Raw genomic sequence first — 56,803 nt, forward strand, 5'->3', positions numbered from 1 at the left:
CTGCCGGCCGCGCTGGTGCCGCTGCTGGCGCTGGTCACCGGCGACCTGCCGACGAAGACGTCGGGCAAGATCGACCGCGACGCGCTGCCCTGGCCGTTGGTCGACTCGTCGACCGGTGGCGACGGGAGAGGTGGCCGGCCCGACGGTGCCGGTTCGATGACCCCGGTCGAGCAGCTCGTCGCCGACCGCTGGCGCGAGGTCCTCGGCGTACCCGTCCCGGACGCCGACGCGAACTTCTTCGACCTGGGCGGGGGATCGCTGGCCGCCGCCCAGCTCGTGGCCCGGCTGCGCGAGCTCGACCCCGAGTTCACCGTCGCCGAGATCTACTCGCACCCCCGGCTCGGCGCGCTGGCCGAGGCGCTGACGGTGGCGGACGTCGACGACGAGGCCCCGCCGGCCGTGTTCCACCGGTCGGTGCCGACCCCGCGCCGCACCCAATGGCTGCAGACCCTGCTCGGGGTGCCCCTCCTCGTGCTGTCGGGTGCGCGCTGGCTGACCTACGCCCTGACCGCGAGCACCGTGCTGCGCTGGTGGAGCGGGTTCGACGCCCTGCCGGCGGTCGACGGCGGGCTGCTCGTCGTCGCGATCCTCGTGTTCGCGACCCCGCCGGGACGCATGGCGATCTCGGTGCTGGCCTCGCGCCTCCTCCTCCGGGGGGTCGAGGCGGGCGATCATCCGCGCGGCGGCAGCGTGCACCTGAGGCTCTGGCTGGCCGAGCAGGTCGCGCACCAGATCGGGGCGGTCGGGCTCGCCGGCGCCCCGTGGATCAGCTACTACGCGCGGGCCCTCGGGGCTCGCATCGCACCCGACGTCGACCTGCACGCCCTGCCGCCCGTGACCGGCATGCTGCGCATCGGTCGCGGGGCGTCGGTCGAGCCCGAGGTCGACCTGGCCGGGCACTGGATCGACGGCGACGTCGTCCGCATCGGGGCGATCCGCATCGGTGCGGGCAGCACGATCGGCATGCGGAGCACCCTCCTGCCCGGCACCCGGATCGGCAAGGACGCCTCGATCGCGCCCGGTTCCGCGGTCTTCGGGCGGGTGCCCTCGGGTCAGCACTGGGCCGGGTCGCCGGCCGAGCGCATCGGCCGCACCCGCGCCTGGTGGCCGGAGGACCGACCCCCGGCACCCACCCGGTGGTTCGTCGCCTACGGGGCGTCGGCCGTCGTCGTCGCGTTGCTGCCGGTGGCGTCGCTGAGCGCAGGAGGCGCGGTCGTCGCGCTCGGCGTGCGGGGTGCGGGTTCGCTGACGGACGCGTGGTGGCGGGCCCTCGCCCTCCTGGTGCCGGGCACGCTCGTGGCCGGGCTGGTGGCCGCCGTGCTCGTCGTCGCGCTCACCCGCCTGTGGGCCCTCGGCGTGACCGAGGGCACCTTCGCGGTGCGGTCGAGGGTCGGCTGGCAGGTCTGGAGCACCGAACGCCTGCTCGACCTGTCGCGCACCCTGTTGTTCCCGCTCTACTCGAGCCTGTTCACGCCGGTCTGGCTGCGCCTGCTCGGGGCCGAGATCGGGCGGGACGTCGAGGCGTCGACCGTCCTGCTGCTGCCGTCGATGACGACCGTCCGCGACGGAGCCTTCCTGGCGGACGACACGCTCGTGGCGTCGTACGAGCTCGGCGGCGGCTGGCTTCGCGTGGCCCGGGCCGAGATCGGCCGGCGGGCGTTCCTGGGCAACTCGGGCATGACCGCCCCGGGCCACAAGGTGCCGAAGGACGGTCTGGTGGCCGTGCTCTCGTCGGCTCCGCGCAAGTCCAAGGCGGGGTCGTCGTGGCTCGGTTCACCCGCGGTGCGCCTGCGCCGCACGGTCGCCGTCGCCGACGAGACCCGCACCTTCCGCCCGGCCACGCACCTCCGGGTGGCCCGCATCGCGTGGGAGCTCAGCCGGATCGTGCCCGTCGTCGTCACCTGCGGCATCGGCCTCGGCCTGGTCGTCGGACTGTGGGCGCTGGTCGACGCGATCGGGGTCGGCGCGACGGCCGCGGTCGGCGGCGTCGTGATGCTCGCCGTCGGGGCGGCGGCCGCCGGGGTCACGACGCTCGCCAAGTGGGCGCTCGTCGGGCGCATCCGGGCCGGCGAGCACCCGCTCTGGTCGTCGTTCGTCTGGCGCAGCGAGGTGTCCGACACCTTCACCGAGATGTGCGCGGCCCCCTGGTTCGCCCACGCGGCGGCCGGCACCCCGGCCCTCGTGTGGTGGCTGCGCTCGCTCGGGGCCTCGATCGGTCGCGGCGTGTGGACCGACAGCTACTGGTTGCCCGAGGCCGACCTGGTGCGACTCGACGACGCGTCGACGGTGAATCGAGGATGCGTCGTGCAGACCCACCTGTTCCATGATCGAATCATGAGCATGGACACCGTCACCCTGGCCGCGGGCTCGACCCTCGGACCCCACAGCGTCGTGCTGCCCGCGGCCCGTCTGGGCGAACACGCCACGGTCGGTCCCGCGTCGCTCGTCATGCGCGGCGAGGTCGTCCCCGTCGGCAGCCGGTGGAGCGGCAACCCGATCGGCCCGTGGCGGGACGTCACGTTCGCGGACTACCACGCCGTCTCGCAGTGACCGGTCCGGCGGCGACCCCGGACGGCTACACGCCCGAGAGCGGCAACACCGGGTACGGCGTGCGCTCGTACGACCTCGTGGTCGGGTACCGCGTGGCGACGAACCGACTGGACGGCGTGGCGACGCTGACGGTCGTGCCGACCGAGGCCGTCCGCACGCTCGTGTTCGACCTGCTCCGCCTCCGTGCCGCGAAGGTGCGGGTGGACGGGCGCAAGGCGCGTCACGCGCAGTCGGCGACGAAGCTCACGGTGACGCTGTCCGAGGAGACCGTGCCGGGTGAGCCGGTCGAGGTGGTCGTCGAGTACGCGGGCTCGCCCGCACCCCGCCGCACCCGCTGGGGCACCCTCGGCTGGGAGGAGCTGACCGACGGCGCACTCGTCGCCTCGCAGCCGAACGGGGCGGCGACCTGGTTCCCGTGCAACGACGACCCGGCGGACAAGGCGACCTACCGGGTGCAGGTCACGACCGAGCAGCCCTACGCCGTCGTCGCCCACGGTGAGCTGACCGACCGGCACACGCGGTCCGGCCGCACGACCTGGGTCTACGAGCAGCCCGAGCCCACGGCGACGTACCTCGCGACGGTGCAGATCGGCCGCTACGAGTTGGTGCCGGTCGTGCTCGCGGGGGTGCCCGGCGTCTTCGCCGGGGTGCCCGCGATGCGGTCCCGCATCGGTCGTGACTTCGGCGAGGTGGCCGACATGATGGCCTGCTTCGTCGAGCGGTTCGGTCCGTACCCCTTCGCGTCGTACTCGGTGGTCGTCACCGACGACGACCTCGAGATCCCGCTCGAGGCCCAGGGCCTCGCGATCTTCGGGGCGAACCACGCCGACGGGGCGGGCGGGTCGCGTCGACTGATCGCGCACGAACTGGCGCACCAGTGGTTCGGCAACAGCGTGGGCCTGACGACCTGGCGCGACATCTGGCTGAACGAGGGCTTCGCCTGCTACGCCGAGTGGATCTGGTCCGAGGCCTCGGGCGGTCCGTCGGCCGCGCGCATCGCCGCCCAGACCCGCGCGCGGCTGGCCGGTCTGCCCCGCGACCTGCTCGTCGGCGACCCCGGCCCCGACCTGATGTTCGACGATCGCGTCTACAAGCGCGGGGCGCTCGCGGTGCACGCCCTGCGCTCGGCGGTCGGCGACGTCGCGTTCTTCGACGTGCTGCGTGCCTGGACCGCCGAGCACCGGCACGGCGTGGCGACCACGGCCGACTTCGTCGCCCTCGCCACCCGCGTCTCCGGCCACCCCGTCGGACCGCTGCTGCGTCCCTGGCTCGACGAGCGGGCCCTGCCGCCGCTGCCGTAGGCGGCATTGCAGTCCCGTCGGGATGCGCTCCTTGGGCTGTTGCAGTCGTCAGACGACGAACGGTCGCGCACTGACGCGGAGCCCGGATGAGTCAGGCCTGCGACAACGCGTCGAGCTGCGCATCAGAAGACTTTTATGCGGAACCGCTCGCTGGCGCGGGCGAGGTGCTCGTCGGTGACGAGGAGCGGCTCGCCACTCGTCGCGATGAAGTCCGCAGACCATGAGTCCGCTGCGCCGGGCATCCACGCCGCGCGACACCATCCACCCCCGTGCTTGCTGCCGAACTGAAGACCACGAGCGACCGAGCCGTCGAACAGCTCGATGCCTCGCAGGTGCATGCCGACGGCGGTGGTCACGATGCGGTTCTCGCCCCTCAGAACCGCCGTCGTCAGACTCCTGACGCCCTGACGGATGAGCGTGGGTTCGATCGTTGCTTCCAGGACCGAGAGCGAGTCAGGATGCTCCACGTCGATCCACCACCCGTCCCCCTGTCCGATCACCTCATACACGCACCTGTCGACGCGCCATTGCTGTGGCACGGCGCCCATGCCCATGAATTGGGCCTCGCCCCATTCCTCGGCCACGAGTTCGAGCAGCTCGCTTCGCGTGAGGCCGAGCGCGGCGGCATCGCTTTCGAGAGGATCGAGTGCGCCGAGCTGCCGTTTGAACGGGGAGAGGACTTCAGCGAAAGCCGACTCGGCCTCGCGAGCCAGGTAGAGCGTGCGGCCCAGGGAGTCGTAGCGCCCCCACCTTTTTCGTGCGCTCCTGGCAGTCCGCTCGGGAGCCGACAGCGCTCCGTATCTCGGTTTCGCGATGCGGTAGGTGGTTTCGCCGAGTTCCGGCACGAGGCGCAAGCCGGTCGCGGTACACGTGGTGCCCCCGTTCACCCTCAGGCGTCCGGCTCATCTCGAAGGAACGCGGTGAGGGCCTCTATGACTTCGCGACCGCGGTCCTCGCGAATGGCCGTCAAGGGAGTGCTTTCGCCGAGGAGGGGGTTGCCACCGATGAACCACTGGCGGGCGATGTGGGCACCCTCGTCTTGGACCAGTGCTGCCCACGCCCTGTGGCCGAGTTGCAGACGTCGTGTGAAGTCGGGACCCGGGGTGGGCCCGTCGGATCGAGCCCACTTCGCGGGTAGCTTGCGGTCTTTGGAGCCGGTCATGGCGGCGACGAGTGTCGGGCCCAAGCCGTGCACGAGGACATTCGCCACTTCATGGACGTCCATCCGCGCGGTCCTGGTGTGCTGGCCGGTGATCGTACGCGTGGGCATGAAGGAATCATAGATGACGCCCCCCGATTACCCCATTGATTACCCTCGAATTACCCTTGGATGATCCCCATGTCGCCTGCGGCGGGGTAGCCCGTCGAAGGCGCGCTCCTGCTTGCGGCCCTTCTCGCGACACGAGCCCGACACATGCCATGACTACCGTGGGCGGATGACCGTTGTCCAACCGTCCGAGGTGCCCGTGCTCAGCCTGCTGCGCGACCTGGTCGCCATCGACTCGACCAGCGGCTCACCGGGCGAGGCGGCCGTCCTGCGCCGCGTCGCCGCGGAGTTCGAGGGCGTCGAGGAGGCGCGGGTCGCCTTCGCCCCCGGGGCCGACGGCGAGCCCGCGGCCCTCCTGGTCTCGCCGACGTCCGTCGCCGTCGACCGGCCGCTGCTCGTCTTCGCGTCGCACGCCGACGTCGTGCCGGTGACCGACGCCTCGGCCTGGACCCACGATCCCTTCGCCTCGACCGTCGTCGGCGACCGCCTGTACGGGCGGGGTGCCTCGGACATGAAGTCCGGCCTGGCCGCCTCGATCGTCGCCGTGCGGGACCTCCTGCGCCAGGGTGCACCCGTCGCGCTCGCCGTCTCGACCGGTGAGGAGGTCGGCTGCCTCGGGGCTCCTGCCGTCGTCGACCTGCTCGCGGGCCTGCGCGTGGGGGCCGTGGTGATCCCCGAGTCGACCGACGGGCAGGTCGTGCTCGGTCACCGCGGCGCCCTCTGGACGACCGTCCGCACCTCGGGCGTCGCCGCGCACGGCAGCACGCCCGAGCGGGGCCACAACGCGATCCTCGACCTGGTGGCCGTGCTCGGGCGCCTGGACGACCTGCCGCTCTCGTCCCATGCCGACCTCGGGCGCGAGACGGTCAACGTCGGCGTCGTCTCGGGCGGCAGCGTGCCGAACATCGTGCCCGACGTCTGCGAGGCGCGCATCGACCTGCGCGTCGTCCGGGAGGACGTCGACGAACTCGTCGACTGGTGGCGTGGCCAGCCCGAGGTGACCGACGTCCGCGTCGACCTCGACCTGGCCGCGGTGTGGACCCCGCGCGACCATCCCTGGCTCGCCGGGCTCGACGCCCCGGTCTCGGAGGCGCCCGCGTCGTACTTCACGGACGCCTCGGTGCTCGTGCGGTCGCTCGAGGACGGGGTGCCCGTCGTGGTCTGGGGCCCGGGCGACCCCACCGTCGTCCACACGGTGGACGAGTCCGTGTCGGTCGAGGCGGTCCTGCGGGCCGTCGAGCAGTTCGGCCGCGTCGGCGGGCGGTGGGCCGTCGAGCACTGACCGACGCCCGACGGGGCGGTCGGGGCCGTCGAGCACTGACCGACGCCCGACGGGGCGGACGGGTCAGGCGGGCTCGGGAGTCGACGACCGCGTGCTCTGCCGGCGGACGAGCCTCGGCGCGAACGACACGCGCGCGCCTCCGAGTCCTCCGTCGTCGGAGCCCCGCAGCGAGAGCAGTCGCAGCGCCTCGGCGGCCATGCGGTCGGTCGGCTGCGCCAGGGTCGTCAGGGCCGGGGTCACGTACGAGGCGAAGACGATGTCGTCGAAGCCCGTGACCTGCAGCTCGTCGGGCACCGACACCCCGAGTTCGCGGGCCGCCCTCAGCACGCCCATGGCGATCAGGTCGTCCGCGCAGACGATGGCGTCCGGGCGGTCGTCGGAGGTCAGCAGTCGGCGGGCCGCCGCGTCGCCGCTGTCGACCGAGTAGTCGCCGAGCACGACCCCGTCGCGCACCTCGCGGATGCCGAGTTCGGCCGCCCAGTGCCGGAAGCCCCGGAGGCGCAGGGTCGTCGACGAGTTCGTCAGCTCGGAGGTCACGAACGCGGCCGAGCGGGCACCGGTCCCGGCGAGGTGCGTCAGGACGAGCTTCATCGCCTCGGCGTCGTCGAGGCCGATCCAGTCGGTGCCGGCGACGTCGACCCGGCGGTCGAGCTGCACCAGCGGGACGGCCCGGGCGGACGCGGCGACGGCCGCCGCGCTCTCGGTGTCGTGCACGGGGCTGACCACGATGCCGTCGACGTGCCGCTCGATGAGCGACCGGAGGTGCTCGGCCTCGACGGCGGGGTCCTGCCGCGAGTCGCAGAGGAACAGCTGTTTGCCCTCGCCGTGCAGCGCGCTCTCGAGGCTGTCGACCAGGGTCGTGAAGAACGGGTTGAGGATGCTCGGGACGACCATGCCGACCGTGTCGGTGCGGCGGGTGCGCAGGGCGCGCGCGATGCCGTTGCCCGAGTAGCCCAGCTCGTCGGCCGCCAGCCGCACGCGGGCCTCGACCTCGCGGCCGACCGGGCGCGACGCCGACATGACGCGCGAGACCGTCGCGGCGGAGACGCCCGCCCGGCGGGCGACGTCCGAGATGGTGACGGCGTTCATGGGCTCCTCAGGGCGTGGCCGCCGGGGACGACGGGTGATCCCCTCATCGTATCGTCCCCTCGCGGGAAACCGATTGCCCGCCCCGGATCTCTTTTACACGTCGGAAACACAAAGGTGTTGACACTCGAAACACGAAGGCGTCACTCTTGACGCAGTTCCCGACGGAAATCGATTGCCCGTCGATCTCGACCCCACCGAGATCGCCCCCTCGCCAGTCCCGCATGCTCCACCTCGTCCTCCCCAGGAAGGCTCCTCATGCCCACGACCCGTACCGTCCTCGCCGCATTCGCCGTGGGCGCCATCGCCATCGGCACCCTCGCCGGCTGCGACTCGTCCTCGACCACCGCCTCCGGCTCCGCGTCCGGCGGCTCGACCTCGACCCGCCCGGCCCCCACCGACGTCCCCCAGGCCTGTGCCCCCGAGGGCGGCGGCACCCTGCAGCTCGGCATGGTCGACATCAACGAGCAGACCGCCTTCTTCACCCAGATGAACGAGGGCGTCCAGGACGTCGCCGACGAGGCCGGTGCCGACCTGCAGATCGTCAGCGGCGACAACGACAGCGCCACGCAGGTCTCGGGCGTCGAGAACCTCGTCGCCTCGGGGGTCGACGCGCTCATCGTCGACCCGGTCGACGCGACCGCGTTGATCCCGGCGCTCACCGCGGCGAAGGCGGCCGGCATCCCGGTCGTCGCGGCCGACGGTTCGGTCGAGGACGCCTCGGCGATCGACTCGTACGTGGGCACGGCGAACGAGGACGGCGGCGCCCAGCTCGGGAAGGCCTTCCTCGACATCACGGGTGGCGAGGGCGAGGTCGGCGTCGTCGGAGCGCTCAACAGCGCGATCCAGATCCAGCGCCAGAACGGCTTCACCGACGCGGTCGAGGCCGGCGGCATGACCATCGGCACGATCGTCGACGGCCAGAACGTCAACGAGGACGCCCAGGCGGCGGCCGAGAACCTGCTCACCGGCAACCCCGACCTCGAGTACATCTACGCCACGGGCGAGCCCGCGCTGAACGGCGCCATCGCCGCGGTGAAGAGCCAGGGCGCCCAGGACCGCGTCACGATCGTCGGCTGGGACCTCTCGCCCTCGGCCGTCGAGGGTCTGCAGGACGGCTACGTGAAGGCCGTCATCCAGCAGGACACCTTCGGCTTCGGCTACGAGGCCGCGAAGGCCGCGATCAACCTGGCCTGCGGCACCGCCGACGTGCCGACGACCGTCGACGTGCCGATCACGATCGTCACGCCCGACAACCTGGCCGACTTCTCGTACTACCTGGAGGGCTGATGACCGACGTCACCACCGGCGACCTGCTCGTCGAACTCGAGGGCATCCGCAAGTCGTACGGCGCCGTCGACGTCCTGCGCGGCGTCGACCTGCGCCTCGCGCGCGGCGAGGTGCTCGGCCTGGTCGGCGACAACGGCGCCGGCAAGTCCACCCTCATGAAGGTGCTCGCCGGTTCGGTCCAGCACGACGGCGGCCGCATCAGCATCAAGGGCAAGGAGGTGCGGTTCCAGTCCCCGAGCGACGCCCAGGCCGAGGACATCGGCATCGTCTACCAGGACCTCGCCCTCTGCGACAGCCTCAACGTCGCCGCCAACCTGTTCCTCGGCCGCGAGCCGCGGGTCGGGCCCTTCCTCAAGGTCGGGGCCATGCACGCCGAGGCCACGGCCGTGCTCAAGGAGTTCGGCGTCCGCGTCACGTCCACGCACCAGCTGATCTCGCAGCTGTCGGGTGGTCAGCGCCAGTCGGTCGCCATCGCGCGCGCCGCGTCGGTCGACCCCGACGTGCTGATCCTCGACGAGCCGACCGCCGCCCTCGCCGTCACCGAGGTCGAGTCGGTGCTGCGCCTCATCAAGGAGGTCGCGGCCCGAGGGGTCGGCGTCATCCTGATCACCCACCGGCTGCAGGACCTCTTCCGGGTCTGCGACCGCATCACCGTCATGTACGAGGGGCGCAGCGTCGACGACGCCCGCATCGACGACCTCACCATCGAGTCGCTCGTCGACATGATCACCCGTGAAGGGAGCGCTGCCGCATGACCGCGACGACCTCTGACCCCACCCGCACCGACGGCCCCGAGCCGGGTCGCGGGCACGGCTCCACCGACGTGCGCGAGCGCCGCTGGGAAGCCCTGCAACGCGTCAACAAGTCCACCCTGTTGATGCTCGTCGTGACGCTGGTCGTCATCGTCGTCTTCTCGGTGGCGACCCCGACCTTCCTCACCGGCACGAACCTGCGGAACGTCGCCGTGCAGGTCGCCCCCGCGGCGATCGTGGCCGTCGCGATGACCTTCGTCATCACGGCGGGCATGATCGACCTCTCGGTCGGGTCGACGCTCGCCCTCGTCTCGGTGATCGGGGCGGTCCTGCTGCGGGCCGGTCTCGAGTCGGTGCTGGTGATCGTCATCTGCCTGGCCGTCGGAGCCTTCTGCGGGTTGGTCAACGGCTGGTTCTCGAGTTACCAGGGCATCCCGTCGTTCATCGTCACGTTGGCCACCATGTCGATCGTGCGGGGCGTCGCCCTGCTGATCACGAAGGGCTACTCGATCGCCATCGGCTCGGGGCTGATCTTCGCCCAGGTCGGGCAGGGCCGGCTGTTCGGGCTCGGGTACCCGGCCTGGCTCGCGCTGATCATCGTCGGCGTCGGCATCGTGGGGCTGCAGCGCATGCGGTTCGGCCAGTACATCACCGGCATCGGCTCGAACGAGGAGTCGGTCCGCCGGGCGGGCGTCGACACCCGCTTCGTCAAGATGATGGCCCTCGTGCTCAGCGGCACGGCGGCCGGCGCGGCCGGCATCATCACCGCGGCCCGGCTCGGGTCGGGCGACGCCAACTCGGGCGTCGACTTCGCCATGACGGTCATCACCGCCGTCGTGATCGGCGGCACGAACCTGCTGGGCGGCAAGGGCAGCGTCATCGGCACGGCGATCGGGGCGATCCTGACCGGCGTCATCACCAACGGCCTCACGCTGCTCGGCCTGAGCCCCTACATCGTGCCCATCGTGACCGGCAGCCTCCTGATCATCGTCATCTGGATCAACCTGCGGGGCGGCTCGTTCACCGACCTGGTGCGCAAGCGGGTGACCCGATGAGCCGCGTCGGAGGGTTCGGGGTCGAGACGACCACCGTCGTCGAGGTGCAGACGGTCACCGGTCCCGTGCCGAGCGACCGCCTCGGCTACACGCTGCCGCACGAGCACCTGATCAACAGCATCGAGGAGGGCGGGCTCGAACCCGACCCCGACTTCCCCGAGCTGTTCGACGCCCCGGTCTCTCCCGAGATCGCCTGGTTGCTGCGCGACCGTCCGCTCGCCTGCCGCGACAACTGCGTGCTCGACGGCGACGACGACGCGGTCGACGAGCTCGTGGCGTTCCGCGAGCTCGGCGGCAGCACGGTCGTCGAGCTGACCTCGGACGGACAGGGGCGCGACCCCCGCCGTCTCGCCGAGATCTCGCGCCGCAGCGGGGTCGCCGTCGTCACCGGCGGCGGCTGGTACCTCGAGCGGTTCCACCCCGAGGCCACGGGCCGCGACACCGTCGACGACCTGGCCTCGCGCCTGGTCGCGCAGTACCGGGCCGACCCGGCCGAGACCGGGGTGCCCCGGTCGGGCGTGATCGGCGAGATCGGCGTCTCGCCCGGGTTCACCGAGCGGGAGGAGCGTTCGCTGCGCGCGGCCTGCCGCCTGCAACGCGAGACCGGCCTGCCGATGTTCGTGCACCTGCCCGGCTTCGTCCGGCACGGCGGCCGCGTGCTCGACGTCGTGCTGCGCGACGAGGGCGTCGACCCCACGGCGGTCGTCCTCTGCCACATGGACCCGTCCGGCAGCGACCCCGACTACCAGCGCAGCCTCGCCGAGCGCGGGGTCTGGCTCGAGTTCGACATGATCGGCATGCCGTACCGCTTCTCCCTGCCCGGCGAAGGGCAGTCGCCGTCGCCGGTCGAGACGGCCACGGCCATCGCCCGCCTGGCCTCGGCCGGGTTCGGCCGCCGTCTGCTCTTCAGCCACGACCTCTTCCTCAAGAGCATGTTGCGCAAGCACGGCGGCAACGGCCTCTCGTACGTCCCCGCGGTGTTCCTCGACCGGCTGACCGACCTCGGCGTCGACGCCGAGATCGTGCACGGCGTCGGCACCCGCAACGTCCGCGACCTCTTCGAGGGCGCCGCCCTGACCCGCTGAGGGGCGACGACGCGGCACCGAGCCGCTCGCGCCTCCTCGTCCCGAACCGTCCCGTCACCACCGGAAGGCCCCACCATGTCCCGCATCCTCATCGCCGGCGAGAGCTGGATCACCGCGACCACCCACACCAAGGGCGTCGACGAGTTCACCGCCCACTCGTACACCGAAGGCGTCGCGCAGCTGCGCACGGCCCTGCAGGCCGGCGGCCACGAGGTCGTCCACCTGCCCGCCCACCTCGTCGCCACCGACTTCCCCGAGACGCAGGAGGCGCTGGACGCCTACGACGTCGTGGTGCTGTCCGACATCGGCGTCAACTCGCTGCAGCTCGCGCCCGCCGTCTTCGAGAAGAGCATCCCGGGTCGGGACCGCGTCCGCGAGCTCGCCCGCTGGGTCGAGGCCGGAGGCGCGCTGCTGATGATCGGCGGCTACCTGTCGTTCTCGGGCTGGCAGGGTCGTGCGGGCTACGCCCGCACCGAGATCGCCGACGTGCTGCCGGTCGAGATGCTGATCGGGGACGACCGCGTCGAGCGCCCGGCCGGCGTCGTCGCCACCGTGCTCGACGCCGAGCACCCCGCCCTCGGCGGCGCGGGCACCGAGTGGCCGCTGCTGCTCGGCTACAACCGCACCGTCGTGAAGCCGGGCGCGGTCGAGCTCGCCCGCCTCGACGGCGACCCGCTCGTCGTCGTCGGCGAGGCCGGTGCGGGGCGCACGGCGGTCTTCACGAGCGACTGCTCGCCGCACTGGGCGCCGCCGGCGTTCTGCGAGGAGTGGGACGGCTACGCCCGGGTGTTCAACGGCATCGTGTCGTGGCTGACCGGCCGCTGACGGTGGCGAGCACGACCCGGCCCGAGGGCGTCGGCACGGGCCGGGCGGGGGCGCTGGTCGCCCGCTGCTCGGCCGAGCTCGACGCCTCGGCGTCGGTCCCGCTGCTGGCCCGGATGGCCGACGGCACGCTCGACGACCCCGCCTTCGGTCGCTACCTCGCGATCGAGCAGGCGTTCGTCCGGACGGCGGCCCGTCTCGCCGGCTACTGCCTCTGGCAGCAGCCGGAGTGGTCCCGCGCCGAGCGCCACGCCGAGGCCGTCGCCGACCTCGTCGGTCCGCAGAGCCGGTACTTCGAGCGGTTGCTCTCGACGCGACCGGTCGACGACGCGACCTCGACCGACCTGCTGCGCCGCGCCTCCGTCCTCGAGGGGGCGGTGACGGCGGCACTCGCCGAGGGCGGATACGGCGGGGTCGTCACCAGCCTCGCCGCGGCCGAGACGCTCTACCTGCGGTGGTGCACGCGGGCGGCCGAGCGTGCCGTGCCCCGACCGGACGACGTGCAACGGTGGATCGAGCTGCACGTCACCGACGGCTTCCGCGCCCAGGTGGCCTTCTTGCACCAGCTGGTCGACGAGCTGCCCGCCGACGTGACCGACGCCCGGCTGGACGCCTGGTTCGTCGGCATGCTGCGCGCCGAGGACGCGTTCCACGCGAGCGCCCTCGTCGAGGTGGCCGCGTGACCGGGCCCACTGTCGGCCCGGTCGACCCGGTCGGCCCGGTCGGCCCGGTCGCGATCGACCTGCGCGCCGTCGAGGCCCGTCTCGCCGCGGCCGGCATCGCCTCCGAACGGGTGGTCGTCGGAGCCGACGCCGTCGTGGTCGTCTCGTCCTACGGCGGACGCGTCTACGGACCCTTCTTCGCCGAGGGCGAGGCCGAGAACTGGCTGCCCGACGCGTTCGCCGACGACGACGCGTTCGGCGCGTTGGTCGACTCGGGCGACTGGAACGTCGGCGGCGACCGGGTCTGGATCGGGCCCGAGATCGCCTACATGATCCGCGACCGCAGCGACTACTGGGGCAGCTACGAGATGCCGCCGTCGCTCGACCCCGGCCGCCACGACCTCGGCCGCACGGGCGACCGCGTGACGCTGTCACGGGTCGCCGAGCTCGAGGCGTTCACGGAGCCGACCGGGCTCGTGCGGGCCGACCTGACGCTCGTCGTGCGGCCGGCGGCCCACCCGCTGCGACACCTGCGCGGGGCGTCGGCCGGGGGCCCCGGCGGCGCACCGCTCGTCGACGCCGTCGAGTACGGCGGCTACGTGACGGAGGTGCGGCTCGGCATCACCTCGGACGGCGCGCACGAGGCCGAGTCGTGGATGCTCGACCAGGTGCGGGCGGGCGGCACGGCGTTCGTCGCGGCCGTGCCCGACACCCAGGTGACCGACTACTACGAGCCGGTCGGCGACCTGCTCGCCGAGGTGCCCGGCGGCGTCGCCGTGTCGCTGACCGGTGCCGACCGCTTCAAGATCGGATTCGCGGCACCGCACGTCACCGGACGCCTCGGGTACGTGCGCGCGGTCGGCGACCCGGCCGACGACCGTGCCGTGCTCTTCGTGCGCGGCAGCCACAGCGACCCGTCGGCCGAGTACTCGGAGGAGCCCGACCCGTCCCCGGGGGTCCGGGGCGACTCGCTGCACCTGTACGACGACGACGGCGGGCTCGGCGGGTTCGCCGAGATCGAGGCCCGGGGCACGCCCGTCCTCGGGCCGCGACCCGAGGCGGTCACCGACCGGTTCGCCAGCTGGTGGTTCCGGGGGAGGACGGACGACGTCGCCCGCGTGGCCCAGCACCTGCTCGGGGTGCCCGCCACGACGGTGGCGCAGGCCGCCCGGGGGGCCGCGCCGCGCCTCCTCGGTCCGTCGGCCGCGTCGTCGACCGCCACCACGACACCGTCCCCGTCCCCGTCCCCCACCCCAGAGCCGTCCCCGAGAGGCACGACATGACCCACGACACCGACCCGGCCGCGGCGCAGCGCGCGGAACGCGCCTACGACGACCTCGTCGCCCTGGTCCAGCACGGCCCCCGGTTCCACGGCACCGCAGGGATCGCGGCCGCGGCCGACTGGCTCGAGCAGCGATTGACCGCGGTCGGGTGGCCGGTCGCCCGGCAGCCCGTGACGCTGCCCGGCTGGCAGCCGGGCAGCGTGCACCGGGTCGCGGTGCAGCAGCCGATCGCCCGTGAGCTGCCCGCCTGGCCGATGCTCTGGAGCGGATCGACCGGCGGTGCGCGCCGGGGCACGGTCGAGGCCGTCGGCCCGCAGGGGCTCTGGGGCGACTCGATGGTCTGGCAGAAGTTCGTCGTGCGGGCGGACGGCGGCGACGTCGTGGCCTACCTGCACGCGCGGGACGACGGACCCGCCGCACCGCAGCCGCTGCCCTCCGGGTCGGACCACGACGTGGCCCACCTCGCGATCGGCCGCGTCGACGGTCTGCAGCTGACCGAGTGGATCGCCGACGGCAAGCCCGTCGAGGTCGAGATCGAGGCCGACGGCGGCCCGGTCGACGCCGCGACCAGCGACAACCTGGTCGTCGACGTGCCCGGCACGGGCGACGGGTCGGTGCTGCTCTGCGCGCACTACGACACGTTCTTCAACACGGTCGGCGCCTACGACAACGGCAGCGGCACGATCGCCCTGCTGCAGCTGGCCGAGCGGTGGGCGGCGGCCCCGCCGGTCGCGTCGGTCCGCCTCGTCTTCTTCACCGCCGAGGAGTGGCACCTGGGCGGGTCCCGGCACTTCGTCGACAGCGCCTCGTCCGACGAACTCGACGCCATCGACTACGTGCTCAACGTCGATGGGCTCGGGCGCGGATCTTTCGTGGAGGCGTTCGGCGCCCCCGAGGCGTTCTCGACGGCGTTCCGCGGGGCGCTGCTGGAGCACGCCGCGGCCACCCGGCCCGACCTCGAGCTGGTCACCCGGTTCCCGCCGACGACCGGCACCGACGACGCGTCGTTCTACCGGGCGGGCGTGCCCAGCGCGTTCCTGACCTTCAACGACCTGCACCGCCTGCACCAGCCCGACGACGAACCGAACCGCGGCATCGCGGCGAACGTCGCGTGGACCGTGCCGCTCGTCGAGCACCTCGTGGCGACCCTGGCGCGACCGACGCGGGCCGCGCCTCCCGGGGTGTTGTAGACCAGCCGGGTGCCCGGTCGGCGGGCGGCGGGTGCCGGGCTCAGGCCACCGGCTCGGCGAAGACGATCCGGTTCTGGTCGTAGTGGCCCGAGCCACGGTCGAAGACGCCGCCGCAGGTGATCAGCCGCAGCTGGTCGGTCGGCTGCGCCCCGAAGACCCGGGCGGTCGGGAACTCCGCCTTCGGCGCGTCGACGACCTCGGTGACGGCGTAGCCGACGACGTCCCCGTCGACCGTGGTCACGTCGACCCGGTCGCCGACGACGAGCTCGTCGAGGCGGGCGAAGACCGCGGGGCCCGACGCCGAGTCCACGTGGGCGGCGATCACGGTCGGCCCGCGCCCACCGGGTCGGCCCCCGCCGGTGAACCACCCGACGTCGTCCGCGTCCACCGGTACCTCCATGGCACCGTCGTCGGCGATCCCGAGATCGATCAGCGGGGCGTCCAGCCCGATGGCCGGCACCGAGACGGCCGCCGGAGCGACGCCCTCGCCGACCACCTCGCCGCTGCCGTCGACCCCGCCGCCGTCGACCCCGCCCACCGCAGGAGGTGCGGTGCCCGTCGCCGACGGAGCCGCGGTCGTCGAGGGGCTCGCCCCCGCCCCCGGGGCCGGCGTCACCGTCGGTGCGACCACCCCGGGTGACGCGCACCCGGCGAGGGCCAGCACGACGCCGACGACGACCACCGGGCGGAGGGAGCGGAGCACGTCAGGCCCGGGCCGCGCGCTGACGACGGGTCAGGACGTACGCACCCGCACCGAGCAGGGCGAGGGCCCCGGCGCCACCGGCCGCGAGGCCGAGACCGCCGGCCGACGCGCTCTCGGCGGCCGCGCCTCCGAGTCCGGTGTCGACGCCACCGACGGGCACCTGCGTCAGCTGGCCGCGGACGACGCCGGCCGCGAACGTGGCCGTGTGCGAGTCGCCCGTGAAGCCGGCCGGGTTCGCCTCGAGCTGCTTCAGGCTGAAGCCGGTGCCCGTGTCGGCCCCGGCGGCGCTCATGACGCCGGTCGTGAAGGGCCCCTGCAGGCAGCCGCTGCTCGTGCGCGTGCCGTCACCGCGGTCGACCGGGTTCGGGAACGAGATGCGCGGCGGGCCGGCCTGGCCCTTCGCGGCCTCGTGGATGTGCGTCGCGGTCTTCGCCGGGCTCTGGTACTCGCCCGTGACGCCGCGCAGGGTGATGTCGTAGCAGATCACCTCGGTGTCGCTGTTGACGCGGAAGTCGAACGTGCCCGTGGCACCGGCCTCGCCCGGGGTGGCGACCCCATCGTTGTTGATCACCTGGTCGGGCGTCGCCATGACCGTGTAGGCGCTGGTGAAGGTCGCGGGCTCGGGCACCTCGGTCTCGGCGAACGCGGGCGTCACGCCGAACAGGGTGACGGCGGTGGCGGCGGCGCCACCGATCGTCAGGGTGCGGATGGCGGTCTTCTTGGTCGTGCGCGTCATCTTCGGCATGCTCCGGGTCCTCTCGACGGGGCGGCGCCCGGGCGGGTGCCGCTCGACAGGGCCTACGTCGTCGGGCCTCGATGCGTTCACCAGGTGCCGAGAAAGTTTTCTCGACGGTGCGGTGAACGCCGGAGGCGCAGCGGACGTAGACCCCGTCGGCATCCGCGAACGGCGTGGATAGGCTGGAGGGCAGGCGGATGATCGCCGTCATGGGTCGCGCGGGGCCCGTCCCGGGCCGCGTCGCAGATCGGAGCCCGATGAGCGAGGGGTCGTCCGGTCTCGACGTCCGGGCCGCGTTCGTCGAACACGGCTCGTCGCTGCTCGGTTTCGCCGTCAACGCCCTCCGCGACCGGGCGCTCGCCGAGGACTGCGTGCAAGAGACCTTCGTGCGGGCCTGGCGCGCCCGCGACTCGTTCGACGCCGACCGCGGCAGCGTCCGCACCTGGCTGTTCGCGATCGAACGCCGCGTCGTGCTCGACGTGTACCGGGCACGCACGCGCACGCCGTCGGTCGTGCCGCTCGAGCACGCCCCCGACCCCGTGGCGACCGTCGCCGACCCGCTCGAGCGCCTGGGCATGGCCGAGGGGCTCGCCCGCCTGAGCGACGACCACCGGGCGGCCGTGGTGGCCGTCCACCTCGAGGGCCTGAGCTACCGCGAGGTCTCCGAGCGCACGGGCGTGCCCGTGGCGACCCTCCGCACCCGTGTGTTCCACGCGCTGCGTGCCCTCCGCACCCACCTCGACGACCAGGAGACGACCGATGACTGACCGCACGCCAGGGGTGGGGGCCGGTGACGGTGCCGGTGCCGGTGCCGGGGACGGCGGGGGCGCCGACGGTGTCGGGGGCGCCGACGCCCGTCGTGACGAGTTGACGGCCGCGGCGCTCGCGGACGACCTCTCGCCGAGCGAACGCGTCGAGTTCGACGCGTTGCGGGCCGCCGACCCGTCGATCGACGCCGAGTTGGCGGCGCTGGGCGTCGTCGTCGGAGGGCTCTCGGACTTCGGTCGTTGGGACGAGGTCGCCCCGAGCGACGGACTCCGCGAGCGCGTCGACGCCGTCGCACGGGCCGGAGACGACCCGGCCGTGGGGCGGGCGACCGATGACGGCATCGCCTCGGACGTCGGCACCGCCTCGGGCGTCGGCACCGCCTCCGATGCCGGCATCCTGTCCGGCGCCGGCACGATGGGGGTCGACCCGACGGTCCCGCGCATCGGTCCCCACGTCGCCACCGCCCGCTCGGGCCGGGGCCGTCGCCCGCTGCTGATCGCCGTCGTCGCCGCCGCGTGCCTGGCGATCGGGGCCGGGGGCGGAGTCCTCCTCGCGATGCCTCGCGACACGGTGGTGGCCGGCCCGGCCGGCACCCTCGGTGCCGTCGAGCACGTGGACTTCGTCGGTCAGCCGGCCGGGGTCGACCTCGACGGAGACCTCGTCGCCCACACCTGGGGCACCGAGACCGTCCTCAGCATCGACGGCCTGCCGACGGGCTCGGCGTTCACGGTCGTGGTGGTCGGGGGCGACGGGCGTGAGTACGAGTCCGGTGCATTCCTCGGGTCGGACGTGCGCGTCGACTGTCGGTTGAACGCGGCCGTGCTGCGGCCCGACGTGGCGTCCGTCGAGATCCGTGCCGCGGACGGCCACGACATCGCCGTCGCGTCGGTGCCCCCGGTCGCGAGTTGAGCCGAGTCCTGGGCTCGGGCACGGGTGGCCGAGAGGTCCGACGTGCCGCTCCACCCTGGACCTGAGCCACACGTCGTGACGTCTCGGCAGGGTCAGACGATGGTCAAGGAGGCGCGGGTCGCCTCGATCGTCGCGAGCAGCGACCTCGAGTCGGCCAGCGAGTGCAGAGGCGAGTCGCGCAGCCCGGCATCGACGTAGGACGCCAGGGCCGTCGCCTGGTAGGCCAAGCCCTCGCGGCCGGTCGGGACGGACGGGTCGCTCCAGACGGCCGAGCCGCTGCCCGTGGTCAGCTCGAACGTCGCGGGGAAGACCAGGTTCTGCAGGGTGCGGATCGAGCCGGTCGTGCCCGAGATCGTGCCGAGCCCGGGCGAGGTCGTGAGCAGGCTGGTCGCCGCGGTGGCCAGCACCCCGTCGGCCGTGCGGGTGACGACGGCCGCGTCGAGGTCGACGCCGTCGGCCCGGGTCGAGCCGGTGGCGTGCCACTCGACGGGGTGACCGGTGGCGAACTGGGTGAACCAGAAGGCGTAGACGCCGATGTCGAGCAGGGCGCCGCCGCCGAGGGCCGGGTCCGTCATGCGTCCGCCGGCCGAGAGGTCGTTCGCCCAGGCGACGTCGGCGGTCGCCAGTCGCACGTCTCCGATCGCCCCCTCGGCGAGCAGTTCGGCGATGACGGTGGTGTGCGGCAGGTACCGCGTCCAGAGCGCCTCCATCGCGAGGACCCCCGCGGCGCTCGCCGCAGCCACGATCTCGTCGGCTTCGGCGGTGCTGGTCGCCATCGGCTTCTCGATCAGGACGTGCTTCCCGCCACGGATCGCGGTCAGGGCGTCGGGCAGGTGCCGGGTGTGGGGCGTGGCCACGTAGACGACGTCGACGTCGGGGGACGCGACCAGCGCCTCCGCGTCCCCGTGGGCGGTGTCGACGCCGTGGGCGCGGGCGAACGCCTCGGCCCGGTCGAGGCTGCGCGAGGCCACGGCGACCACCCGCTGGTCGGTGTGCGCGTGCAGGGCGTCGGTGAAGTCGCCGGCGATCTCGCCCGGGCCGATCACGCCCCAGCGGAGGACCGGCCCGCCCCGCAACGGGACGGCCGTTGAAGCGGGCAAGCTCGGGGTGCTCTGGGTGCTCTGGGTGCTCGGGGTCTGCAGGGACATGCGTTCTCCTCGGGGTCACGTCGTCGTGGGTGCATCCATCTTCGCGGGTGCGGGTGCGGGTGCGGGTGTGGGTGCGGGCGGCTGCCAGTGTGCGGCTGCGGGTGTCTGACGGTCGCCCCTCGCCCTCACTCGTGTTCGGCGAACCGCCCGATGCCGATCACGTCGAGCAAGCGCAGCTTGGCGTCGTCGTCGGACCCGGGCGTCGCCGTCAGCACGAGGAGCGTCTGCGACTGGTCCTCGGTGAAGAGGGCCTGGCAGTCCACCTCGATGCGGCCGAGCTCGGGATGCAACAGCGTCTTGCGGTCGTCGAAACGTTGGTGGACCGCGTGACGGCTCCAGATCGTCGCGAACTCGTCGCTCGAGGCGAGCAGCGCCTCCACCAGTTCGCGCGGTCGCCCGCGGCCGCCCGCCAGGCTGAGCGCCGCCCGCAGCCCGGACGCCTGCAGCTCGAGTTGGTGCGCGTGGTCCTCGACCGGGTAGGAGGCGCGCTCGGCCGGGTCGGTGAACCACCGGTGGAACGCGCTGCGGTCGAGACCCTCGTGCCTCATCTGGTCGCCGAGCAGGGCGACCGCGAGCCGGTTCTGCGCGAGCGTCTCGGCCAGGTCGCTGAGGACGAGCGCGGGGGTGTCGTCCAGACGGTCGAGCACCCGCAGCAGGGCGGGACTGACGTGGTCGCCGCCGCGTGTGCGGCGCGGCGGGTGGTGACCGGTCAGGCGGTAGAGATGGTCGCGCTCGTCGAGGCTCAGCCGCAGCGCCCGGGTGAGCGCGACCAGCATCTGCTCGGACGGCTGGGGGCCGCGCTGCTGCTCGAGCCGCGCGTAGTAGTCGGTCGACATGCCGACGAGCCCCGCCACCTCTTCACGACGCAGTCCCGCGGTTCGCCGACGCACGCCCTCGGGCAGCCCGACGTCGGACGGCCGGAGCGCCTCGCGGCGGTGGCGGAGGAAGTCGGCGAGTTCGGCGCGGTCCATCGCCCCATGCTGTCAGCCCCGTCGCTCGCCGACCAGGGAGTGGCGATCCCTGGACGAGCGCTCTCTGCCGCCTCGCGCCTCCCCGGGTCAGAGTGGGGTCGTCGCCCCGACCACCCTCGGCGCGGCGACGACCACCGGCCGCGCCGAGCGCGGCACACCCGAAGGAGCAACCGTGAAGATCAGCGGCAACACCGTGTTCATCCCCGGAGCCACGTCCGGCATCGGCCTGGGCCTCGCCCTGCGCCTGCAGGCCGCCGGCAACACCGTCGTCGTGGCGGGCCGACGCCGGGCCCTGCTCGACCAGATCGTCCGCGACCACCCGGGCCTCGAGGCCGTCGAGCTCGACACCACCGACCCGCAGGCCGTCGTCGACGTCTCGGCCGAGGTGCAACGCCGCTGGCCCGAGACCAACGTCGTGGTCGCGATGGCCGGCATCATGCAGACCGAGGACGTCACGACAGGTGAGTTCCTCCCGACCGCCGAGGCGATCGTCACGACGAACCTGCTCGGGCCGATCCGCCTGATCGCCGCGTGGACGTCGTTCCTGCAGTCACGGCCGGCGGCGTCGATCGTGACCGTGTCGTCCGGGCTCGCGAGCGTGCCGCTGCCGATCACGCCGACCTACAACGCGACCAAGGCGGCGATCCACTCGTTCAGCGAGGGCATCCGCGTGCAGCTCGCCGGCACGAGCGTCCAGGTCGTCGAACTCGTGCCGCCGGCCGTGCAGACCACCCTGCTCGGCCAGCAGGACGACCCGTCGGCCATGCCGCTCGACGAGTACCTCGACGAGACCATGGCGCTGCTCGAGGCCCAGCCCGACGCCCACGAGATCCTGGTCGAGCGGGTCAAGTTCCTGCGCAACGCCGAGGCCGAGGGGCGCTACGACGAGGTGCTGGCGCGGCTCAGCGGTCACTGAGGCGGGCTGGGGGCCGCACCCTAGGCTGGGTGGATGAGCACATGGGGTGACTGGGGTCCGGCGGTGGTGGCGATCGTCGTGGCGGTCGTGTACCTCGTGATCGTCGTCAGCATCGTGCGTGCCGTCCGACGGCGTGCCGACACGACGCAGCTCGAGCGCACGGTCTGGACGGTCGCCGCCGTCCTCTTCCCGCTCGGTGCCGGTGCGGTCTGGCTGCTGCTCGGGCCGCACCCGCTCGGGCTGCGCATCGACCACGAGCACGACTGAGCCGGGCCCGGCCGGGTGTCGGTGGCCGCACCTAGCCTGCGGGGGTGACCAGCCCGACGCCCCGACCCGACGACACCTGCCGAGGAGGCACGGGGCGGCTCGGCGACGACTCCTGCGGTCGTCCGGTCGATCCGTCGTCCCCCGTGCCGCTCTGCGATCGGCACCTCGCGCTCGCCGCCGACTGGGCCGCCTCGCTCGAGGGGTCGGGCGAGGGAGTGGCCGACCTGCTGCCGTCGCCGTGCCTCGCGTGCGGGTCGCGGCTCGGCGTGCACTGGCCGTCGGGGTGGCTCTGCGCCGTCTGCGAGTGGCGTCAGGGCGACGTGCCCGACGGCGAGCTCGGGGTCGTGCGGGTCGACGTCGTCTACTACATCCGCTTCGAGGACCGCATCAAGATCGGCACCTCGTCGAACCCCCGACAGCGGCTGAGGACGCTCTGGCACGACGAACTCCTGGCCTTCGAGCGCGGCGACCGCCTGGTCGAACGGCGACGGCACGGCCAGTTCGCGGCGTCCCGGTTCGGTCGCACCGAATGGTTCGCCCGGAGTGCCGAGCTCGACGCCCACGTGGCGGCGCTCGCCGAGGGCATCGACGATCCGTGGCAGCGCTACGCCCGCTGGCGCAGCGAGGCGCTGGCCCTGCGCGGCTGAGCCCGACTGGCCTGGCTAGCCTGGCTGGCCCGGGGGTCGCGTGACACCACGTTCTGAACGTCGCACCGTGTTTCGTACAGCGCACCGCGACGAGATCGGGTGCCGTGCACGAAACGCGGTGCGGTGTCGTGGTCCCGCCCGCCCGCCCGCCCGGCCCTGCCGCCGGGGGGCGCGCCGGACTCAGCGGCGCAGGTAGGCGTCGACGAGCAGCGGGCCGCGGATGGCACGCAGCTCGTCGAGCAGCAGGGGCACCGTCTGCCGCGTCAGCCCCGAGAGTTGCAGGTCGTGGGGGCCGAGCCGGGGCAGCTTTCCGGTCCGGAGCCGTACGACCTCCCAGCCGGCGGCCCGCAGCGCGGCGTCCTTGCGGCGGTCGGCGGTCTCGCGGTGCCCGACGTGCTCGAGCCCGTGCCGCCCGGTCGAGTCGTACTCGATCGCGACCCGCAGCTCGCTCAGCACGATGTCGGGCCACACCTCGACGTGGTCGAAGAACGGACGCCCGACCCGCACCGCGTTCAGGCCGGGCTCGAACTCGAGCCGGGCCGTCAGTCCGGCTCGCAGCTCGGCCTCGACCGCCGACGCCGGCTTGGGGGCACACGCGCTGACGAAAGGCGTACCGGTCGGCAGGGCCGGCGTCTTGTCGCACACCGGCCGGGAGGCGCGGGTCGGCCGAGGGGCGCGGGCCGGCGGGGAGGAGCGCTCGGTGCGGGAGCCACTGATGGCCGGGGAGGCGAGCTCGGTGCGGGAGGCGCCGGTGGGCGGGGAGGCATGCTCGGTGCGGGAGGCGCCGGTGGACGGGGAGGCACGCTCGGTGGGGATGTGGCTGACTAGCGGCGAGGTGGGGGAGGCGCGGGAGGGCTCGGGACTGCGGCTCGCCTCCGCGCGCGGCGTCGTCGACGGCAGACCCGTGCTCGAGCCGCGGCGACGCCGGGGCGGAGGTGACGGGGCCGCCGGCACCGCGCCTCCTGCGGTCGGGGCCGCCCAGGCCTGGCCGGACGCCGTCCCGGCATCGCCCGGTGCCGGCCGGGCCTGGCCCGTCGCACTCGCGCCCTGCGTCGGCATGCCCTCGGCCTGTGCGCGGACCACCGCCGCCGGTGCCATCGGCGGTCTCATCGGCAGGGCGCGCGGAGCGGCGAGCTCGCTGCACTCGGGGCACCACGACGACCGCCGGCGCTCGCGCCCGGGCCGGTGCCGCTGTTCGTCGGGGGTGGCGACGAAGACGTGGCCCGCGTCGCAGAGCCAGCACAGCCACACGTCGGCCGCGGGCGGGATCTGGCTGAGCACGATGCCGCCATTGTGTTCGGGCCGGTACTGCCGCACGAGCACCGGGTACGACGCCCAGGCCTCGCGGTAGCTGCCCACGGGGTAGGGCACGGCGAGGCCGCGCGACGACCGGCGTCGCGCCCACCAGGCGGCGATCGGCTCGGGCACGCGCACACGCTACGACGGGCCACCGACACTCGGCCCGCAGCCCCGCAGCCCCGCAGCCCCGCAGCCCCGCAGCCCGCCGACAGCCCGCCGACACCCCGCCGACGCCGCACCGGCACCCCGCCGGGCCACCGGCACCCGGGCCGACTCCGGCGGACACCCGTAGCATCGACCGGATGCCCGACACCGCCCCTCCCGACGTGCCCGACGCCCCCGCCGACACACCCGCGGACGTCCACGCCCGCGGATTCGTCCGCGTCCGGGGCGCTCGCGAGAACAACCTGCGCGCGGTCGACGTCGACGTCCCGCGCGACAGCATCGTCGCGTTCACGGGCGTCTCGGGCTCGGGCAAGTCGTCGTTGGCCTTCGGCACGATCTTCGCCGAGGCGCAGCGCCGCTTCTTCGAGTCCGTCGCCCCCTACGCGCGGCGGCTGATCGCCCAGGGCGGCGCCCCGCACGTCGACGAGATCACCGGCCTGCCCCCGGCGGTCGCCCTGCAGCAGCGCCGCGGCGCCCCGAGCTCGCGGTCGACCGTCGGCACCCTGACCACGCTGTCGAACTCGATGCGGATGCTCTACTCGCGGGCCGGCAGCTACCCCGCGGGGGCCGACCGGCTCGAGTCCGACTCGTTCTCGCCGAACACGGTCGCGGGGGCCTGCCCGCGCTGCCACGGGCTCGGCATCGCGCACGAGGTGACCGAGGCGTCCGCCGTCCACGACCCCGACCTGAGCATCCGCGACGGCGCGATCAGCGCCTGGCCGGGAGCCTGGCAGGGCAAGAACCTCCGCGACGTCACGAGCGTGCTCGGCTACGACATCGACCGCCCCTGGCGTGACCTGCCGCGGGCCGATCGCGACTGGCTGCTCTACACCGAGGAGCAGCCCGTGGTCGAGGTGACCCCCCAGCGCGACCGCGTCGCCAAGCCGTACAAGGGCCGCTTCTGGAGCGCCCGCGCCTTCGTCCTGCACACCCTCGCCGACTCGCAGAGCGAGACCCAGCGGACCAAGGTGCTGCAGTACGTCGAGAGCGGTCCCTGCTCGCTCTGCGGTGGCAGCGGCCTGACCCGGGCGGCGCTCGCCGTGACCTTCGCCGGCCGGACGATCGCCGAGCTCAACGCCCTGCCGATCGCCGAGTTGGGCGACGTCCTGCGGCCGACGGCGACCCTGACGAGTGCGTCGGCGGCGGTGTCGAACGCGTCGTCGGGCGAGGTCACCGAGGTCGCCGTCCGCATCGCCTCCGACCTGCTGGCCCGGACGACCGTGCTCGCCGACCTCGGGCTCGGCTACCTCAGCCTCGGCCGTGCGACGCCGACCCTGTCGCCGGGCGAGATGCAGCGGCTCCGCATCGCGACCCAGCTGCGCTCGGGCCTGTTCGGCGTCGTCTACGTGCTCGACGAGCCGAGCGCCGGCCTGCACCCCGCCGACGCCGAGTCCCTCGTCGAGGTGCTCGAGCGGCTACGGGCGAGTGGCAACTCGGTGTTCGTCGTCGAGCACGACATGAGCATCGTGCGTCGCGCCGACTGGGTCGTCGACGTCGGCCCGGGGGCCGGCAGCCAAGGAGGCGCGGTGCTCTACAGCGGGCCCGTCGCCGGGCTCGCCGGGGTCGCCGACTCCGTCACGAGGCGGTTCCTCGACCCCTCCGCCGACGGTCGCGCCCAGGGCGGGTCGCCCGTCCGCCGCGAACCGACCGCCACCCTCGAACTGCGTGGCGTCACCCGGCACAACCTCGACGGCGTCGACGTCGACCTGCCGCTCGGCGTGCTGACCGCGGTCACGGGGGTGTCGGGCTCGGGCAAGTCGACGCTGGTCGGCGGCGTGCTGGCCGAGACGGCGACGAGCCACGAGCGGGTCGACCGCGTCGTGCAGGTCGACCAGAAGCCGATCGGCCGGACTCCGCGGTCGAACCTCGCGACGTACACGGGCCTGTTCGACGCCGTGCGCCAGGCCTTCGCCGCGACCGACGAGGCACGGGCCCGGGGGTACGGCGCCGGACGCTTCTCGTTCAACGTCGCCGGGGGCCGCTGCGAGGTCTGCCAGGGCGAGGGGTTCGTCTCGGTCGAGCTGCTCTTCCTGCCCGGCAGCTACTCGCCGTGCCCCGAGTGCCACGGAGCCCGCTACAACGCCGAGACGCTCGAGGTCACGTGGCACGGCGCGACCGTGGCGGACGTGCTCGCGATGACGGTCGACGAGGCGGCGACGTTCCTCGCCGAGGTGACCAGCGCCTCCCGGGCCCTCGAGACGTTGCGGCAGGTCGGGCTCGGCTACCTGCGACTCGGTCAGCCGGCCACCGAACTCTCGGGCGGCGAGGCGCAGCGCATCAAGCTCGCGACCGAACTGCAGCGGGCACGCTCGGGCCACACGCTCTACCTGCTCGACGAGCCCACGACGGGCCTGCACCCCGCCGACGTCGAGCTGCTCGTCACCCAGTTGCAGCTGCTCGTCGACGCGGGCAACACGGTCGTCGTGGTGGAGCACCACATGGGCGTCGTGGCGGCGTCCGACCACGTCATCGACCTGGGCCCCGGCGGAGGGGACGCCGGTGGGCGCGTGCTCGCCGTCGGGACTCCCGAACAGGTGGCCGGAGCCACCGGTAGTCGCACCGCGCCGTACCTCGCGGCGGCGCTGCCCGCCTGAGCCGCCGGGGCCACTGACCCGAGGAGCCGAGGAGGCGCGGTCCAGCCGACCCGCGCCTCCTCGGTTCCGTCGTCGGTCGGGCTACGGCGAGACCATGCCGCCGTTGACGTTGAGCGTCTCGCCCGAGACGAAGCTCGACTCGGCCGAGGCGAGGAACACGTAGGCCGGTGCCTGCTCGGCGGGCTGGCCGGCGCGACCGAGCGGGGCCTCGCTCGAGCCGAACTCGGGCAGCGACTCGGGGTCGACGCCGTCGGTCACCTGCAGCACGGTCCAGGTCGGGCCGGGCGCGACGACGTTGACGCGGATGCCCTTCGTGATGAGCTGCTGCGCCATGCCCTTCGACAGGTTGTTGACCGCACCCTTGGTGGCGGCGTAGTCGAGGCGGTCGGGCGCGGGCGTGTGGGCCTCGGCCGAGGCGGTGTTGATGATCGTCGAGCCGGGGGCGAGGTGCGGCACGGCGGCCTTGACGATCCAGAACGGGGCGTAGACGTTGGTGCGGAAGGTCAGGTCGAACTGCTCGTCGGTGATGTCGGCGATGTCCTCGTGCCAGACCTGCTTGCCGGCGACGTTGACGACGGCGTCGAGGCCGCCGAGTCCGTCGACCGCCTTCTGCACCAGCTCGCGACAGAAGGACGCGCTGGTCAGGTCCCCGGGGAGGGCCACGGCCTTCTGCCCCGCGGCCTCGACGAGCGCGATGACGTGGTCGGCGTCGGACTGTTCGCTCGGCAGGTAGTTCAGGGCGACGTCGGCACCCTCGCGGGCGTAGGCGATCGCGACGGCGGCGCCGATGCCCGAGTCGGCACCCGTGATGAGGGCCTTGCGCCCCTGCAGGCGTCCCGTGCCGCGGTAGGTCTCCTCGCCGAGGTCGGGGACGGGCGTCATCTGCGACTGCAGGCCGGGCTCGTCCTGGTGCTGCACCTCGGGGCTGATCGTGGGGTAGAGCGTGCGCGGGTCGGAGAAGGTGTACTGGTCGCGGGTCATGCGGGGTCCTCTCTGGTTCGGGGGTGCCCTGGACGCTACGCCGGGCCGCCTCCGCCGACGCGGCGCGTTCGGGGTACGGGCCCGGACGCAGCGGACGAGTGGCCGCGGATCGTGCCCGCCATCGTGGCGGAGGACGATCGGCGACCACTCGTCCGGGTCGTCGTGCGGGCTAGAAGCCCTGGGTCATGATCAGCGCGCCAGCGACCATCGAGCCGATGTTGGCCACGATGCCGATGAAGCCGAGCACGATGCCGACCGTCGCCATGGTGCGGGCGGCGGGCTCGCGCTTGCGCGACAGGAAGCCGAGCACCACGGCGGCGATGGCGAGGAGGATCCACAGCACCGGCAGGAAGAGGCAGAAGACGATGCTGACGATGCCGAAGACGAGCGACAGGACGCCCATCGTCTTCTTGGTCGTCGTGGCGGGGCCGGTGGTGCCAGGGCCGGGGTAGGGGGTGGCGTCGGTCATGTCGGGTCTCCTCAGAATCGGGGTGAGCATTTCTCGTCGAAGCTAGCGACTTTCGGACCGTGAAGGCCGGGTGATCGGCTGGCGGGACCCGACCCGACCCGACCCGACGCGACGCGACGCGACGCGTCGCGTCGCGTCGAGCGGTGGCGGGCGCCGCGGCTCGGCGGAGTGCGGAGGGGGCGTCAGTGGGGTGCGTGGATCCGTCAGCGGGTGACGGCGAACGCCGGGGGAGGGGCGTCCACGATCGTCGCCGCGCCGCACGCGATCGCGCGGCTGATCCGCTCGACCAGCTGGTCGGGGACGGGGCGGCCCCAGCCGAAGGCGACGGTGTCCTTGGCGCGTCGGTGAGGGGAGACGTCGCCTTCGAGGGCTTCGTCGAACCGGGGCACGGGGTAGATGCCGAGGTGGCGCGTCCAGGCCGCGAAGTAGAGCGTCTGCCCGTCCTCGAAGCGGATGGCCGGCATGCCGTACCGCAGGCTCTCGACGCCGCCGGTGCACCCGGCGTGGATGGCCCGCCTCACCCGTTCGAGCGCTTCGCGTCTCTCGGGCGGGAACCCCGCGATGTACTGATCGACCACGGTGTCGCTCATGACGAGTCCTCTCGTTCGCTGGGCACCAGTGTGCGACGGAACGAGCGCGGGCGCCAGCCCCCGGGCCGAGCGTTCGTGTGCGGCGTCGAGGTCTGCATCGGATCACATCGCTTCTTTCACGCCCGACCTGATGAGGAGCCAGTTGACGGGGTAGGAGGTCGCGAACCCGGCGAGCATGGCGATCTGCATGACGAACCAGAATTCCGGACTGACGACGTCCGCACGCCCGCCGAAGAGTGAGGGCAGGACGAGGAACTGGGCCAGCGCCATCACCCCGTACATTCCGACCTGCCACGCCGAGATCGACAGGGCGTCGGCCTTGAGGGCGGCCACGATGCCGGCTCGGAGGCCGAGGCCGCGCATCGGGGCGATGGAGAAGTACTGGAACACGATCCCGAGAGCGAAGGCGAGGACGAAGTCGATGATCCAGCCGGCGAAGATCTCGTCGTCGTACAGGGTGCCCCGGCCGACGACGACGCCGATGACGGGGAAGGCGACGAGGGCGAACTCTGCGACGAGGTCGCCGATCGCGCAACCCGCGCCGCAATGGCTGGTACCCGTGGCGACGGAGACCGCCATCGAACTCCCGCGCTCGTCCTGGCTCAGTCCTCGCAGGGCGGCGCGCGCGGTCCGACGGTAGAACAGCAGCCACGCGAGCCCGCCGAACAGCATCGTCACGGGCCACACCACGTTCATCACGGCCATCGGCTGTGGGCGGCGGGCCACGTCGGCCGCGACACCGACCGCGCAGACGACACCGATGGCGATGAAGGTCCACGAGAGGAACGTGAACCCGACGGGGAACGCGTCGACGGTCAGGACAGGTGAGGCGGCGACCATCCATCGACCCAACACCCTGACGATGCCGAGCGTCGACGTCGACGAGAACGTCGTGAGGCCCGCTGTTCGACGCCGATCTGCTCGGCACGTGCCTCCGGCCCGATCCCGGGGGATGAATCGGTCAGGCCGCTTCCGTTTCTGCGATCAGTCGACGGAGGGTGATCAGGGCATCGCGGATGCGGGTCTTCATCGTCCCGATGGCGACGCCGGCCTCACGGGCAGCCTCGCTGTGGCTCAGCCCGCCGAAGTACACCAGCTCGAGGGCTTGCTGCTGCAGGTCGGTCAAGGTGCGCATGGCTTTCGTCACTCGCTCGTGCTCGACCCGGGTCTCGGCCGTCTCCGCCACGTCGTCCCGTGCGTCGACGAATTCCTTGGCACCGACCGCGAGGTCGCGGTCGCGTGAGGACTGGGAGGCGCGCACCCGGTCGACGGCGCGGCGGTGCGCCATCGTGAGCAGCCACGACGATGCCTTGCCACGCGCGGGATCGAAGCGCCCGGCGGTCTGCCAGGCCTCCAGGAAGATCTCCTGCGTGACCTCCTCGGACTGCGCCGGATCGACCAGGATGCGACGGACCAGTCCGAGGACACGGGCAGCCGTCCGGTCGTAGAAGACCGCGAAGGCTTGCTGGTTGCCTTCGGCGACGAGGACGAGGAGGTCGTCGTCGGAGCGCTCGGTCCCCACGGGTGGCGCAGGTGCAAGAGACATGGCGTCCAGTCCGGGGGGCTCGGGATCGAGGTTTCGTGCCACCGACGGCACCCCTCGAACTCTATGCGCTTGAATTGAAAGCGGTGACCCCAGACCGAGGGTCACGAGTCGTGTCTGCGGTGGTCGTCAGCTGCCGGGCAGACGCGGAGGTGACGGGCGCGGTGAGCACGGCGCTCGTCACCCCCGCCGCGTCTCCTGACCCCCGGCCGTCAGTGCGCGAAGAACCCGGTTCCGAACGATGCACCCCGATTCTTCTGGGTGCGTCGTTCGAAACCGGGTTCACGGCCGCCAGACCTCGGGCCGGACCCCGGGCGGCAACGGAAAAACCCCGCCCCGTGCGTGAGCACGAGGCGGGGTCCACCGGGATCGCCGACCCCGTCGAGCAGGGCGGGGCCGGTGCGTCGTCACGGAGACGACCCGGGTTCCAGGCCGCACCTCGCGAGGCGGGGTGCGGCCCTGGGGGCCGGGCCGGCGGGTAGCCGGCCAGACAGGTACTACTCCGTGGCGGCGGTGATCTTCGCGACGCCGACGAGCATCTCGTCCTGGACGGCGTCGGTCTTGAAGGTCTGGTTCAGCAGCGACGCGGCGTCGGGGCTGATGTGCACCGTGGTGCCCTCGAGGACGGCGTTCGAGCCCTCCATCTGGATCGGCTTGAGCGTGCCACCCCAGAGGTTGAAGAGGTAGGCGTCCTCGGCGGCGACGGTGCCGTTGGCGGTCACGGTGCCGTAGAGCTTCGACTCGCCCGGGTCGATGCGGAAGTCGGTCAGTTCGACGACGGTGCCGTCGGCCGCGGTCAGCGACAGGCCGGAGCCGTCGTGGTCGATCTCGCCCTGGACGTAGGGTCGCACGTCGCTGTCGGGGCCGTAGTAGTCGACGTTGCCGCCCGTGATGGGGAACGCGAAGGTGCCGTCGGTGAAGGTCGCGGTGCCGACGACGCCGGGCGTCAGGCCCAGGCTCGTGAGGGCGTCGACGAAGGACGCGTCCACGGCGACCTGCGTGTCGACGCCGTTGCTGAGGTCGGCGATCGACGCGGCGGGCGTCGACGCGGCGCTGGGCTCGGAGGACGACGAGCTCGACGAGGAGGACGTGTCGGTCGAGGTGCCGGAGTCCATCGAGCACGCGGCGAGGGAGAAGAGCAGGGCGCCCGAGGCGACGAGGCCGAGGGTGGTCTTGGTGATGTTCTTGCGAGTGAAAGCGTTCATGGTGAAGCTCCTTGTCAGTTGGTCCCGGTGGGGATGTACTGGGTTCGCCACCGGGCCCGAAAAGGATTGGAACGCATCGACTTCGTTACCCCGCCGTGACCTCCACCGCCTCGTCGGCACCGGCCCGAAGCCTCCTCAGCTCGGGCGCTCGGCTCCGAGTCGCACGGAGGTTCCACGACGGCTCCGTCCCGACCGTCCCGCGCCGCGTTCAGCAGATCCGACGTGTCCTAGTCTCGGTCCGTGCTCTCGACCGTGCTCGCCCTGGTGCCGTGGCTCGCCTTCTCGGTCCTGGTCGGCGTCGTCGTCGTCGGTCCGTTCGCCGGACTGTGGCTCGTGGGACGCCGACGGACGACCGGCGTTCTCCTCGGCCTGGCAGTGCTCGCGGTCCTGGCGCTCACGCTGTACCCGGATGGCGCGCCCTACCCGGGCATCACGTGCAACCCGGGCCTGCCGTACCTCTCGCCCACTGCGGTGGAGTCGACCGCGAACGTCCTCTTGTTCGTCCCGGTCTCGTTCTTCGCGGGGGTGCTCTGGCGACGACCGGTGGTGGCAGTTCTCGGCGCCGTCGTACTGTCGGGTGCCATCGAGTTGCTCCAGGCACTGGTGGTGGTGATCGGTCGAGCTTGCGACACGGGTGACTGGATCACCAACACCATCGGTGCCGTCGTGGGGGGCGTGCTCGCGGCGACGGCCCTCACCTGGCATCGACGCCGCACGTCCGGTGCACGAGGCCGCCTCGGCGGCTAGTCGGTGGGGACCACGTCCCAGTGCTCGCGGATGAGGCCGCCGTCGACGCGGAACAGGTCGGCCGCGAGCAGCGGGTCTCCGGGCTTCGCGCCGACCGCCTGGGAGAAGGTCCAGACGATGTCGCCGTCCGAGAGCGAGATGACGGATTGCTGCGCCGGGAACTGCGCACCGCTCCCGAACAGCTGCTTCAGCGCTGCCGTCCCGTTCGGAGCCACCGGGTTGTGCTGCAGGTACGCGGGGTCGAATGCGCGGTCGAGGATCGACGGGTCGTGGTCCCGGAACAGCGTGTCGTACGCCGACACCGCGAGGACGCGATTGCGTTCTTCCTGACGTTCGGACGGCGCGGCGGTCGGACGCGCCGACCGGTAGAGGTCGCTGAACATCGAGTTCGTGTTCCCGCTGGCCGGTGTGCCGGTCGGAACGGGCTGCTCGAGCGACCAGTGCTCGACGATCCGGCCGTGCTCGAGGCGGAACAGGTCGACGGCGGCGTCACCGCGTCGTTCGTCGCCGGGGTCCGGCGTGATCTGCCAGTGCACCGCGACGAGGTCGCCGTCGGCTGCGACGTGTTTGATCACGGCGTGGGCACCGGGAACGCGGATGCGGTCCGCCGCGAACTGGGCGAGGAATCCCTCCGGCCCCGCCGCGGTCCCTGCTCCGTGCGCGACCGCGGTCGGGGAGACGAGCCGGGCCGCGAGCTCGCGGGAGGACGTGCCGTCCGGGTCGGCGAAGGTCTGGGTGAGGAGCGTCCGCACGGCGCAGGCGTTGCGGTGTTCGCTGGTGGTGTCTCGCCGGTCCGCGGCAGCCGTCACGGTCGACTTCGGTGGGGTCCCGGGAGCAGCGGCCGCCGGCGTGGCGACGCCGAGTCCGGTGAGGAGGGCGACTCCGGCGAGGACGGCCGTGCCGCGGGCGAGGCGGCGGGAGGAGCTGCGCGTGGTCAGGTCGTTCGTCATGTGCTCTCCTGCTCGTGTGGTCGGCGGGTGATCGCAGCATCGCAGGAAGCCCCGTCGTCGGCAGGTACGCACTTTCTCGTAAGCCACTCACGTGGAGGTCGGAATCGTGGAACCGCCTGCGCCGACCGCGCAGGATCGTGGCGCACTCGTTCGCGTCCCTGCGGCGTGTCCGACGCGAGTCGTGCTCACACCCGTCGCGAGGCGGCGGGGCGTGCTCCTGGCGTGCGGGCCGCCGGCACGCACCGGCGCTGTCGTCCACGACGATCACGCCGTCTCTGCCGGCGCTCGCTCATGGGTCAGAAGGGCAGGGGCGTCAGCAGCCAGAGAAGCAGCAGACACCCGCTGACCGCCAGCCCGAGAAGGCCGAGCGCCATCCCGGCCGTGACGAAGCGCGGTCGGTCGTCAGGAGCCGACTCGGCGTCGTCGCGGGCGAAGGCGACGGCGGCGACTCCGAAGAACACGGACACGACCGCCCAGAGATCCAGCAGGATGCTCGCCCAGGGCACGAGTGGGGTGCCGATCAGCGAGGGGGCGTTGCCCGTGACCAGCAGGACCGGGCCGGACAGGCTCAGCCAGCCCAGGGCCCAGGCCCAGGACCGCGGCTCCGACGTCCTTCCCGGTGATGTCACGACGATCCCTCTCTCCCTCGACGACGACCCGTCCGCCTCCTCGTGACCCTCTCAGCATCGAGCCGCGGGCGCGTCCTCCCGACGGATGACACCCCCGGTGGGGTCGCGTGCTGCGGAGCCGCCGAGAGCGTTCCGCGGCACGGACTGCCGTGCGACGGACGTCCCCGCCCGCCCGCCCCCTCGGCAGGAGGGGCGGGCGGACGGGGACGTCGGCGCGTCGGGGGCTACTCGGCCCGGCGACGGCCTCGGATCGGGCCGACCACGCGACGGCCGCGACGCGAGAGCGCCAGGCCGAGCGCGACCCCGAGCAGGGCCATGGCGGCGATGCCGAGCACCGACGCGCTGCCGGTGAAGGCCAGCTGCGTCGCCGACAGGATCATCGGGAACGACACCGTGACGACCGCCTGGACCGTCTCGCCGGCCGTGTCGGTCACGCGGTACTGCACCGACGCCTCGGAGTCGAAGCCCTTCGCGGGGGTGAAGACCACGGAGCCGTCGACGACAGTCCAGGTGCCCTGCTCGGGCACGGTCAGCGTGCTGACCCCGTCACCGGTGGCCGGGTCGACGATCACGACGGTGCCGCGGTCGAAGGTCGCACCCTCGGTGGGGGCGTCGTTCGCCGTGACGTCGACGGTGACCGGGTGGTCCGTCGTGCCGCGCTGCTCGTCGTCGACCGCGACGGCCGCGCCCAGAACCGTGATGGTCACCGTCGCCCGGGACGTCTGCCCCGAGGCGTCGGTCGCCGTGTAGTCGAACGAGTCTGCCCCCACGAAGCCGGCGTCCGGCACGTACTCGTACGAGCCGTCGCGCGTCATCGTCACGGTGCCGTGGGAGGGCTTCGAGGCCAGGGCAACCCAGAGGGCCGACCCGTCGTCGTTGCCCAGCACGCCGCCGACCTTGCCCGAGACCAGGCGCTGACCGGCGATCGTCGTGCCCTCGTCGTCGACGGCCTTGACGCCCACGGTGATGCGGACCGTTGCGGTGGCGGTGCCGCCGTCACGGTCGGCGACCGCGTAGGTCACGGCGTCCGGGCCGGAGTAGCCGGTCGTCGGCGCGTAGACCAGGCGACCACCGGCGTCGATGGTGACCGTGCCGTGGGTGGCGGTGCCCGTCCCGGTGACGCGCAGTCCCGTACCCAGGTCGTTGCCCAGCACGCCCGGGGCGGCCACGGTCAGCGTCGTGTCGGCCGGGGTGGAGGCCCCGTCGTCGACCGCCGTCGGCAGCACCGTGATGGTGACCGTGCCCGTGCGGATCTGACCCTCGGCGTCGGTGGCCGTGTAGGTGAAGGCGTCGACACCCGAGAAGCCGGGCTTCGGCGCGTAGACGTACGAACCATCCTTCGCCAGGTCGACCGTGCCGTGGGCGGGGCGCCCGTCGATCGTCGCGGTCAGCGAACTGCCCGAGTCGTTCGCGAGCACGCCGTGCGTGGCATCGACGGTCAGCGGCGTACCGGCGCGGGTGGCGCCGGCGTCGTCGACGGCGAGGGCGCCGACGACGATCGTGGCGACGGCCTTCGTGCCGCGGCCCGACGCGTCGGTCGCGGTGTACTCGACGTGGTCGGTGCCCGAGAAGCCCGCGTCCGGCGTGTAGGCGGCCGAACCGTCCCGCTGGGTGACGATCGTGCCGTGCGCCGGGGTGCCGACGCTCGTCACGGTCAGGCCGGTGCCGAGGTCGTTCACGAGCAGGCCGGGGGCCGGCACGGAGAGCGTGGTCGCCGCGGGCGTCGTGTAACGGTCGTCGATCGCGCGGGGCGTCACGGTGACGGTGACCGTCGCGGCGTCGGTTCCGCCGTCACGGTCGGTGACCGTGTAGACGACGATGTCGTCGCCCGAGAACCCGGGGGCCGGCGTGTAGTCGAACGTGCCGTCCGGCGCGACCGTCACGGTGCCGTGCGGCGCCGGAGTGACCGCGGTGACGGCCAGGCCGGTGCCGACGTCGTTGCCGAGCACGCCGGGGGTGGCGACCGTCACGTGACCGTCGGCCACGACGGTGGCGACGTCGTCGACGGCCTTCGGGGCGACCACGACGGTCACGGTGCCCGTGCCCTTCTGGCCGTTGCCGTCGGTGACCTCGTAGCCGAAGGTGTCCTTGCCCGAGGTGCCGGGCTCCGGGGTGTACGTGTACGAACCGTCGGGGCCCGTGGTCACGGTGCCGGCCTTCGGCTGGTCGGTGACCTTCGCCGTCAGGTCGGTGCCCTTGTCGTTCGAGAGCACGCCGTGCGCGGCGTCCACGACGAGGGGCTGGTCGGCCACGGTGCCACCGACGGGCGAGTCGTCGACCACGATCGGACCGACGTGGATCGTCACGGTCGCGACGTCCGCGGCGCCGGATGCGTCGGTGGCGCGGTAGGTCAGCAGATCGGTACCCGAGAATCCGTCGGCGGGCGTGTAGGTGAAGGTGCCGCCGGCCGCGATCGTGGCCGTGCCGTGGGTCGGGGCGTCGACGATCTCCGCGCGCAGGTCGGTGCCGAGATCGTTGCCGAGCACGCCGGGCTCCGCGACGGTGACCGCGGTGCCGGCCTTCGTCGACGTGACGTCGTCGACGGCGTCGGGCACGACGACGACGGTCACGATGCCCGTGCTCTTCTGCCCCTCGGCGTCGGTCGCCGTGTAGGTGAAGGTGTCGGTGCCCGAGAAGCCCGTCGCGGGGGTGTAAACGTACGAGCCGTCCTTCGCGACGGTCACGTCACCGTGGCGGGGGGCGCCGTCGAGGGCGCCGGAGAGGCCGGTGCCGCTGTCGTTCGACAGCAGGCCCTTCGCGGCGTCGACCGACAGCGGTCGGCCCGCGGTGGCGGTGCCCTGGTCGGCCATGGCCAGGTCGCCGACGACGACCCAGGCGCGAGCCGTCGCGGTCTGACCCGAGGCGTCGGTCACCTGGTACTCGAACGAGTCGGTGCCCGAGGTGCCGGCGTCCGGCGTGTAGCTCCAGCTGCCGTCGGCGTCGACCGTCACGGCGCCGTGGGCGGGCGTGCCGTGGTCGGTCACGCGCAGCCCGGTGCCGAGGTCGTTGGCGAGCAGTCCGGCCGAGGCGGGCGTGGTCACCGTGGTGCCGTTCGGCGTGGTCGCCGCGTCGTCGACGGCCACCGGCTTCACGGTGATCGTCACCGACGCGGTCGAGGTGCGACCCGCGGCGTCGGTGACCTGGTAGGTCACGGTGTCGGTGCCCGAGAAGCCGGGCGCCGGCGTGTAGTCGAACTCGCCGTTCGTGGCGACGGTCGCGGTGCCGTGCTGCGGCCCGGTCTCGACCGCGGCCGTCAGGCCGGTTCCGAAGTCGTTGCCCAGCACGCCGGGCCCGTCGAGGTGGGCGTTGCCGCCCGCCGTGACCTGAACCGCGTCGTCGACGGCCTCGGGGGCGACCGCCACGCTGGCCGTCGCGGTGCTCGTGACCCCATTGCCGTCGGTCAGGGTGTACGTGAACGAGTCGGTCCCCGAGAAGCCCTTCTCCGGCGTGTAGACGAACGAGCCGTCCGGCGACACCACCACGGTGCCGTGCGAGGGGGCGGTGGCGACCGCGGCGGTCAGGGGGCCGGTGCCGCCGTCGTTCGCCAGCAGGCCACGGCCGGCCGGGACGTCGAGGGGAGCACCCGCCACGGCGTCGACCGAGTCGTCGGAGGCGCGGGGGGCGACCGTCACGGTGACCGTGGCGGTGTCGGTGCCGCCTTGGCCGTCGGTGACGGTGTAGTCGAAGGCGTCGGTGCCCGAGAAGTCGTCCGCGGGCGTGTAGACGACGTCGCCGGAGGGCGTCACCGAGGCGGTGCCGTGCCCGGGCGTCGAGACCGCGGTCACCGTCGTGTCGAGGCCGTCGTCGTTGCTCGTCAGGTCGCTGCCGGCGATGGTCGTCGGGGTGCCCGAGGCGGCGGTCGCCGTGTCGTCGACGGCGGTGGGCAGCACGGTGACGGTCACCGTGCTCGTGGTGCTCGCGCCCTCGGAGTCCGTGGCCGTGTAGGTGAAGGTGTCGGTGCCCGAGAACCCGTCGGCCGGGACGTAGCGGTACGAGCCGTCACGACCGAGCACGAGGGAGCCGTGCGAGGGTCCGGTCGCCACGGCGGCGGTCAGACCGGTGCCCGAGTCGTTCGCCAGGACGCCCGAGGCCGCGTCGACCACGAGGGCCTGGCCGGCACGGGCGGTCGCGACGTCGTCGCTGCTCACCGGGGTGACGGTGATCGTGACGGTCGAGGTCGACGTGCCACCGCCTCCGTCGGTCGTCGTGTACTGGAAGGTGTCGGTTCCCGAGAAGCCCGTCGCGGGCGTGTAGACGTACGAGCCGTCGGCCGAGACGGTGGCCTGCCCGTTCGTCGGCTGCGTGTTCGACGTCACGGTCAGGTCGGTGCCCGCGTCGTCGGCGAGGACGCCGGGTGCGCCGACCGTCAGGGTGGTGCCGGAGGCGGTGGTCCCGGTGTCGTCGGAGGCTGCGGCCGAGATCGCCGCCACGGTGTTCGCGAAGGTGCACACGACGTCGGTGCCGTCGGCGCTGGTCGCGGCCGGGAAGGTGAACTGCGCGGTGTTGCCCGAGCCCGACGCGACGGTCGCGTCGTCGGTGACGTTCGCGCAGCGGTACGTCGTCGAGTAGTCGGCGAGGCGCGTCGAGCTGTTGCCCGCCGTCTGCGAGACGGTGTACGTCCGGGCCGGGATCGCGAGCGCGGCGCCGGCCTTCTGGGCCTGGACTCCGTTCGCGGTGCCGGAGGTCGTCGCGGTGGACGGCGACGACAGGTTGCCGCCGTCGACCTTGAGGGCGAACTGGTCGCCGGACTTCCAGCGGCCCGTGACGTCCGCCTTGCCCGTCAGGGTGTTGGCGTAGTTGCAGCTCGCGAGGTCGGAGTACGAGGTGATGTTGCTGATGGCCGGGGTCGTCATGCGGCTGACCTCGGTACCCGAACTCGAGTCGAGCTTGATGATCTGCATGCCCGACGAGACGTACAGGTATCCGTCGGACGAGAAGGCGATGCCGGGGCTGTTGGTGCCCGTGGGCAGGTCGGTCAGCTTGGTGGCGGCGAGGGAGGTGGTGCCGGCCGTGGTCGGGATCGTCTCGTCGTTCAGTCGGTAGACCGCGTTGCTCGCCACGACGAAGAGCAGTCCCTGCGTGCTGAAGGCGAAGTCGCCGTTGCCGGCCTGCAGGCCGGGGATGCGGCCGACGACGCCGATCTTGTCCCCGGTCTCCGGGTCGTACGCCGAGATCGTCGACGGGTCGCCACCGGTCGCGTAGTAGTAGATCCCGGTCACCGGGTTGACGGCGCCCCGCAGGGTCGAGGCGGGTGCGCCCGACGGGTTCGCGTTGGCGACCGTCGTGACGGCCCCGGCCGCCGAGTCGTAGCGCGCGAGCGTGTTGCCGTTCGAGTTGTTGGCCGCGCCGTTGGTGAAGGCGTAGGCGTCGAGGCCGTTCCGCCCGACGCCGAGACCGTTGTTGGCCGGTGAGAACGGGTTCGCCGTCCCCGCGATCACGTCGGACACCGTGTTGGCCGCGACGTTGATGGCGACGAACTGGCCCTGACCGGCCGTCGCGTAGATCGTGTTCTGGTCGCACGAGAGCGCTGCGGCGGCCTGGGCCGGCGCCGGCGAGACGGCCTGGGTCACGGCGACGGCCGCCAGCAGGGAGGCGGTGGCGAAGGCCGCGAACGAGAGGGCGCGACGACGGGGGCGCACGGAGGCGCGGAGAAGCGACATGGGGGTGTCCTCGGGTGGGGGCGTCCGGCCGGGTCGGATCCGGTCGGGCGTCGGTCCTGCTCGACACGCGGGGGTTCAGGTGCCCGCGTGTCGCCCCCACGGGTACGGGGGCTCCACGGAAGTGGATGCCTCGACAATAAAGCTTCTCGTTTGTCGAGTGGAGTCCCCAGAGCAGGGGTGATTTCGTCCGCCTTGTAGGGGACATCGGGGTACAGCGGGGCGGATGGCGGTGCCGAGGACGCGACCCGCGCCTCCTGCGTCCTACCGGCGGGGGCGACGCCCGCCGTGGCCCTGGCCCACGGTCGGGATCGACGTCGTGACGACCGCCACCGACGAGGTGATGACCGCGAGCGACGAGGTCGACAGGGTCGCCTGCGCGTGACCGGTCAGCGGGAATCCGCGTCGGCCCGCCACGATCACGACGAGGCTGATCGCGACGATGGCCGCGGCGGCGAACGGCACCGTGGCGAGGCCCGACATCCCGTAGACCTGTCCGCCGATCGCGGCACCGGCGGCGATGCCGACGTTCGAGCCGGCGTTGATCAGCGCGCCCGCGATGTCGGGGCTGACCCCGCCGGTGCGGATCGCGGCCGCCATGAAGAGCGTCCCGGTCGTGCCGTTGGCGGCCATCCACAGCCCCGCGACGACGAATGTGCCGACGAGCGAACCGTGCACGAACGGCAGGGCGGCCAGGGCGCCGATCATCACCGCGACCGCGACGATCAGCGTCTGCCGGGGTGCCCGGTCGACGAACGCGCCGGCCGCGAGCAGGCCGACCACGCCCGTGCCGCCGAGCACGAGCAGGGCGCCGCCGACGAGGTCCTCGCCGAGGCCGGCCCCCGTCAGGTACGGGCCGATGAAGGTGTAGACGACGTAGTGGCCGGCGAACAGCATGAGGTCGGCCACGACCACGGCGAGCAGCCCCGAGCGTGCCCACGAGCGGACCGAGCCGACGTGCGGCGACGACTCGCCCTGGACGTGCGGCAGGAACAGCGCGGCCACGACGGCCAGCACCGCGGTGGCGACGGCGACCGCGCCCACGGCGGGACGCCAGCCGAGCTGGTCGCCGACCGTCGTCGCGAGCGGCACGCCGACGACGAAGCCCAGCGAGCTGCCCGAGTAGACGAAGGCGATGGCGCGGCCCGCCAGGCGCGGCGGCACGATGCGCGTCGCGTAGGCCGAGGCCACCGAGAAGAACAGGGCGTGTGCGATGCCACCGACCACGCGACCGGTCAGCAGCACGCCGAAGCTCGGGGCGAGCGCGACCATCAGGTTCGAGGCCGTGTAGCCGACCAGGGTCGTGACGAGCACGGCCTTGCGGGGGAAGCGTGCGGTGGCCCAGGTGAGGGGCAGGGCCAACGCGGCGACGGCCACGGCGTACACCGTGACGACGACGCCCATGCGCGCCTCGCTGACGCCGAGGTCGGTGCTCATGGTCGAGAGGAGGCCGACCGGGCTCAGTTCGGTGGTGATCGCGAAGAACGTCGCGAGGCCGAGCACGGCGATGCCGACGACGCCCGAGGGGGTCAGGCGGTGCGGCTGGGGCGTGGGGCGGGTGTCGCGCGGGTGCGTCGACGACGAGCGCGGGGGAGGTGCGGCGGCGGGCGTGCGCACGGCGGGCGTGCTCGAGGTCTGGGGCGGGCGCTGAAGGGTGTCGGTCACGGGAATGCCTCCGGGCCCGGGACGCGTGCGCACGACGATCATCTCGTCGGGGGCATCGTGGACGTCGGCGGCCGACTCGTGGTCGACCCCGGTCTGCACGATGCAGCACACTCGTCGCGGGCCATGCTGCTGGCGGGTGGATTGGGGGGATTGCCACTCCACGACGAGGGCGCTCCTCCAGTGTGACATGCCACCCCCGGGGGCTCGCAAGGCCCCCGAACGAGAAACCGAACGTCGTTCGCTCGCGGCGAGCGAACCGGGCGGCGATCCGGCGTCCGGCCGGATTCCCGGACCGGATCTCGAGACCGGTCGGGGACGAGGAGGCGCGGGTGGCGTGCCCGCGTCCCGTCACCGCGCGTACCCTGGTCGCCATGAGCACCGACACCGCCCCCGACCGCATCCTGATGTTCGGCGCCGAGTGGTGCCGTGACTGCCGCCGCTCGAAGGCGCTGCTCGACCGCGAGGGCGTGGCCTACGACTACGTCGACCTCGAGGCCGTCGCCGACGGTGCCGACCGTGCCTACGCCGTCAGCGGTCGCACGCAGATCCCCGTCGTGGTCTTCCCCGACGGCAGCCACCTGGTCGAGCCGACCGACGCCGAGCTCGCCGCCAAGCTCTAGCGCGGCACCGCGGCACCGCGGCACCGCGGCACGCGCCACGCGCCGACCCTCCACCCCGCCACGAAGTGAACAACCCGCCACGCGAACGTGTGGCGGGTCGTTCATTTCGTGGCGGGATGCCCGGCGACGCGCTCGTACGTCGTGAGCGCGTCGTACGACTTCGCCGGCCCGCGCACCGTCCACCGCTCCTCGAACGACGTCGGCGAGAGCACGAGGGTCTCGACCAGGTAGCTGTCCGGGGCGCACGGGTGGTGCGCCTCCCAGGCCCCCGACCGCAGGTCGAGGTCGACGAAGTGCCGGCCGTCGGCGAAGCGCACGTCGAGCGACCCGTCACCCCGGGCCGCGTAGCCGAGCCGCCGGGTGGCGGGTGTCCGCCGGTCGGCCACGACCAGCACGCCGGCCTCGTCGTACGTCGCCACGAGGTCGGAGCCCGCCCGCGCCTCCTCGATCGTGGCCGTCCCGTCGAACCGGGCGTGCTCGCCGGTGCGGTGGTCGTCGATCTCGCGCGTGACGGACCACCGGCCGAGCAGCAGCGCCAGCGTCTCAGCCGGCATGTCGATCGACGACCACGGAGAACCCCTCTCAGGCGGTCCCCCTCGACGACCGCGGGAGGACACCCGATCTTCGCGCACGGCCGTCGACGGACCAAGTCGAGGTGGCGTGGCGGCGTGGTGCCGCGCGCTCGTGACACACCACACCGCGTTTCGTGCACCGCACCCCGACCAGTCGTGGTGCGGTGGACGAAACGCGGTGCAGTGCGAGCCGGCGCCTAGTGGCGGGTGGGGTCGTCCGAGTCCTTGGCGACCGTGACCTTCTCGCCGTCGACCTCGTCGCGCTTGGCCTTCTGGGCGTCGCCGCGGGTCTTGGCGAGGCTGGCGATCGTGGCCACGGTGATGGTCGCGCCGATGAAGAGCAGCGAGAACCAGATCGGGATCTCGGGCACCCACAGCAGCGGTTCGCCGCCGTTGATGAACGGCACCTCGTTGACGTGCAGGGCGTGGAAGACGAGCTTGACGCCGATGAACGCGAGGATGATCGCGAGACCCTGCGACAGGTACACGAGACGCTCGAGCAGTCCGCCGATCAAGAAGTAGAGCTGGCGCAAACCCATCAGGGCGAAGGCGTTGGCCGTGAAGACGATGTACGCCTCGTTGGTCAGGCCGTAGATCGCGGGGATCGAGTCGAGGGCGAAGACCAGGTCGACGAAGCCGATCGCGATCACGCAGAGCAGCAGCGGCGTCACGAAGCGCTTGCCGCCCTTCTTGACGGTGAACTTGTCCTCGTGGAACTCGTCGTCGACGGGCAGGACGCGGCGGGCGATCTTGACGAAGGCGTTGTCGGCCGCGTTGCCGCCGTGGTCGCCCTTGATCTGCTGGTAGGCCAGCACGAAGAGCAGGGCGCCGAAGAGGTAGAAGACCCACGAGAAGTTCTCGATCAGCGCGGCGCCGGCGGCGATGAAGCCCGCACGCATGATGAGCGCGATGACGATGCCGATCATCAGCACCTTCTGCTGGTACATGCGCGGCACGGCGAACCCGGTCATGATCAGCAGGAAGACGAACAGGTTGTCGATCGACAACGCCTTCTCGGTGAGGTAGCCGGCGAAGTACTCGCCGCCGAAGCCCCAGCCGCTCACGAAGCCGATGCCGACGCCGAACAGCAGCGCGAGGCCGATGTAGAACGCCGACCAGCGGGCGGACTCGCCGATCGTCGGCTCGTGCGGCTTGCGCACGTGGGTGAAGAACTCGAACACGAAGAACGCGATGGTGACGGCGATCGTGATGAGCCAGGTGGTCAGTGAGACGTCCACGGGGATGCTCCGGGTGGGTCGGGCTGATGAGGCGGGTCGGGCTGAGCGGCGCGAACGGCCGGACAGCGGAGAAGGCTCGTGACGAGCGGAAAGGCTCCTGAGACGACGGTACGTGGGGGTCCGCTGGGGGCGTGCCCTCAAGCGACCGTGACAGTGCTGAGAAGCTGCAGTGCGTGCAAGGCCCGCACCCGCGTCACCGGGGCGGCCGATGCCCCGGCCGGCACCGAGGCAGGAGGCGCCCCGGCTACGACCGCGGCGGCAGGTGCACCCCGGCGAGCATGCAGCGCACGGACCCACCGGCGAGCTCGATCGTCGGCACCTCGAGCGGCAGTGGCCGTGCGTGCCGCGACACGGTGCGGCGTTGCGACGGGGTGAGGGACGCCCATCCTCGTGCCGAGATCGCCAGCACGGGCCCGTCGGCCCCCGCCAGTTCGAGCGCGTTGCCCGCGAACTCGCCGAGTTGGGTGCGGGTCAGGGCGACCACCTCGCGTCCGGAGGCCGACAGGCGCTCGACCACGCGCCTCCGTTCGCTCGGGGACGCGATCGACTCGAGGCCGACCAGGGCGAACCGCGACGCCACGCTCATCATGACGTTCGTGTGGTAGATCGGCACGCCCGTCGCGTCCGTCGCGGTGAAGGTCAGGGGCTCGTAGCCGAGGTCGGAGCAGACCAGGGCGACGGCAGCCCGTTCGGCCCGGTGCGAGAGCGTGACGTAGGCGACGCGCCCGACGTGGTCGAGGACGAGCGCCCCGGTGCCCTCGACGACGATCCCGCGCCGTTCGAGCGGGGACCGGTCGAGCACCTCGGTGACGCGGTACCGCTCGCGCAGCAGGTCGACGACGTCCGTGCGTCGCTCACCCCGACGGTTGGGCGAGTGCATCGGGTAGAGCACCACCCGGCCGTCGTCGTGGGTCGAGAACCAGTTGTTCGGGAACACCCCGTCGGGCCGGTCGGTCCGCTCGTCGTCGACGAGGTGCACCGTGACGCCCGCCGCGCGCAGTGCCTCGGTCGCCCGGGTCACCTCGTCGAACGCGCGCGCCGCGAGCTGGGCCCGGGTCGCGTCGACCTCGGCCGGGTCGGTCTGGAACGCGTTGTCGGCCGCGGTCTGCGGGTTCGGCGTGAAGTGGTGCGGCCGCACCATCACGACCGCGGCGGGCGACTGGAGGGCCGTCCGCGCCTCCTCGTCGGCGCTTCGGGTGCGCGAGGAGGCGCGGAGTGCGGGGGACGCCGGCGGCGTCACCACGGCGGTCGCCGGGGACGAGGAGGCGCGGGGCGGGGGAGCGACGGTCGTCACGACGGTCTCGGCGCGGCTTCTGCGGTGGGTGCGGTCCGGGGCGGTCGGGGACTCAGGCGCCGACGGGTCGGCGGGCGGCGACGAGGCCGAACAGGTCCTTCGGGTCGTCGGGGTCGGCGACGAGGTCGATCTCGACGGCGTAGTCGGTGCCGACGACGTCCTGTCGGAGGTACTTCAGGGCGCACACGTCCTCGATGGCGAAGCCGACCGAGTCGAAGATCGTGATCTGCTCGTCGCTCGTGCGCCCGGGGCGCTGCCCGGCGACGACCTGCCACAGCTCGGTGACGGCGAAGTCGGCCGGCTGGTGCTGGATCTCGCCCTCGACGCGGGTCTGCTCGGGGTACTCGACGAAGACGTCGGCCCTGCGCAGCGTCGCGGGGTCGAGCTCGGTCTTGCCCGGGCAGTCGCCGCCGATCGCGTTGACGTGGACGCCGGGGCGGACGGCCTCGTCGGGCAGGACGACCGCGTTCTGCTTGTCGGCCGTGCAGGTCGTGATCACGTCGGCGCCGTCGGCCGCCTCGCCGGGGCTCGCGCAGACCGTGATGTCGAAGCCGAGCGGCTCGAGGTTGCGGACGAACTTCGCGGTGGCGCCGGGGTCGACGTCGAACACGCGGACCGTGTCGAGCCCGAGGGTCGAGCGCATCGCGAGGGCCTGGAACTCGGCCTGCGAGCCGGCGCCGATCAGGGCGAGCACGCGCGAGTCGGCCCGGGCGAGGCGCTTGGCGGCCATCGCGCTCGTGGCGGCGGTCCGCAGCGCGGTGAGGATCGTCATCTCGGCGAGGAAGGTCGGGTAGCCCGTGTCGACGTCGGCGAGCACGCCGAACGCGGTGACGGTCTGGTAGCCGCGGCCCGGGTTCGACGGGTGGCCGTTGACGTACTTGAAGCCGTAGGTCTCGCTGTCGCTGGCCGGCATCAGCTCGATGACGCCGATGGGGCTGTGGGAGGCGACGCGGGGCGACTTGTCGAAGGCGGGCCACCGGGCGAAGTCGCGTTCGAGGGCGGTCACCATGCCGCTGGTGATCGGGCCGACCCCGCGGTCGGTGACCCATCGGATCATGTTCTGCACATCCACGAAGCGCACCACGGCGACCTCCTCCTGCTCGGCCCGGTTCGGTCGTCGCGTCCGGGTGGCACCACGTTAGGACTGGGCGATGTGCAGCCACAATCACCATCGAGCGCCATTCCGCACGCTCGATCACCCGTTGTGCGCGGTCGTGCTGTACGTTTCGATCCATGGCGGATCTCGACGAGCTCGACCGGCGCCTCCTGGCGGCCCTGCGGGTCGACGCGCGCGAGTCGGCCGCGAGCCTCGCGCGGCGGTTGGGCGTGACGCGGGCGACGATCACCTCACGGCTCGACCGGCTCGAGGCGTCGGGAACGGTGCTCGGCTACACCGTGCGGGTGCGCGAGGCCGACGATCCCGACCTCATCCGTGCGATCGGCTTCATCGAGATCGAGGGGCGGTCGACCGACCACGTCATCCGGCAGCTGCGCGGGTTCCCCGAGGTGGCGTCGCTCCACACGACGAACGGCGGCTGGGACCTCGTCGCCGAGCTGCGCACGTCGTCGCTCGGCGAGTTCGACCGCGTGCTCGCCCGCATCCGCAGCGTCGAGGGCGTCGTCAACAGCGAGACCAGCCTGCTGCTCAGCTCCGTCCTCCGCTGACCGGCACCCGCGCGGCGGCCGCCGTCCTCGGCCTGGTCGCACCAGGGGCACTCAGGCCGCGCCGCGCCTCCCGGCGACGATGCTCTTCAGGGCCTCGTCGAGGTGCGGGTGGACGAACTCGTACCCGCCGTCGACGAGGCGCTCGGGCAGCACCCACCGGCTCTTGAGCACGAGCTCGGTCTCGGTGCGGAGCACGGCCGTGCCGAGCTCGAGCATCCACCGCCAGGCCGGCAGGCCGAACGGCACGCCCAGCACGCGGCGGAGGGTGCGCATCACGGTGCGGTTGTCGCTCGGGTTCGGGGACGACAGGTTGAGCGGGCCCTCGACGGACGAGTCCTCACGGGCGAACCGGATCGCCCCGAGCACGTCGTCGACGTGGATCCAGCTGAACTTCTGCCGTCCACCGCCGCGACCCTCGTGGTGGTACGTGCCCGCCGCGAGCCGCGCCCGGGTGGCCGGCCACGGGCCGTCGAACTGCGGCCCGCCGAGGCCCGCCCGCACCAGGTTCATCAGGGGGACGAGCGCGCTGCCGTCGCCCAGCACGATGGCCATGCGCAGGGCGACGCGGCGGGTGGCGGGCAGCTCGCCCGAGAAGAACTCGGCCTCCCACGCGGTGGCCACGTCGACCGAGAACCCCGACCCGATCTCGCCGTCCGACTCGGTCATCGGGCGGTCCTCGGCGTGGCGGTAGATCGTCGCCGTCGACGAGTTCATCCAGACCCGAGGAGGCGCGGTGCACGCGAGCACCGCCTCCTTCAGTTCGCGCGTGGTCTCGACGCGCGAGCGCACGATCTCGGCGCGGTTCTCCGGGCCGTAGCGGCAGTTCACGCTCTTCCCCGCGAGGTTGACGAGCAGGTCGGCGCCCTCGAGCAGGGCGGTGATGCCGGCGGTGTCACCCCACGACGCGTCGGGCCCGTGGCGGCCGATCAGGCTGACGCGGGCACCCTCGGCGCGGAACGCGGCCGCGAGGTGCTGCCCGATGAAGCCGCTGGCTCCGGCGAGGACGATGTGGTCGGTCATGGGCTCAAACTAGGGGACCGGACGGTCACCGTCGGCGCGGTCCCTCGACGTCGAGAAGTCCTCACCTGTGGGACGCCGGTTAGCCTCGTCGGCATGAGCCATCCCCTCGTGACCGCCGCCGAGCTCGACGCCACCCTGACGGGCGGGGGAGTCGTGCGCCTGCTCGACGTCCGGTGGCGGCTCGACCGGCCGGACGGCCGCCCCGCCTTCCGCGAGGGGCACCTGCCCGGCGCCGTCTACGTCGACCTCGACTCCGAGCTCGCCCGTCACGGTGAACCCGTCGAGGGGCGTCATCCGCTGCCCGACCGGGCCGATCTGCAGACCGCCGCCCGGCGCTGGGGACTCCGCGACGGGGACGCCGTCGTCGTGTACGACGACCTCGGCGGGCAGTCCGCGGCCCGCGCGTGGTGGCTGTTGCGGGCCTCGGGCGTCGCCGACGTGCGTCTGCTCGACGGCGGGCTCGCGGCCTGGACCGACGCGGGCCTGCCCGTCGAACAGGGCGATGCCGACCCGGTGCCCGGCGACGTCACCCTCGGCGACGATCCGTGGCCCGTGATCGACGCCGACGCGGCGGCCTCGTGGCCCTCCACGGGCGTGCTGGTCGACAGCCGGGCCGCCGAGCGCTACCGCGGCGACGTCGAACCGGTCGACCCGCGGGCCGGTCACGTCCCGGGTGCCGTCAACCTGCCCACGGCGGGCAACCTCGACCCGTCGGGCCGCTTCGTCGACGCCGCCGCGCTGCGGACCCGGTTCGAGGAGGTGGGGGTCACTCCGGCGACGCCGGTGGCCGTCTACTGCGGGTCGGGCATCACGGCGGCCCACAACGCCCTGGCCGCGACGATCGCCGGGTTCGACCCCGTGCTCTTCGCCGGGTCGTGGAGCGCCTGGTCGAACGACCCCGCGCGACCCGTCGCCACCGGCGACCGCCCCGACTGAGTCGCGACCGGGGTCGCCGGGGCGCGGTCCGTCAGTCGGCGTGACCCGGTTCGGGCACGCTCGTCCGGTCGTCGACCACCGCGTCGACGGCGGTTCGACGCAGGTCGTCGATCGCGTTCATCGCCGCGCCCTTCTGGCGATGGCCCTCGGAGGAGGCGATGACGACGCCGCTGCCGGTGGTGAGGGCGAAGCGGTACTCGCCCGAGGCGTCCTGGGTGACGACGAAGGTGCCTGCCATGGGGGTCCCTTTGCACGAAGTGGTGCGCGCGCTCTGCGTGGCGACAGCATAGGGCCGCACCCCGGGCGGGAGGCGACCCGTGTCGCGGAGTCGGGTGGCGCCTCCCGCAGGTCGGCTCCTCAGCGACCACTTGACATGTGACATTCCAACTGTCACACTGTGTGAGTCGGTGCGGCCGCCCGCGAGTCTCGTCCCCCCTCCGAGACCGGGCGGCCGCACCGGTCCGTCTCGGTCGCGCACCGAGCACACGAGAGCGCCCGACCCCGGATGGCAGTCGCGGGGTCGGGCGCTCTCGTCGTCCCGGGCGGTGGCCGCGGGTCTCGGGTGCTAGGTCAGTCGGCCAGCAGGACCGCCATGGCGCCCTTCAGGGCCTCGCGGTCGCGGCGCAGCTTGGCGACCTCCGCCTCGAGCTCGGCGACGCGTTCGGCCGTGGCGGCCGACCCCGAGCCCGGGGGGCGACCTCGGCGCGGGGCCGCGGTGGTCGACGGGGCGGGCTCGTCGTCGTCCGAGGTGACGTCGAGTTCCTTCTCGACCGCGTCGTCGGGTGCCGGCGTGGGGGCGGTCGCCCGCTCGTGGGCTCGGATCCAACCGCGCAGGGACTGCTCGCCGACCTCGAACTCGGATGCCGTCTCGCGGATGATCGACCGGTTGCCCGGCTCGGCCTCGCGACGCTCGAGCACCCGGGCGAGCGACTTCTCTCGCGTCTCGTCGCTGTACTTCGGTTCGAAAGGCATGTGCGCTCCTGGTGTCGAGACACGGTGTCGTGTCGGCTCATTGAATAGTCCCCGTGATGACCGTACTGTACGGTGACGTACGAGCGCACGGTTATGACGACAACTCACGTAACCGATCATGTCGCGCATGTTGACGGATGGTGTAACACGACCGTCGATGGGCGTCAGGTGTCGCCGATGCGACCGCCGCCGCCGGGGTGGCGCCCCACGGCGACTCGCGGCGGAACCGCCCGTCCTCCGGGAGTTGTCGAGGCGGACCGCTTAAGGTGTCAGGGTGTGGCGAGCCGACAGACAGCATGACAACGACGACGACGAGAACGACTCCGTCGCCGTCCCGACCGGCGCGCCCACGGGCGTGATCACACCCCACGCCGTCAGCCTCGGGCACCCGGGGCAGTCCCTGGGCAACGTGGCCGAGCCCGTCTGGAACACCTGGCGCGAGTCCCTGCGCCGGGTGGGCGGCCCCTCCACGCTGCTCCACTTCGGCGACTCGCAGCGGTCCCGCATCGAGCTGAGCACGACCCACCCCGGCGGCCTCGCGCAGTTCATCACGGGCAAGACGACCCTGCTCTCCAGCCTGATCCGCGACGACCTCGCCCTGCGCACGGCCCGTGCCGCGGCCGGTCAGATCGCCGCCAAGGGGCTCGAGCTGAGCACGGTCCGCGGCATCGACGCCGTCCACCTGGCCATCGGCGTCGCCGCCTGGTCCTTCGCCGGAGAAGACTTCCGGGCGCCCGTGTTGCTGCGGCCGTTGGCGATCCGTCGCCACGGGCGTGACTTCGAGGTCAAGCTGCTCGGCGAGCCCTTCCTCAACCCGGCGTTGGTCGACGCGCTGCACGACCAGTTCGGCATCACGCTCGACGCCGAGTCCTTCGTCTCCCTCGCCAGCCGAGAGGGGTCGTTCACGCCCAACCCGGTCATCGACCGGCTCCGTGGGCTGACCGCCCACCTCGAGTGGTTCACGGTGCAGCCGCGCCTCGTCGTCTCGACCTTCACCGAGGTCTCGACCGAGATGGCCCTCGACGCCCGCGAGCTGGGGCACCCGGTGCTCGACGCGCTCGCCGGCAACCCGATGGCCATCCGTCAGGTCGAAGAGGCCTACCGCCCGACCACCGCCACGCCCCAGGACGAGCGCAGCCCCGAGACCGACACCCTGCTGCTCGACGCCGATCCCGAGCAAGAGAACGTCGTGGCCCAGATCGCCGCCGGCAACTCGGTCGTCGTCAAGACCCTGCCGGGCACCGGTGGCACGCAGACCATCGTCAACGCCGTCGGTCGTCTCGTGTCGCAGAACAAGCGCGTCCTCGTGGTCAGCGCCCGCCGGGCGACCCTGCGCGGCATCACCAGCCGTCTCGCCGAGGTCGGCCTGCCGGGCGTCGCCGTCAGCCCGACCACGCTGCGTCGTGACGTGATCCGGTCGATCTCCCGCAACGAGAAGGCCACCCACCCGCAGATGGGTGAGGTCGACGACGCCCTCGTGCGCCTCCGCAAGGTGCTCGTCGACTACCGCGGCGCCCTCAGCCGCCGGGACCCCGAGCTCGGCGTCTCGGTGCTCGACTGCCTCACCGAACTCTCGCGGCTGGCCCTGTTGCCCGCCGCCCCGGCGACCACCGCCCGCCTCAGCCGCCCCAGCATCGCCGCCATGGTCGACGGTCGCGGCCGCGTCGCCGAGACGATGGTCGGTGCCGCCAACCTGGGCGAGTTCAAGTACGGCCCGGGCGACTCGCCCTGGTACGGCGCGCGCTTCACCGAGAGCGTCGGGGCCGGTGACGCGCACCAGCTCGCCAAGAACCTCCACCACCGCGACCTGCCGCGTCTGCTCGAGCGCGCCGAAGAGGTGATCGGCAGCACGCGCATGCGCCCGTTCGAGAGCGTCGCCGAGCTCGGCGTCTACCTGCGCCTGCTCACCGAGATCCGCGACACCCTCGACAAGTTCATGCCCGTCGTGTTCGACCGCTCGGTCGCCGAGCTCGTCGCCGCGACGGCGCCGAAGCGCGAGGCACCCGACATGTCGAGCGCCAACCGCCGTCGGCTCAAGAAGCTCGCCCGCGAGTACGTGCGACCCGGCGTCCACATCGCCGACCTGCACGGTGCGCTGCAGCGCATCCAGCAGCAACGCGTCGTCTGGCAGCGCCACGTGTCGGCGGGCACCCCGCCCGAGGTGCCGACGGGCATCGCCGACGCGCACGTGCTGCACCAGCAGGTGTCGCAAGACCTCGAGCGGCTCGACGGCCCCCTCGGCCTGACGGGTGACGACGGGCTCACCGAGATCGGCATCGTCGAGTTGCAGCAACGACTCGAGGCCCTCGCCGCCGAGAGCGACGTCCTGCAGAACCTCCAAGAGCGCACCGAGCTCATGACGACCCTGCGCGACCTCGAACTGACCCCGCTGATCACCGACCTGGCCAACCGCCACGTGCCGGAGCACCAGGTCGCGGCCGAACTCGAGCTCGCCTGGTGGCGCTCGGCGCTGGAGTCGCTGCTCGAGGCCGACCGGGCCCTGCTCGGCGCCAACACCGCGATGCTCGACCGACTCGAGGCCGACTTCCGCCTCGTCGACGAGGCCCACGCCGCGGGCAGCGCCCAGTTGCTCGCGTGGCTCCTGGCCGAGAACTGGAAGATCGGGTTGGTGGACTGGCCCGACGAGGCGTCGGCGCTCAAGGGCCTGCTGCGTCAGGGCCACCTGACCGCTCGCCTGCTGCACGATGCGGCCCCGCACCTGTCGCGCGCCATCGCTCCCGTCTGGGTCGCGTCGCCGTACGAGGTCCACACCATCGCCGACACCGTGCCGTTCGACACGGTCGTGCTCGTCGACGCCGGGGCCACGACCCTGGCCGAGAACGTCGGGGCGATCCGTCGGGGCAAGCAGACGGTCGCGTTCGGCGACCCCGTGACCCAGACCCCGTCCGAGTTCGACATCGGCGTCGTGCCGGGCAAGCCGCCCGTCGACGCGGACGAAGAAGCCCTGGCCGCGTCGCACTCCGAGAGCGCCCTGGCGCGCCTCGCGACCCTGCTGCCCACGCTCTCCCTCACGCGCAGCTACCGTGCCGGCGGAGAAGACCTCGCCGAACTCGTCAACCGTCGTTTCTACGGCGGACGCATCGAGTCCCTTCCCTGGGCGGGCAGCTTCCTCGGCCACGGCAGCATCGCGCTCGACTACGTCTCGGGCGGCACCGCCGTCCCCGACCCCGAGTCCGGCGCCGTCGAGAGCGTCGACGCCGAGGTCGACCGCGTCGTGTCCCTCGTCCTCGAACACGCCCGCACGCGCCCGAGCGAGTCGCTCATGGTCTTGACGGCGTCGGCCAAGCACGCCATCCGCGTCCAGCAGGCCGTGCTGACCGCCGTCTCGGGGCACAAGGACTTGACCGAGTTCGTCGTGGGCGACCGCAGCGAGCCGTTCATGATCGCGACCCTCGAGCAGAGCGTCGCGCAGAGCCGCGACCACGTCGTGTTCTCGATCGGCTACGGCCGCACCCCGCACGGCCGCGTGCTCAGCGACTTCGGGCCGCTCGGCCAGCCGGGTGGCGAGCGCCTGCTGGCCGTGGCCATGACGCGTGCGCGTCGCTCGATGGTCATCGTCACCTGCTTCCAGCCGGGTGACATCGACTCGAGTCGCATGGGCCACGGAACGGTCGCGCTCAGCGAGATCCTCACCGAGGTGCAGGCCAGGACGTCGGCCGAGCACGTCCCCGACGACAGCGAGCCCATGCTCGTCGACCTGGCCCGCCGGCTCGAGGTCAAGGGCATCCCCGTCGCTCTCGGGCACCGGGGCAAGCTCGGTCTCGTCGCCGCCCACGACGGCGTCTGCGTCACGATCGAGACCGACACGACGCTCTCGCGCACCAGCCTGCGCGAGTCGCTGCGCTCGCGTCCCGAGGTGCTGCGGCGGCTCGGCTGGCACTACATCCGCGTGCACGCGTTCCAGCTCTTCACCGATCCCGACGCCGTCGCCGAACGCGTCGCCGAGGTGCTCGGCATCGGTGACTCGCACACGCACGAGGTGCCGGCCCTGTCGGCCAGCCAGCACGTCAACCGTCGATGACCGCAGGAGGCGCGGCGTCCGAGGGCGACGCCCCTCACGCCCTCGAGGCGGCCGAGCCGAGCCCCCTGGTGGTGCGTCGGCGGTCCGGGCGTCGCGTGAGCACCGACCCGGTGCCGGGCAGCGACCCCACGCCTGCGCCCGAACCCGCTCGGCAGGGGTCGAGCGAGAACGACCAGCGACTGCGTGCCGACGTCCCGCCGCACTGGGGCTGAGTCGGCCCCGGGCGGCGACGCACGTCCGAGGTCGGCATGAACCACGAATGCGACGATGAACCCCGATTCCGGGGGGTTCATCGTCGCATTCGGGGTTCACGGGCGGTCGGAGCCCTTTGGAGCCGCCGGGGCGTCAGCGGCTGCCGAGCGGACCGTTCTCGCTGTGGGGGTCGCGCGACTCGAGCACGGGCGCGGCGTGGGAGCCGCCGCCGACGGCGGGTGCGGCCTGCGCACGCAGCAGGTCGCGGATCTCGCTGAGCAGTTCGACGTCGGTCGGCGGGACGTCGGCGGGGGTCTCCTCCGCCTTCTGCTTGGCGAAGGTGCGCTTGAGCAGGTTGTTGACCGGCAGCACGAGCACGAAGTAGACGACGGCCGCGATGATCAAGAACTGGATCGCGGACCCGATGACGGCGCCGAACTTCAGCTGGGCCTCGCCGCCGGCGAGCGTCGGGATCGTGACGATGAGCGCCTCGTCGAGCATGGTCGCGTTGAACGCGGCCCCGATCAGCGGGTTGAACACGTTGGTCACGAGCGACGTCACGATGGCGGTGAAGGCCGCACCGATGACGACCGCGACGGCGAGGTCGATGACGTTGCCGCGCAGGATGAACTCTTTGAAACCCTTCACGGGCGACTCCTTCTGATCGGACGAGATGAGATTCTCGACGTCAAGCAAACCACGGAGGCGCGCTCGGGTGGCCCCGCCGGTCGCCGCGGCCGGTCAGGACGAGCTGGACGAGCCGCCCGACGAGCTCGAACCGGACGAGCTCGAGCCCGACGAGCCGGAGCCGGACGAGCCGGAGCCCGACGAGCCGCTGCCGGACGAGGACGAACCCGACCCGCTGCCCGAGGCGCCCGACGAGGACGAGCCGCTCGCGCCTCCTGAGCTCTTGTCGGACGAGCCGGACGACGATCCCTTCTCGCCGGAGCCGCCCGACGAGCCCGAGCCCGACGTGCTCTTCGAACGCGAGTCGGTGCGGTAGAAGCCCGACCCGTTGAAGGTCACGCCGACGGGGCTGAACACCTTGCGGAGCTTGCCCTGGCAGACCGGGCAGACCGTCAGGGTGTCGTCGGTGAACGACTGGACGATGTCGAAGGCGTTGTCGCACTCGGTGCAGCGGTACGAGTAGGTGGGCACGGAGGCGCTCCTGAGGGAAGGCGAGTCTAGAACTCGTGGATGCCGGAGGGGGTGACGACGCCGTCGACGGGTTGGTCGTGCCGCTCTCGGGGCACCGACTCGACGTACTCGGGGTCGAACACCACAGCATAGACGGGCGGACGACGCTCCATCGAGCCGAGGGTCTTGTCGAAGTAGCCCCGGCCCCAGCCCATGCGCATGCCGCCGTGGTCGATGGACGCCGCGGGCACGACGATCAGGTCGACGTCGTTGACCGCCATCGGGCTGAGCACCTCGCCGACGGGCTCGGGCAGGTCGAAGAGGCCCCGGGTCTCGCTCTCGCCGTCACCCACCGCCCAGTCGAGCAGGCCGTCGGCCCGCGTGATCGGGAACAGCACGCGGACGTCGTTCGCGAAGGCCCAGTTCAGGAACGGACGCGTGTTCGGCTCGACGTCCGTCGACAGGTAGGCCGCGATCGAGCGCACCGACAGGCCCGTCGCGAGGTCGGTGAGGTGCCGCGTGATGCCCTCGGTGGCCTGGTCCCTCTCGTGCGCACCCAGGGTGCGACGCTTCTGGCGGATCTCGGCTCGCAGGGCGCGTTTGGCGTTGCCGACGTCGTCAGTCATGACGACGAGCTTAACCGTCCGACTATTAACCTCCGCGAAACGTCGGGGATGGATACGCTGACCCGCATGGGCTTCACGATTTCTAAAGCAGTCATTCCCGCCGCGGGCCTGGGGACACGATTCCTGCCCGCCACGAAAGCAATGCCGAAGGAGATGCTGCCGGTCGTCGACAAGCCGGCGATCCAGTACGTCGTCGAGGAGGCCGTCAACGCCGGCCTCACCGACGTGCTGATGATCACGGGACGCAACAAGAACGCGCTCGAGAACCACTTCGACCACGTCAGCGAGCTCGAGGAGACGCTGAAGAAGAAGGGTGACCACGACAAGCTCGCCAAGGTCAACCAGTCGACCGACCTCGCCGACATGCACTACGTGCGCCAGGGCGACCCGCTCGGCCTCGGGCACGCGGTGCTCCGCGCCAAGATGCACGTCGGTCGCGAGCCGTTCGCCGTGCTGCTCGGTGACGACATCATCGACGCACGCGACCCGCTGCTGACGCGCATGGTCGAGGTGCAGGGGCAGAAGAACGCCACCGTCATCGCCCTCCTCGAGGTCGACCCCTCGCAGACCCACCTCTACGGCATCGCCACGGTCGAGAAGACCGACGAGGACGACGTCGTCAAGGTCACCGGCCTCGTCGAGAAGCCGGCCCAGGGCGAGTCGCCCTCGAACCTGGCCATCATCGGCCGCTACGTCATCCGCCCCGAGGTCTTCGACGTCCTCGAGAAGCAGGAGCCGGGCAAGGGCGGCGAGATCCAGCTGACCGACGCCCTCATGAAGATGGCCGGTGCCGAAGAGTGGACCGGCGGCGTGTACGGCGTCGTCTTCCGTGGCCGTCGGTACGACACCGGCGACAAGCTCGACTACATCAAGGCCATCGTCCAGCTCGCGTCCGACCGCGAGGACATCGGCGGCGAGCTGCGCCCGTGGCTGCAAGAGTTCACCGCCGGGCTCGAGAAGTAAGCAGGCGACTCGTTCCGTGACGAACATCCCCACGCTGACGGAGGGGGCGGTGACCATCCGCCCCCTCCGTCTCCGTGACACCCGCGACCTCGACCAGGCCCTGATGGAGAACCGGTCGTGGCTGCGACAGTGGGAGGCCACCAACCCGAATGGCTTCACCAGCCACGACGTGCGCGGCAGCATCCGTTCGTTGCAGACGAACGCCCGGGCCGGGCTCGGTCTGCCGTTCGCGATCGAGCTCGACGGCCGGTTCGTCGGCCAGCTGAACGTCTCGGGCATCGCCTACGGCTCGCTCGGCTCGGCCACCATCGGCTACTGGGTGACCCAGGCGGCGGCGGGCCA

Annotated in this window: 53 protein-coding genes (2 of these 53 only partly in view); 25 read left to right on the forward strand and 28 right to left on the reverse strand. The window is 72.5% G+C overall.

All coding sequences use genetic code 11. The features are described from left to right. Both QRN23_RS03665 and QRN23_RS03670 read left to right on the forward strand, forming a co-directional pair. Positions 1-2,550, forward strand: the 3' portion of a protein-coding gene (locus tag QRN23_RS03665; protein WP_285062588.1) for a Pls/PosA family non-ribosomal peptide synthetase. Its footprint begins 1,443 nt before the window's first position; 2,550 of the gene's 3,993 nt are visible here — the last part of the coding sequence; its start codon lies beyond the left edge, outside the window; its stop codon occupies positions 2,548-2,550. After that, positions 2,547-3,851 carry a M1 family metallopeptidase gene (locus QRN23_RS03670; RefSeq protein WP_285062589.1) on the forward strand — a complete coding sequence of 435 codons (1,305 nt, stop codon included), beginning with the start codon at positions 2,547-2,549 and terminating at the stop codon, positions 3,849-3,851. The genes QRN23_RS03665 and QRN23_RS03670 overlap by 4 nt, the downstream gene beginning before the upstream one ends. A 122-nt stretch (positions 3,852-3,973) precedes the next feature. Here the strand turns inward: QRN23_RS03670 and QRN23_RS03675 are convergent, their stop codons facing one another. Then, on the reverse strand, positions 3,974-4,705 hold the full coding sequence (locus QRN23_RS03675) for a hypothetical protein (protein ID WP_200413035.1): 732 nt from the start codon (positions 4,703-4,705) through the stop codon (positions 3,974-3,976). Between the two features lie 35 nt (positions 4,706-4,740). After that, positions 4,741-5,121: a hypothetical protein gene (locus tag QRN23_RS03680; protein WP_159827370.1), complete on the reverse strand. Its 381-nt coding sequence runs from the start codon at positions 5,119-5,121 to the stop codon at positions 4,741-4,743. A 166-nt stretch (positions 5,122-5,287) separates the two neighbouring features. Between QRN23_RS03680 and QRN23_RS03685 the strand changes: the two genes are divergently transcribed. Beyond that, complete coding sequence (locus QRN23_RS03685; RefSeq protein WP_285062590.1) at positions 5,288-6,400, forward strand: M20 family metallopeptidase; 1,113 nt, start codon at positions 5,288-5,290, stop codon at positions 6,398-6,400. Between the two features lie 63 nt (positions 6,401-6,463). Here the strand turns inward: QRN23_RS03685 and QRN23_RS03690 are convergent, their stop codons facing one another. Continuing rightward, complete coding sequence (locus tag QRN23_RS03690) at positions 6,464-7,489, reverse strand: LacI family DNA-binding transcriptional regulator (RefSeq protein ID WP_056043012.1); 1,026 nt, start codon at positions 7,487-7,489, stop codon at positions 6,464-6,466. A 255-nt stretch (positions 7,490-7,744) separates the two neighbouring features. On the opposite strand from QRN23_RS03690, the gene QRN23_RS03695 reads away from it, so the two are divergent. The 8 genes from QRN23_RS03695 (at position 7,745) to QRN23_RS03730 (ending at position 15,625) form a co-directional block, all read left to right on the forward strand. Then, entirely contained in the window at positions 7,745-8,776 is a 1,032-nt protein-coding gene (locus QRN23_RS03695) for a substrate-binding domain-containing protein (protein ID WP_123571672.1), read from the forward strand. After that, entirely contained in the window at positions 8,776-9,531 is a 756-nt protein-coding gene (locus QRN23_RS03700) for an ATP-binding cassette domain-containing protein (protein ID WP_056043006.1), read from the forward strand. Before QRN23_RS03695 ends, QRN23_RS03700 begins: the two co-directional genes overlap by 1 nt. After that, positions 9,528-10,583, forward strand: a complete 1,056-nt coding sequence (locus QRN23_RS03705) for an ABC transporter permease (protein ID WP_052505095.1) — start codon at positions 9,528-9,530, stop codon at positions 10,581-10,583. Before QRN23_RS03700 ends, QRN23_RS03705 begins: the two co-directional genes overlap by 4 nt. After that, positions 10,580-11,668 (forward strand): phosphotriesterase family protein, encoded by a 1,089-nt coding sequence (locus tag QRN23_RS03710; RefSeq protein WP_285062594.1) that lies wholly within the window; start codon positions 10,580-10,582, stop codon positions 11,666-11,668. The genes QRN23_RS03705 and QRN23_RS03710 overlap by 4 nt, the downstream gene beginning before the upstream one ends. Positions 11,669-11,743: 75 nt before the next feature. Beyond that, positions 11,744-12,493, forward strand: a complete 750-nt coding sequence (locus QRN23_RS03715) for a glutamine amidotransferase (protein WP_043593262.1) — start codon at positions 11,744-11,746, stop codon at positions 12,491-12,493. Beyond that, complete coding sequence (locus QRN23_RS03720; RefSeq protein WP_285062595.1) at positions 12,475-13,173, forward strand: TenA family protein; 699 nt, start codon at positions 12,475-12,477, stop codon at positions 13,171-13,173. Before QRN23_RS03715 ends, QRN23_RS03720 begins: the two co-directional genes overlap by 19 nt. Beyond that, positions 13,170-14,435 (forward strand): hypothetical protein, encoded by a 1,266-nt coding sequence (locus QRN23_RS03725; RefSeq protein WP_285062598.1) that lies wholly within the window; start codon positions 13,170-13,172, stop codon positions 14,433-14,435. Before QRN23_RS03720 ends, QRN23_RS03725 begins: the two co-directional genes overlap by 4 nt. Next, positions 14,432-15,625 (forward strand): M28 family metallopeptidase, encoded by a 1,194-nt coding sequence (locus QRN23_RS03730; RefSeq protein ID WP_123571668.1) that lies wholly within the window; start codon positions 14,432-14,434, stop codon positions 15,623-15,625. The genes QRN23_RS03725 and QRN23_RS03730 overlap by 4 nt, the downstream gene beginning before the upstream one ends. Positions 15,626-15,665: 40 nt before the next feature. On the opposite strand, the gene QRN23_RS03735 is transcribed toward QRN23_RS03730, so the two are convergent. Then, complete coding sequence (locus QRN23_RS03735; RefSeq protein ID WP_285062603.1) at positions 15,666-16,328, reverse strand: class F sortase; 663 nt, start codon at positions 16,326-16,328, stop codon at positions 15,666-15,668. 1 nt (position 16,329) lies between these two features. After that, complete coding sequence (locus QRN23_RS03740; protein WP_056044472.1) at positions 16,330-17,064, reverse strand: CHRD domain-containing protein; 735 nt, start codon at positions 17,062-17,064, stop codon at positions 16,330-16,332. 257 nt (positions 17,065-17,321) lie between these two features. Here QRN23_RS03740 and QRN23_RS03745 point away from each other — a divergent pair, with 257 nt between their 5' ends. Both QRN23_RS03745 and QRN23_RS03750 read left to right on the forward strand, forming a co-directional pair. Continuing rightward, entirely contained in the window at positions 17,322-17,831 is a 510-nt protein-coding gene (locus tag QRN23_RS03745; RefSeq protein WP_043594763.1) for an RNA polymerase sigma factor, read from the forward strand. After that, on the forward strand, positions 17,824-18,741 hold the full coding sequence (locus QRN23_RS03750; protein ID WP_285062607.1) for a hypothetical protein: 918 nt from the start codon (positions 17,824-17,826) through the stop codon (positions 18,739-18,741). The genes QRN23_RS03745 and QRN23_RS03750 overlap by 8 nt, the downstream gene beginning before the upstream one ends. 92 nt (positions 18,742-18,833) lie before the next feature. On the opposite strand, the gene QRN23_RS03755 is transcribed toward QRN23_RS03750, so the two are convergent. After that, positions 18,834-19,889, reverse strand: a complete 1,056-nt coding sequence (locus QRN23_RS03755) for a Gfo/Idh/MocA family protein (RefSeq protein WP_285062608.1) — start codon at positions 19,887-19,889, stop codon at positions 18,834-18,836. Between the two features lie 125 nt (positions 19,890-20,014). After that, positions 20,015-20,860, reverse strand: a complete 846-nt coding sequence (locus QRN23_RS03760; RefSeq protein ID WP_056042983.1) for a helix-turn-helix transcriptional regulator — start codon at positions 20,858-20,860, stop codon at positions 20,015-20,017. A gap of 172 nt (positions 20,861-21,032) precedes the next feature. Between QRN23_RS03760 and QRN23_RS03765 the strand changes: the two genes are divergently transcribed. The 3 genes from QRN23_RS03765 to QRN23_RS03775 are packed head-to-tail and all read left to right on the forward strand — an operon-like array spanning position 21,033 to position 22,690. After that, complete coding sequence (locus QRN23_RS03765; RefSeq protein ID WP_056042980.1) at positions 21,033-21,776, forward strand: SDR family oxidoreductase; 744 nt, start codon at positions 21,033-21,035, stop codon at positions 21,774-21,776. A 33-nt stretch (positions 21,777-21,809) separates the two neighbouring features. Further along, positions 21,810-22,043, forward strand: coding sequence for a PLDc N-terminal domain-containing protein (locus QRN23_RS03770; protein ID WP_159827332.1), 234 nt, complete (start codon positions 21,810-21,812; stop codon positions 22,041-22,043). 44 nt (positions 22,044-22,087) lie between these two features. After that, positions 22,088-22,690, forward strand: a complete 603-nt coding sequence (locus tag QRN23_RS03775) for a GIY-YIG nuclease family protein (protein WP_502874802.1) — start codon at positions 22,088-22,090, stop codon at positions 22,688-22,690. A gap of 180 nt (positions 22,691-22,870) precedes the next feature. On the opposite strand, the gene QRN23_RS03780 is transcribed toward QRN23_RS03775, so the two are convergent. Further along, entirely contained in the window at positions 22,871-24,118 is a 1,248-nt protein-coding gene (locus QRN23_RS03780; RefSeq protein ID WP_502874803.1) for a putative endonuclease domain-containing protein, read from the reverse strand. 173 nt (positions 24,119-24,291) lie between these two features. Between QRN23_RS03780 and QRN23_RS03785 the strand changes: the two genes are divergently transcribed. After that, complete coding sequence (locus QRN23_RS03785) at positions 24,292-26,748, forward strand: ATP-binding cassette domain-containing protein (protein ID WP_285062609.1); 2,457 nt, start codon at positions 24,292-24,294, stop codon at positions 26,746-26,748. Between the two features lie 81 nt (positions 26,749-26,829). Here QRN23_RS03785 and QRN23_RS03790 read toward each other — a convergent pair whose 3' ends face one another. The 6 genes from QRN23_RS03790 to QRN23_RS03815 form a co-directional block, all read right to left on the reverse strand. Further along, positions 26,830-27,729, reverse strand: coding sequence for an SDR family oxidoreductase (locus QRN23_RS03790; protein WP_056042968.1), 900 nt, complete (start codon positions 27,727-27,729; stop codon positions 26,830-26,832). 169 nt (positions 27,730-27,898) lie between these two features. Beyond that, a complete protein-coding gene (locus QRN23_RS03795; RefSeq protein ID WP_285062610.1) occupies positions 27,899-28,198 on the reverse strand; it encodes a hypothetical protein in 300 nt (99 codons plus the stop codon). A 203-nt stretch (positions 28,199-28,401) separates the two neighbouring features. Further along, on the reverse strand, positions 28,402-28,788 hold the full coding sequence (locus QRN23_RS03800) for an iron chaperone (RefSeq protein ID WP_056042961.1): 387 nt from the start codon (positions 28,786-28,788) through the stop codon (positions 28,402-28,404). Positions 28,789-28,890: 102 nt separating this feature from the next. Further along, complete coding sequence (locus QRN23_RS03805; protein ID WP_192122847.1) at positions 28,891-29,628, reverse strand: DUF4396 domain-containing protein; 738 nt, start codon at positions 29,626-29,628, stop codon at positions 28,891-28,893. A gap of 121 nt (positions 29,629-29,749) precedes the next feature. After that, positions 29,750-30,334, reverse strand: a complete 585-nt coding sequence (sigK, locus tag QRN23_RS03810; RefSeq protein WP_123571661.1) for an ECF RNA polymerase sigma factor SigK — start codon at positions 30,332-30,334, stop codon at positions 29,750-29,752. Positions 30,335-30,828: 494 nt separating this feature from the next. Next, complete coding sequence (locus tag QRN23_RS03815; RefSeq protein WP_285062611.1) at positions 30,829-31,536, reverse strand: hypothetical protein; 708 nt, start codon at positions 31,534-31,536, stop codon at positions 30,829-30,831. A gap of 240 nt (positions 31,537-31,776) precedes the next feature. Between QRN23_RS03815 and QRN23_RS03820 the strand changes: the two genes are divergently transcribed. Continuing rightward, a complete protein-coding gene (locus QRN23_RS03820; RefSeq protein ID WP_285062612.1) occupies positions 31,777-32,283 on the forward strand; it encodes a VanZ family protein in 507 nt (168 codons plus the stop codon). On the opposite strand, the gene QRN23_RS03825 is transcribed toward QRN23_RS03820, so the two are convergent. From QRN23_RS03825 to QRN23_RS03840, 4 genes are all read right to left on the reverse strand, one after another. Further along, positions 32,280-33,233, reverse strand: a complete 954-nt coding sequence (locus tag QRN23_RS03825) for a nuclear transport factor 2 family protein (protein ID WP_285062614.1) — start codon at positions 33,231-33,233, stop codon at positions 32,280-32,282. The genes QRN23_RS03820 and QRN23_RS03825 overlap by 4 nt on opposite strands. A gap of 296 nt (positions 33,234-33,529) precedes the next feature. Further along, positions 33,530-33,862 carry a hypothetical protein gene (locus tag QRN23_RS03830; RefSeq protein ID WP_285062615.1) on the reverse strand — a complete coding sequence of 111 codons (333 nt, stop codon included), beginning with the start codon at positions 33,860-33,862 and terminating at the stop codon, positions 33,530-33,532. Between the two features lie 224 nt (positions 33,863-34,086). Beyond that, positions 34,087-39,522, reverse strand: a complete 5,436-nt coding sequence (locus tag QRN23_RS03835; protein WP_285062616.1) for an Ig-like domain-containing protein — start codon at positions 39,520-39,522, stop codon at positions 34,087-34,089. Between the two features lie 261 nt (positions 39,523-39,783). Next, on the reverse strand, positions 39,784-41,283 hold the full coding sequence (locus QRN23_RS03840) for an MFS transporter (protein WP_285062617.1): 1,500 nt from the start codon (positions 41,281-41,283) through the stop codon (positions 39,784-39,786). 272 nt (positions 41,284-41,555) lie between these two features. Between QRN23_RS03840 and QRN23_RS03845 the strand changes: the two genes are divergently transcribed. Further along, the gene (locus tag QRN23_RS03845; RefSeq protein ID WP_043594734.1) at positions 41,556-41,804 is read left to right on the forward strand and encodes a glutaredoxin family protein; all 249 of its coding nucleotides are present in this window, start codon (positions 41,556-41,558) and stop codon (positions 41,802-41,804) included. Between the two features lie 101 nt (positions 41,805-41,905). On the opposite strand, the gene QRN23_RS03850 is transcribed toward QRN23_RS03845, so the two are convergent. The 4 genes from QRN23_RS03850 to ocd form a co-directional block, all read right to left on the reverse strand. After that, positions 41,906-42,358: a DUF6314 family protein gene (locus QRN23_RS03850; RefSeq protein WP_285062620.1), complete on the reverse strand. Its 453-nt coding sequence runs from the start codon at positions 42,356-42,358 to the stop codon at positions 41,906-41,908. Positions 42,359-42,573: 215 nt separating this feature from the next. Next, entirely contained in the window at positions 42,574-43,614 is a 1,041-nt protein-coding gene (locus tag QRN23_RS03855; protein WP_056049019.1) for a TerC family protein, read from the reverse strand. 244 nt (positions 43,615-43,858) lie between these two features. Then, positions 43,859-44,908, reverse strand: coding sequence for a citrulline utilization hydrolase CtlX (ctlX, locus tag QRN23_RS03860; protein WP_285062624.1), 1,050 nt, complete (start codon positions 44,906-44,908; stop codon positions 43,859-43,861). 52 nt (positions 44,909-44,960) lie between these two features. Then, positions 44,961-45,992 carry an ornithine cyclodeaminase gene (ocd, locus tag QRN23_RS03865; protein ID WP_173153009.1) on the reverse strand — a complete coding sequence of 344 codons (1,032 nt, stop codon included), beginning with the start codon at positions 45,990-45,992 and terminating at the stop codon, positions 44,961-44,963. A gap of 149 nt (positions 45,993-46,141) precedes the next feature. On the opposite strand from ocd, the gene QRN23_RS03870 reads away from it, so the two are divergent. Then, a complete protein-coding gene (locus QRN23_RS03870) occupies positions 46,142-46,573 on the forward strand; it encodes an Lrp/AsnC family transcriptional regulator (protein ID WP_056049014.1) in 432 nt (143 codons plus the stop codon). 51 nt (positions 46,574-46,624) lie between these two features. Here QRN23_RS03870 and QRN23_RS03875 read toward each other — a convergent pair whose 3' ends face one another. Then, on the reverse strand, positions 46,625-47,593 hold the full coding sequence (locus tag QRN23_RS03875; RefSeq protein WP_200412878.1) for an epimerase: 969 nt from the start codon (positions 47,591-47,593) through the stop codon (positions 46,625-46,627). A gap of 93 nt (positions 47,594-47,686) precedes the next feature. Between QRN23_RS03875 and QRN23_RS03880 the strand changes: the two genes are divergently transcribed. Continuing rightward, complete coding sequence (locus QRN23_RS03880; protein ID WP_285062628.1) at positions 47,687-48,529, forward strand: sulfurtransferase; 843 nt, start codon at positions 47,687-47,689, stop codon at positions 48,527-48,529. 31 nt (positions 48,530-48,560) lie between these two features. On the opposite strand, the gene QRN23_RS03885 is transcribed toward QRN23_RS03880, so the two are convergent. Then, positions 48,561-48,767 carry a YegP family protein gene (locus QRN23_RS03885; protein ID WP_285062629.1) on the reverse strand — a complete coding sequence of 69 codons (207 nt, stop codon included), beginning with the start codon at positions 48,765-48,767 and terminating at the stop codon, positions 48,561-48,563. A gap of 332 nt (positions 48,768-49,099) precedes the next feature. Then, positions 49,100-49,501 carry a hypothetical protein gene (locus tag QRN23_RS03890; protein WP_285062631.1) on the reverse strand — a complete coding sequence of 134 codons (402 nt, stop codon included), beginning with the start codon at positions 49,499-49,501 and terminating at the stop codon, positions 49,100-49,102. Positions 49,502-49,775: 274 nt separating this feature from the next. Here QRN23_RS03890 and QRN23_RS03895 point away from each other — a divergent pair, with 274 nt between their 5' ends. Together QRN23_RS03895 and QRN23_RS03900 are read left to right on the forward strand one after the other, a co-directional pair. Further along, complete coding sequence (locus QRN23_RS03895) at positions 49,776-53,543, forward strand: AAA family ATPase (protein ID WP_502874804.1); 3,768 nt, start codon at positions 49,776-49,778, stop codon at positions 53,541-53,543. After that, positions 53,540-53,755, forward strand: a complete 216-nt coding sequence (locus QRN23_RS03900) for a hypothetical protein (RefSeq protein WP_056048999.1) — start codon at positions 53,540-53,542, stop codon at positions 53,753-53,755. Before QRN23_RS03895 ends, QRN23_RS03900 begins: the two co-directional genes overlap by 4 nt. Before the next feature lie 133 nt (positions 53,756-53,888). Here QRN23_RS03900 and mscL read toward each other — a convergent pair whose 3' ends face one another. From mscL to QRN23_RS03915, 3 genes are all read right to left on the reverse strand, one after another. Then, positions 53,889-54,383, reverse strand: a complete 495-nt coding sequence (gene mscL / locus QRN23_RS03905; protein WP_056049319.1) for a large conductance mechanosensitive channel protein MscL — start codon at positions 54,381-54,383, stop codon at positions 53,889-53,891. A 93-nt stretch (positions 54,384-54,476) separates the two neighbouring features. Continuing rightward, positions 54,477-54,893 (reverse strand): FmdB family zinc ribbon protein, encoded by a 417-nt coding sequence (locus QRN23_RS03910; RefSeq protein ID WP_285062635.1) that lies wholly within the window; start codon positions 54,891-54,893, stop codon positions 54,477-54,479. Between the two features lie 26 nt (positions 54,894-54,919). Continuing rightward, on the reverse strand, positions 54,920-55,498 hold the full coding sequence (locus QRN23_RS03915) for a 5-formyltetrahydrofolate cyclo-ligase (RefSeq protein WP_056048994.1): 579 nt from the start codon (positions 55,496-55,498) through the stop codon (positions 54,920-54,922). 48 nt (positions 55,499-55,546) lie between these two features. Here QRN23_RS03915 and galU point away from each other — a divergent pair, with 48 nt between their 5' ends. Continuing rightward, complete coding sequence (galU, locus tag QRN23_RS03920; protein WP_369794403.1) at positions 55,547-56,461, forward strand: UTP--glucose-1-phosphate uridylyltransferase GalU; 915 nt, start codon at positions 55,547-55,549, stop codon at positions 56,459-56,461. A 16-nt stretch (positions 56,462-56,477) separates the two neighbouring features. Continuing rightward, positions 56,478-56,803: the 5' portion of a GNAT family N-acetyltransferase gene (locus QRN23_RS03925; protein WP_056048986.1), read on the forward strand. Its footprint extends 322 nt past the window's final position; the window shows 326 of its 648 coding nt (coding positions 1-326); its start codon is at positions 56,478-56,480; its stop codon lies beyond the right edge, outside the window.

The sequence above is a fragment of the Frigoribacterium sp. ME-P-080 genome (assembly GCF_030209595.1).
Lineage (GTDB): Bacteria > Actinomycetota > Actinomycetes > Actinomycetales > Microbacteriaceae > Frigoribacterium.

Excerpts from the sequence above, each read along its gene's own strand:
- QRN23_RS03680 (WP_159827370.1), bottom strand. The coding sequence starts at position 5,121 with ATGCCCACGCGTACGATCACCGGCCAGCACACCAGGACCGCGCGGATG.
- QRN23_RS03685 (WP_285062590.1), top strand. The coding sequence starts at position 5,288 with ATGACCGTTGTCCAACCGTCCGAGGTGCCCGTGCTCAGCCTGCTGCGC.
- QRN23_RS03690 (WP_056043012.1), bottom strand. The coding sequence starts at position 7,489 with ATGAACGCCGTCACCATCTCGGACGTCGCCCGCCGGGCGGGCGTCTCC.
- QRN23_RS03695 (WP_123571672.1), top strand. The coding sequence starts at position 7,745 with ATGCCCACGACCCGTACCGTCCTCGCCGCATTCGCCGTGGGCGCCATC.
- QRN23_RS03700 (WP_056043006.1), top strand. The coding sequence starts at position 8,776 with ATGACCGACGTCACCACCGGCGACCTGCTCGTCGAACTCGAGGGCATC.
- QRN23_RS03705 (WP_052505095.1), top strand. The coding sequence starts at position 9,528 with ATGACCGCGACGACCTCTGACCCCACCCGCACCGACGGCCCCGAGCCG.
- QRN23_RS03710 (WP_285062594.1), top strand. The coding sequence starts at position 10,580 with ATGAGCCGCGTCGGAGGGTTCGGGGTCGAGACGACCACCGTCGTCGAG.
- QRN23_RS03715 (WP_043593262.1), top strand. The coding sequence starts at position 11,744 with ATGTCCCGCATCCTCATCGCCGGCGAGAGCTGGATCACCGCGACCACC.
- QRN23_RS03730 (WP_123571668.1), top strand. The coding sequence starts at position 14,432 with ATGACCCACGACACCGACCCGGCCGCGGCGCAGCGCGCGGAACGCGCC.
- QRN23_RS03740 (WP_056044472.1), bottom strand. The coding sequence starts at position 17,064 with ATGACGCGCACGACCAAGAAGACCGCCATCCGCACCCTGACGATCGGT.
- QRN23_RS03745 (WP_043594763.1), top strand. The coding sequence starts at position 17,322 with ATGAGCGAGGGGTCGTCCGGTCTCGACGTCCGGGCCGCGTTCGTCGAA.
- QRN23_RS03750 (WP_285062607.1), top strand. The coding sequence starts at position 17,824 with ATGACTGACCGCACGCCAGGGGTGGGGGCCGGTGACGGTGCCGGTGCC.
- QRN23_RS03755 (WP_285062608.1), bottom strand. The coding sequence starts at position 19,889 with ATGTCCCTGCAGACCCCGAGCACCCAGAGCACCCAGAGCACCCCGAGC.
- QRN23_RS03760 (WP_056042983.1), bottom strand. The coding sequence starts at position 20,860 with ATGGACCGCGCCGAACTCGCCGACTTCCTCCGCCACCGCCGCGAGGCG.
- QRN23_RS03770 (WP_159827332.1), top strand. The coding sequence starts at position 21,810 with ATGAGCACATGGGGTGACTGGGGTCCGGCGGTGGTGGCGATCGTCGTG.
- QRN23_RS03785 (WP_285062609.1), top strand. The coding sequence starts at position 24,292 with ATGCCCGACACCGCCCCTCCCGACGTGCCCGACGCCCCCGCCGACACA.
- QRN23_RS03790 (WP_056042968.1), bottom strand. The coding sequence starts at position 27,729 with ATGACCCGCGACCAGTACACCTTCTCCGACCCGCGCACGCTCTACCCC.
- QRN23_RS03795 (WP_285062610.1), bottom strand. The coding sequence starts at position 28,198 with ATGACCGACGCCACCCCCTACCCCGGCCCTGGCACCACCGGCCCCGCC.
- QRN23_RS03800 (WP_056042961.1), bottom strand. The coding sequence starts at position 28,788 with ATGAGCGACACCGTGGTCGATCAGTACATCGCGGGGTTCCCGCCCGAG.
- QRN23_RS03805 (WP_192122847.1), bottom strand. The coding sequence starts at position 29,628 with ATGGTCGCCGCCTCACCTGTCCTGACCGTCGACGCGTTCCCCGTCGGG.
- sigK (WP_123571661.1), bottom strand. The coding sequence starts at position 30,334 with ATGTCTCTTGCACCTGCGCCACCCGTGGGGACCGAGCGCTCCGACGAC.
- QRN23_RS03815 (WP_285062611.1), bottom strand. The coding sequence starts at position 31,536 with ATGAACGCTTTCACTCGCAAGAACATCACCAAGACCACCCTCGGCCTC.
- QRN23_RS03825 (WP_285062614.1), bottom strand. The coding sequence starts at position 33,233 with ATGACGAACGACCTGACCACGCGCAGCTCCTCCCGCCGCCTCGCCCGC.
- QRN23_RS03835 (WP_285062616.1), bottom strand. The coding sequence starts at position 39,522 with ATGTCGCTTCTCCGCGCCTCCGTGCGCCCCCGTCGTCGCGCCCTCTCG.
- QRN23_RS03845 (WP_043594734.1), top strand. The coding sequence starts at position 41,556 with ATGAGCACCGACACCGCCCCCGACCGCATCCTGATGTTCGGCGCCGAG.
- QRN23_RS03850 (WP_285062620.1), bottom strand. The coding sequence starts at position 42,358 with ATGCCGGCTGAGACGCTGGCGCTGCTGCTCGGCCGGTGGTCCGTCACG.
- QRN23_RS03870 (WP_056049014.1), top strand. The coding sequence starts at position 46,142 with ATGGCGGATCTCGACGAGCTCGACCGGCGCCTCCTGGCGGCCCTGCGG.
- QRN23_RS03875 (WP_200412878.1), bottom strand. The coding sequence starts at position 47,593 with ATGACCGACCACATCGTCCTCGCCGGAGCCAGCGGCTTCATCGGGCAG.
- QRN23_RS03880 (WP_285062628.1), top strand. The coding sequence starts at position 47,687 with ATGAGCCATCCCCTCGTGACCGCCGCCGAGCTCGACGCCACCCTGACG.
- QRN23_RS03885 (WP_285062629.1), bottom strand. The coding sequence starts at position 48,767 with ATGGCAGGCACCTTCGTCGTCACCCAGGACGCCTCGGGCGAGTACCGC.
- QRN23_RS03890 (WP_285062631.1), bottom strand. The coding sequence starts at position 49,501 with ATGCCTTTCGAACCGAAGTACAGCGACGAGACGCGAGAGAAGTCGCTC.
- QRN23_RS03900 (WP_056048999.1), top strand. The coding sequence starts at position 53,540 with ATGACCGCAGGAGGCGCGGCGTCCGAGGGCGACGCCCCTCACGCCCTC.
- QRN23_RS03915 (WP_056048994.1), bottom strand. The coding sequence starts at position 55,498 with ATGACTGACGACGTCGGCAACGCCAAACGCGCCCTGCGAGCCGAGATC.
- galU (WP_369794403.1), top strand. The coding sequence starts at position 55,547 with ATGGATACGCTGACCCGCATGGGCTTCACGATTTCTAAAGCAGTCATT.